The 56286-nt window shown below is 68.0% G+C and carries 56 protein-coding genes (1 of these 56 only partly in view); 29 read left to right on the top strand and 27 right to left on the bottom strand.

Annotation, left to right across the window (positions count from 1 at the left end; genetic code table 11):
- Both ACWGKS_RS26530 and ACWGKS_RS26525 read right to left on the bottom strand, forming a co-directional pair.
- Window positions 1–449: the start of an alpha/beta hydrolase family protein gene (locus ACWGKS_RS26530; protein ID WP_358514789.1), read on the bottom strand. It extends 454 nt beyond the left edge of the window; only the first 449 of its 903 coding nucleotides appear in the window; the start codon lies at window positions 447–449; the stop codon falls past the left edge of the window.
- Entirely contained in the window at window positions 443–1033 is a 591-nt protein-coding gene (locus ACWGKS_RS26525; protein WP_358514835.1) for a TetR/AcrR family transcriptional regulator, read from the bottom strand. Before ACWGKS_RS26525 ends, ACWGKS_RS26530 begins: the two co-directional genes overlap by 7 nt.
- A gap of 494 nt (window positions 1034–1527) precedes the next feature.
- Between ACWGKS_RS26525 and ACWGKS_RS26520 the strand changes: the two genes are divergently transcribed.
- The gene (locus ACWGKS_RS26520; protein WP_358514792.1) at window positions 1528–2988 is read left to right on the top strand and encodes an aldehyde dehydrogenase (NADP(+)); all 1461 of its coding nucleotides are present in this window, start codon (window positions 1528–1530) and stop codon (window positions 2986–2988) included.
- A gap of 42 nt (window positions 2989–3030) precedes the next feature.
- On the opposite strand, the gene ACWGKS_RS26515 is transcribed toward ACWGKS_RS26520, so the two are convergent.
- A complete protein-coding gene (locus tag ACWGKS_RS26515; protein ID WP_358514795.1) occupies window positions 3031–3675 on the bottom strand; it encodes a hypothetical protein in 645 nt (214 codons plus the stop codon).
- Window positions 3676–3847: 172 nt separating this feature from the next.
- Between ACWGKS_RS26515 and add the strand changes: the two genes are divergently transcribed.
- Window positions 3848–4864, top strand: coding sequence for an adenosine deaminase (add, locus tag ACWGKS_RS26510; protein WP_452524412.1), 1017 nt, complete (start codon window positions 3848–3850; stop codon window positions 4862–4864).
- Between the two features lie 47 nt (window positions 4865–4911).
- Here the strand turns inward: add and ACWGKS_RS26505 are convergent, their stop codons facing one another.
- On the bottom strand, window positions 4912–6084 hold the full coding sequence (locus tag ACWGKS_RS26505) for a DUF418 domain-containing protein (RefSeq protein WP_452524410.1): 1173 nt from the start codon (window positions 6082–6084) through the stop codon (window positions 4912–4914).
- 282 nt (window positions 6085–6366) lie between these two features.
- Here ACWGKS_RS26505 and ACWGKS_RS26500 point away from each other — a divergent pair, with 282 nt between their 5' ends.
- Window positions 6367–7341, top strand: coding sequence for a GntR family transcriptional regulator (locus ACWGKS_RS26500; RefSeq protein WP_452524408.1), 975 nt, complete (start codon window positions 6367–6369; stop codon window positions 7339–7341).
- Window positions 7342–7408: 67 nt separating this feature from the next.
- On the opposite strand, the gene ACWGKS_RS26495 is transcribed toward ACWGKS_RS26500, so the two are convergent.
- Window positions 7409–8530 (bottom strand): CapA family protein, encoded by a 1122-nt coding sequence (locus ACWGKS_RS26495; RefSeq protein WP_452457126.1) that lies wholly within the window; start codon window positions 8528–8530, stop codon window positions 7409–7411.
- Window positions 8531–9305: 775 nt separating this feature from the next.
- On the opposite strand from ACWGKS_RS26495, the gene ACWGKS_RS26490 reads away from it, so the two are divergent.
- The 5 genes from ACWGKS_RS26490 to ACWGKS_RS26470 all read left to right on the top strand — a co-directional run bounded on the left by ACWGKS_RS26490 (window position 9306) and on the right by ACWGKS_RS26470 (window position 13573).
- Window positions 9306–10349, top strand: a complete 1044-nt coding sequence (locus ACWGKS_RS26490; RefSeq protein ID WP_452524406.1) for a chaplin family protein — start codon at window positions 9306–9308, stop codon at window positions 10347–10349.
- Window positions 10350–10450: 101 nt separating this feature from the next.
- Complete coding sequence (locus ACWGKS_RS26485; RefSeq protein WP_452524404.1) at window positions 10451–11338, top strand: SURF1 family cytochrome oxidase biogenesis protein; 888 nt, start codon at window positions 10451–10453, stop codon at window positions 11336–11338.
- 55 nt (window positions 11339–11393) lie between these two features.
- Window positions 11394–12179: a class I SAM-dependent methyltransferase gene (locus ACWGKS_RS26480; protein WP_358515106.1), complete on the top strand. Its 786-nt coding sequence runs from the start codon at window positions 11394–11396 to the stop codon at window positions 12177–12179.
- 99 nt (window positions 12180–12278) lie between these two features.
- The gene (locus tag ACWGKS_RS26475; RefSeq protein WP_358515057.1) at window positions 12279–13091 is read left to right on the top strand and encodes a TIGR02452 family protein; all 813 of its coding nucleotides are present in this window, start codon (window positions 12279–12281) and stop codon (window positions 13089–13091) included.
- Window positions 13088–13573: a GNAT family N-acetyltransferase gene (locus tag ACWGKS_RS26470; protein WP_358515059.1), complete on the top strand. Its 486-nt coding sequence runs from the start codon at window positions 13088–13090 to the stop codon at window positions 13571–13573. Before ACWGKS_RS26475 ends, ACWGKS_RS26470 begins: the two co-directional genes overlap by 4 nt.
- Before the next feature lie 113 nt (window positions 13574–13686).
- On the opposite strand, the gene ACWGKS_RS26465 is transcribed toward ACWGKS_RS26470, so the two are convergent.
- The gene (locus ACWGKS_RS26465) at window positions 13687–13953 is read right to left on the bottom strand and encodes a GntR family transcriptional regulator (RefSeq protein WP_452524402.1); all 267 of its coding nucleotides are present in this window, start codon (window positions 13951–13953) and stop codon (window positions 13687–13689) included.
- 171 nt (window positions 13954–14124) lie between these two features.
- Here ACWGKS_RS26465 and ACWGKS_RS26460 point away from each other — a divergent pair, with 171 nt between their 5' ends.
- The 9 genes from ACWGKS_RS26460 (at window position 14125) to ACWGKS_RS26420 (ending at window position 22587) form a co-directional block, all read left to right on the top strand.
- On the top strand, window positions 14125–14466 hold the full coding sequence (locus tag ACWGKS_RS26460; protein WP_358515062.1) for a hypothetical protein: 342 nt from the start codon (window positions 14125–14127) through the stop codon (window positions 14464–14466).
- Complete coding sequence (locus ACWGKS_RS26455) at window positions 14463–14906, top strand: hypothetical protein (protein WP_452457132.1); 444 nt, start codon at window positions 14463–14465, stop codon at window positions 14904–14906. Before ACWGKS_RS26460 ends, ACWGKS_RS26455 begins: the two co-directional genes overlap by 4 nt.
- Window positions 14907–15011: 105 nt before the next feature.
- On the top strand, window positions 15012–15266 hold the full coding sequence (locus ACWGKS_RS26450) for a Smr/MutS family protein (protein WP_452524399.1): 255 nt from the start codon (window positions 15012–15014) through the stop codon (window positions 15264–15266).
- A gap of 12 nt (window positions 15267–15278) precedes the next feature.
- Window positions 15279–16763 (top strand): recombinase family protein, encoded by a 1485-nt coding sequence (locus tag ACWGKS_RS26445; RefSeq protein WP_452524397.1) that lies wholly within the window; start codon window positions 15279–15281, stop codon window positions 16761–16763.
- Between the two features lie 1844 nt (window positions 16764–18607).
- Entirely contained in the window at window positions 18608–19357 is a 750-nt protein-coding gene (locus ACWGKS_RS26440) for a hypothetical protein (RefSeq protein WP_452524395.1), read from the top strand.
- A 594-nt stretch (window positions 19358–19951) separates the two neighbouring features.
- Entirely contained in the window at window positions 19952–20491 is a 540-nt protein-coding gene (locus ACWGKS_RS26435; RefSeq protein ID WP_452524393.1) for a hypothetical protein, read from the top strand.
- Entirely contained in the window at window positions 20488–21438 is a 951-nt protein-coding gene (locus tag ACWGKS_RS26430) for a hypothetical protein (protein ID WP_452524391.1), read from the top strand. The genes ACWGKS_RS26435 and ACWGKS_RS26430 overlap by 4 nt, the downstream gene beginning before the upstream one ends.
- Window positions 21439–21931: 493 nt before the next feature.
- The gene (locus ACWGKS_RS26425) at window positions 21932–22297 is read left to right on the top strand and encodes a hypothetical protein (RefSeq protein ID WP_452524389.1); all 366 of its coding nucleotides are present in this window, start codon (window positions 21932–21934) and stop codon (window positions 22295–22297) included.
- A 53-nt stretch (window positions 22298–22350) separates the two neighbouring features.
- The gene (locus tag ACWGKS_RS26420) at window positions 22351–22587 is read left to right on the top strand and encodes a hypothetical protein (RefSeq protein ID WP_452524387.1); all 237 of its coding nucleotides are present in this window, start codon (window positions 22351–22353) and stop codon (window positions 22585–22587) included.
- 988 nt (window positions 22588–23575) lie between these two features.
- Here ACWGKS_RS26420 and ACWGKS_RS26415 read toward each other — a convergent pair.
- Window positions 23576–23818, bottom strand: coding sequence for a GntR family transcriptional regulator (locus tag ACWGKS_RS26415; RefSeq protein WP_452524385.1), 243 nt, complete (start codon window positions 23816–23818; stop codon window positions 23576–23578).
- A gap of 585 nt (window positions 23819–24403) precedes the next feature.
- Here ACWGKS_RS26415 and ACWGKS_RS26410 point away from each other — a divergent pair.
- The 4 genes from ACWGKS_RS26410 (at window position 24404) to ACWGKS_RS26395 (ending at window position 26507) form a co-directional block, all read left to right on the top strand.
- Complete coding sequence (locus ACWGKS_RS26410; RefSeq protein WP_452524383.1) at window positions 24404–25246, top strand: hypothetical protein; 843 nt, start codon at window positions 24404–24406, stop codon at window positions 25244–25246.
- Window positions 25243–25512 (top strand): hypothetical protein, encoded by a 270-nt coding sequence (locus tag ACWGKS_RS26405; RefSeq protein ID WP_452524381.1) that lies wholly within the window; start codon window positions 25243–25245, stop codon window positions 25510–25512. The genes ACWGKS_RS26410 and ACWGKS_RS26405 overlap by 4 nt, the downstream gene beginning before the upstream one ends.
- A 187-nt stretch (window positions 25513–25699) precedes the next feature.
- Window positions 25700–25927: a plasmid mobilization protein gene (locus ACWGKS_RS26400; protein ID WP_452457133.1), complete on the top strand. Its 228-nt coding sequence runs from the start codon at window positions 25700–25702 to the stop codon at window positions 25925–25927.
- A gap of 61 nt (window positions 25928–25988) precedes the next feature.
- Window positions 25989–26507 (top strand): GNAT family N-acetyltransferase, encoded by a 519-nt coding sequence (locus ACWGKS_RS26395; RefSeq protein WP_358515068.1) that lies wholly within the window; start codon window positions 25989–25991, stop codon window positions 26505–26507.
- Between the two features lie 76 nt (window positions 26508–26583).
- On the opposite strand, the gene ACWGKS_RS26390 is transcribed toward ACWGKS_RS26395, so the two are convergent.
- Window positions 26584–26811 (bottom strand): type II toxin-antitoxin system YoeB family toxin, encoded by a 228-nt coding sequence (locus tag ACWGKS_RS26390; RefSeq protein WP_358515071.1) that lies wholly within the window; start codon window positions 26809–26811, stop codon window positions 26584–26586.
- A 549-nt stretch (window positions 26812–27360) separates the two neighbouring features.
- On the opposite strand from ACWGKS_RS26390, the gene ACWGKS_RS26385 reads away from it, so the two are divergent.
- Both ACWGKS_RS26385 and ACWGKS_RS26380 read left to right on the top strand, forming a co-directional pair.
- Complete coding sequence (locus tag ACWGKS_RS26385) at window positions 27361–29082, top strand: M23 family metallopeptidase (RefSeq protein ID WP_358515074.1); 1722 nt, start codon at window positions 27361–27363, stop codon at window positions 29080–29082.
- Between the two features lie 48 nt (window positions 29083–29130).
- The gene (locus ACWGKS_RS26380) at window positions 29131–29388 is read left to right on the top strand and encodes a GNAT family N-acetyltransferase (protein WP_358515076.1); all 258 of its coding nucleotides are present in this window, start codon (window positions 29131–29133) and stop codon (window positions 29386–29388) included.
- A gap of 4 nt (window positions 29389–29392) precedes the next feature.
- Here the strand turns inward: ACWGKS_RS26380 and ACWGKS_RS26375 are convergent, their stop codons facing one another.
- The 3 genes from ACWGKS_RS26375 to ACWGKS_RS26365 form a co-directional block, all read right to left on the bottom strand.
- Window positions 29393–29653: a Txe/YoeB family addiction module toxin gene (locus tag ACWGKS_RS26375; protein WP_358515079.1), complete on the bottom strand. Its 261-nt coding sequence runs from the start codon at window positions 29651–29653 to the stop codon at window positions 29393–29395.
- Complete coding sequence (locus tag ACWGKS_RS26370; RefSeq protein WP_067607479.1) at window positions 29650–29901, bottom strand: type II toxin-antitoxin system Phd/YefM family antitoxin; 252 nt, start codon at window positions 29899–29901, stop codon at window positions 29650–29652. Before ACWGKS_RS26370 ends, ACWGKS_RS26375 begins: the two co-directional genes overlap by 4 nt.
- A gap of 175 nt (window positions 29902–30076) precedes the next feature.
- Window positions 30077–31000, bottom strand: coding sequence for a PfkB family carbohydrate kinase (locus tag ACWGKS_RS26365; protein WP_358515082.1), 924 nt, complete (start codon window positions 30998–31000; stop codon window positions 30077–30079).
- A gap of 132 nt (window positions 31001–31132) precedes the next feature.
- Between ACWGKS_RS26365 and ACWGKS_RS26360 the strand changes: the two genes are divergently transcribed.
- Window positions 31133–31930, top strand: coding sequence for a VOC family protein (locus tag ACWGKS_RS26360; RefSeq protein WP_358515085.1), 798 nt, complete (start codon window positions 31133–31135; stop codon window positions 31928–31930).
- 85 nt (window positions 31931–32015) lie between these two features.
- Window positions 32016–32804 carry a VOC family protein gene (locus ACWGKS_RS26355; RefSeq protein ID WP_452524377.1) on the top strand — a complete coding sequence of 263 codons (789 nt, stop codon included), beginning with the start codon at window positions 32016–32018 and terminating at the stop codon, window positions 32802–32804.
- A 73-nt stretch (window positions 32805–32877) separates the two neighbouring features.
- Here ACWGKS_RS26355 and ACWGKS_RS26350 read toward each other — a convergent pair whose 3' ends face one another.
- The 5 genes from ACWGKS_RS26350 to ACWGKS_RS26330 form a co-directional block, all read right to left on the bottom strand.
- Window positions 32878–34449: a long-chain-fatty-acid--CoA ligase gene (locus ACWGKS_RS26350; RefSeq protein ID WP_452524375.1), complete on the bottom strand. Its 1572-nt coding sequence runs from the start codon at window positions 34447–34449 to the stop codon at window positions 32878–32880.
- 78 nt (window positions 34450–34527) lie between these two features.
- Window positions 34528–35418, bottom strand: a complete 891-nt coding sequence (locus ACWGKS_RS26345) for an amidohydrolase family protein (RefSeq protein WP_452524374.1) — start codon at window positions 35416–35418, stop codon at window positions 34528–34530.
- A gap of 130 nt (window positions 35419–35548) precedes the next feature.
- Entirely contained in the window at window positions 35549–36616 is a 1068-nt protein-coding gene (locus ACWGKS_RS26340) for a DUF6924 domain-containing protein (RefSeq protein ID WP_452524372.1), read from the bottom strand.
- A 178-nt stretch (window positions 36617–36794) separates the two neighbouring features.
- Window positions 36795–37634 (bottom strand): EamA family transporter, encoded by an 840-nt coding sequence (locus tag ACWGKS_RS26335; RefSeq protein ID WP_452524370.1) that lies wholly within the window; start codon window positions 37632–37634, stop codon window positions 36795–36797.
- Between the two features lie 106 nt (window positions 37635–37740).
- On the bottom strand, window positions 37741–38217 hold the full coding sequence (locus ACWGKS_RS26330; protein ID WP_452457140.1) for an Lrp/AsnC family transcriptional regulator: 477 nt from the start codon (window positions 38215–38217) through the stop codon (window positions 37741–37743).
- A gap of 189 nt (window positions 38218–38406) precedes the next feature.
- Between ACWGKS_RS26330 and ACWGKS_RS26325 the strand changes: the two genes are divergently transcribed.
- Together ACWGKS_RS26325 and ACWGKS_RS26320 are read left to right on the top strand one after the other, a co-directional pair.
- Window positions 38407–39684 carry an MFS transporter gene (locus ACWGKS_RS26325; RefSeq protein WP_452524368.1) on the top strand — a complete coding sequence of 426 codons (1278 nt, stop codon included), beginning with the start codon at window positions 38407–38409 and terminating at the stop codon, window positions 39682–39684.
- Window positions 39685–40156: 472 nt separating this feature from the next.
- Window positions 40157–41443, top strand: a complete 1287-nt coding sequence (locus ACWGKS_RS26320; RefSeq protein WP_452524366.1) for an MFS transporter — start codon at window positions 40157–40159, stop codon at window positions 41441–41443.
- Window positions 41444–41535: 92 nt separating this feature from the next.
- Here ACWGKS_RS26320 and ACWGKS_RS26315 read toward each other — a convergent pair whose 3' ends face one another.
- From ACWGKS_RS26315 to ACWGKS_RS26295, 5 genes are all read right to left on the bottom strand, one after another.
- Window positions 41536–42276 (bottom strand): anti-sigma factor, encoded by a 741-nt coding sequence (locus tag ACWGKS_RS26315; RefSeq protein WP_358515453.1) that lies wholly within the window; start codon window positions 42274–42276, stop codon window positions 41536–41538.
- The gene (locus ACWGKS_RS26310; RefSeq protein ID WP_452457143.1) at window positions 42273–42863 is read right to left on the bottom strand and encodes a sigma-70 family RNA polymerase sigma factor; all 591 of its coding nucleotides are present in this window, start codon (window positions 42861–42863) and stop codon (window positions 42273–42275) included. Before ACWGKS_RS26310 ends, ACWGKS_RS26315 begins: the two co-directional genes overlap by 4 nt.
- Window positions 42864–42973: 110 nt before the next feature.
- The gene (locus tag ACWGKS_RS26305; protein ID WP_358515486.1) at window positions 42974–43630 is read right to left on the bottom strand and encodes a fasciclin domain-containing protein; all 657 of its coding nucleotides are present in this window, start codon (window positions 43628–43630) and stop codon (window positions 42974–42976) included.
- 100 nt (window positions 43631–43730) lie between these two features.
- Window positions 43731–45359: a molybdopterin-dependent oxidoreductase gene (locus ACWGKS_RS26300; RefSeq protein ID WP_358515489.1), complete on the bottom strand. Its 1629-nt coding sequence runs from the start codon at window positions 45357–45359 to the stop codon at window positions 43731–43733.
- 144 nt (window positions 45360–45503) lie between these two features.
- Complete coding sequence (locus ACWGKS_RS26295; RefSeq protein ID WP_358515459.1) at window positions 45504–46103, bottom strand: fasciclin domain-containing protein; 600 nt, start codon at window positions 46101–46103, stop codon at window positions 45504–45506.
- A 268-nt stretch (window positions 46104–46371) separates the two neighbouring features.
- On the opposite strand from ACWGKS_RS26295, the gene ACWGKS_RS26290 reads away from it, so the two are divergent.
- A complete protein-coding gene (locus tag ACWGKS_RS26290) occupies window positions 46372–47964 on the top strand; it encodes an OmpA family protein (protein ID WP_358515462.1) in 1593 nt (530 codons plus the stop codon).
- Window positions 47965–48035: 71 nt separating this feature from the next.
- Here the strand turns inward: ACWGKS_RS26290 and ACWGKS_RS26285 are convergent, their stop codons facing one another.
- From ACWGKS_RS26285 to ACWGKS_RS26260, 6 genes are all read right to left on the bottom strand, one after another.
- The gene (locus ACWGKS_RS26285; protein ID WP_452457145.1) at window positions 48036–48647 is read right to left on the bottom strand and encodes a mismatch-specific DNA-glycosylase; all 612 of its coding nucleotides are present in this window, start codon (window positions 48645–48647) and stop codon (window positions 48036–48038) included.
- 4 nt (window positions 48648–48651) lie between these two features.
- A complete protein-coding gene (locus tag ACWGKS_RS26280; RefSeq protein ID WP_358515469.1) occupies window positions 48652–49341 on the bottom strand; it encodes a hypothetical protein in 690 nt (229 codons plus the stop codon).
- Window positions 49342–49534: 193 nt separating this feature from the next.
- Complete coding sequence (gene lpdA / locus ACWGKS_RS26275; RefSeq protein ID WP_358515472.1) at window positions 49535–50941, bottom strand: dihydrolipoyl dehydrogenase; 1407 nt, start codon at window positions 50939–50941, stop codon at window positions 49535–49537.
- A 126-nt stretch (window positions 50942–51067) separates the two neighbouring features.
- Complete coding sequence (locus ACWGKS_RS26270) at window positions 51068–52045, bottom strand: DedA family protein (RefSeq protein WP_452524362.1); 978 nt, start codon at window positions 52043–52045, stop codon at window positions 51068–51070.
- Window positions 52046–52203: 158 nt separating this feature from the next.
- Window positions 52204–54018 (bottom strand): hypothetical protein, encoded by a 1815-nt coding sequence (locus ACWGKS_RS26265; protein ID WP_358515477.1) that lies wholly within the window; start codon window positions 54016–54018, stop codon window positions 52204–52206.
- A gap of 118 nt (window positions 54019–54136) precedes the next feature.
- Window positions 54137–55321 carry a winged helix DNA-binding domain-containing protein gene (locus ACWGKS_RS26260; protein ID WP_452524360.1) on the bottom strand — a complete coding sequence of 395 codons (1185 nt, stop codon included), beginning with the start codon at window positions 55319–55321 and terminating at the stop codon, window positions 54137–54139.
- A 139-nt stretch (window positions 55322–55460) separates the two neighbouring features.
- Here ACWGKS_RS26260 and ACWGKS_RS26255 point away from each other — a divergent pair, with 139 nt between their 5' ends.
- Window positions 55461–56069 (top strand): GNAT family N-acetyltransferase, encoded by a 609-nt coding sequence (locus ACWGKS_RS26255; RefSeq protein ID WP_358515483.1) that lies wholly within the window; start codon window positions 55461–55463, stop codon window positions 56067–56069.
- The last annotated feature ends 217 nt before the right edge of the window (window positions 56070–56286 follow it).

Genomic DNA, 56286 nt, shown 5'->3' with positions numbered 1-56286 from the left:
GTCGGGAGGCCGTTCTCGGCGAGGGTCAGGAGCACGGCGGTGGCTCCGGCCCCGACGCCGACCAGGCCGGTCGGGACGTCGGCGATGGGCAGGGACGACCGGAGTTCGGCGTCGACCTTGCGCAGTTCGGCGGCGGCCTCTTCCACCACGGGGCCGAAGAGTTCGACCAGGTAGTCGCGTTCACCGCGCCGGTTGATCTCGGGGACGCCGCCTTCGGGCAGCCGGGCGCCGAACAACGGCAGCCCGAGGTAGACCCGCCATGCCGGGAGCGCCGCCATGGGGATGGTCCCGGCGAGGGCGGATTCACTGCGGGGTGGTTCGAAGGCGTGCAGGCCGATGACGAGTGGGGCCGGTGCGGGGGCCGCCACCGCCGGGGGCAGGGCGAGGAAGGGCACGCCCGCGGCGGTCCCGGTTGTCGGTGCTTCGATGGCCGGCGCGTCGACTACCACGGATGGTCGCCTCCGTTGCGTTCGGAGAAGTGGGACAGGTAGCTGCTGACGAGGCGCTTGGCCTCGTACACCAGTGCGGCATCGCCTTCGGGGTTGTCACGGAAGGCGAGCTTGAGGACGGCGTCCGCCGCTTCCACGGATACGTGGACGGCTCTGTCGAGTTCATCGTTGTCGGGGAGGCCGGTGACCGAGACGATGATCTTGCGCAGGCGCACGGAGATCACCCGGTTGTTGTCGCTGCCACCGCTGAGGAGACGGGGGTCGACGATGTCACCGAAGTGGAGGCTGCGAAAGCCGGGCACGTTACGGTGCATGTCGATGTACTCGTCGATGATGGTATCGACGGCCCCGGTCCAATGGCTGAAGGACGCGTCGGCGAGTCGTTCGGTGACCCGGGTGCCGAACTGGTCGAGGAAGCGCAGTCCGAGCGCCTGGGTGATCGCCTTCTTGTCCGGAAAGAACTGGTAGACGGAGCCGATGGCCACGCCCGCCCGTTCGGCGATCCGTGTGGTGGACAGGTTGTCGTAGCCGACCTCGTCGAGGAGTTCGGCACAGCAGTCGAGCATGCGTTGGACCCGGACCATGCTGCGCTGCTGGGCGGGGAGCCGGCGTAGTGGTGCCTGCGCGAACGCGAGTTCGTCGTTGGCGACTCTGGCGGGTCCACGGCTCTCACGCTGGGAGACGGCCCCGTCGGTCGGCTCCGGGGAGCGTCGCGCGCGCGGGGGTGTTGAGCTTCGGGAATTGGTCGTCACGTCTCCTATGATGCCTTTTCGGATTCACCTGGTTCCGGGGAAATTCCAGTTTCGTTCCGAAGTTCCGTGTGGACACTTGTCCGATTCGGGTGATTCATTCGTTCTTCCTGGTGAGAGCGGGTCGAGAGAAGTGGTTGAAACTTGTCCTATTCGGCCGACTTATCGCTTGTTGTCGCTGTCGGTAGTCGGATTGTCGCTTCACGGGTTCAAGTGGGTGGATCGTCCTTCAGTGTGCGCCGGGACGCGACCCCGCTGCAACCGTTTGCAGTAGATGCATGGCATGGTGGGTCCGAGCCCGCACATCCACCCCTCCAGGAGGTCCAGGCATGACCACGGCCATCCCCGACACCACGGCGGAGGAACTCGACGCCGTCATGGAGCGCGCGTCCGCCGCCGCGCCCCTCTTCGCCGCACTCGCCCCCACCGACCGCGCCCGCGTACTGCGTGCGGTCGCCGACGCATTGGACGCCGCCGCCGAGGACCTGGTCCCGATCGCGATGGCCGAATCGCACTACCCGGAGGCGCGATGCCGCGGTGAACTGGGGCGCACCACGTTCCAGATCCGTCTGTTCGCCGACGTGCTGGAACAGGGCGAGTACCTGGAGGCCATGGTGGACTCCGCCGACCCGGAGTGGGGCACCCCCCGACCGGACCTGCGCCGTGTCCTCGTCCCCCTGGGTCCCGTGGTGGTGTTCGGGGCGAGCAACTTCCCCTTCGCTTTCTCCACCGCCGGCGGGGACACCGCCTCCGCGCTGGCCGCGGGTTGTCCCGTCGTGGTCAAGGCCCACCCGGGTCACCCGGAACTGGCCCGCCGCACCACCGAGGTGGTCGTCGCGGCCCTGGCCGACGCGGGCGCGCCCGAAGGGGTGTTCGCGCTGGTCTTCGGATTCGAGGCGGGTAAGGGCGCGGTGACCCACCCGCACACCCGCGCGGTCGGCTTCACCGGGTCCATCCCGGGCGGGCGTGCCCTGTACGACCTGGCGGTCTCCCGCCCCGACCCGATCCCCTTCTACGGGGAGCTGGGCAGCCTCAACCCGGTCTTCGTGACCCGTGCGGCCATGTCCGCTCGCGGCACCGAGGTACTGGAGGGCTACGCCGGCTCGGCCACGATGGGCTCGGGCCAGTTCTGCACCAAGCCCGGGGTCGTGTTCGTCCCCGAGGGAGCGAAGCTGGACGCCCTGGTCGGTGACCTGGAGGGTCGTGCGGCGGCCCCGTTGCTCAACGACCGGGTCGAGGAGGGCTACTCGCGCGGGCTGGACGACCTGTCCGGGCACCCGGCCACGGAGGTGCTGGTCCAGGGGCGGCGGACCGGTGAGGGGTGGACGCCGAGCCTGTTGCGCACCGACCTGGACTCCCTGCTGGAGCACTCCGAGGCCCTTCTGACCGAGTGCTTCGGTCCCGCCACACTCGTGGTCACCTATCCCGATGAGCGGCGGCTGCTGGAGGTTGGCGGCGCCCTGCAAGGGCAGCTGACCGTCACCGTCCACGGCGAGGAGGACGACCCCATCGCGCCCGCCCTGCTGGCCCTGGGCGCCTCGGTGGCGGGTCGGGTGATCTGGAACGGCTGGCCGACCGGGGTGGCGGTCTCACACGCCATGACCCATGGCGGTCCCTACCCGGCCACGACGGCGCCCGGGCACACCTCGGTGGGCACCACCGCGATTCGTCGGTTCCTGCGTCCGGTCACCTACCAGTCGGTGCCGGACGCCCTGCTGCCCGCCGCGCTGCGGGACGGCAACCCGCTCGGTGTGCCCAGGAAGGTCGACGGCGGATCACCGTCGGTCTGACGGCCTCGCACGGTGGTCCGGGTCGCGGCCCGGACCACCGACTCACTCCGAGTCGTACTGCTCGCGGAAGGAGAGGCAGGCCTCCCTCTCCCGGTCGGCCATGGGTTCGATGAAGACCATGCCCAAGATGATGAGCGCGGCCGGAGCGAACTCGAACAGCGTCCAGGTCTCGGCCCCGGAGCCGGCCATCTCGATCAGGGGGCGGACGGCGAAGGCGGCCGCGGCGACCAGCAGCGGCACGAACCGGTAGGTCGGGTTCGACACGTAGACGAGGTGGTCGATCATGTGTCGGGCGGTCCGGTTGACCTTCTCGTCCGGACCAGGAGCCCCGGAGACCGCCTGGCGTCGGGCGATGGCGTAGCGCACCGGATCGGTCTCGGGTGACGCGGGCATCACGCGAAGGATCGAGTACGCGGCCAGTCCGGACAACACGGTGACGGACAGGGCCATGATGGCGACGGCGCCCGGGACCCAGCCGGGGACGCCGGTCGGATCGGTCAGGTTCGGGGCGGTCAACATCGCGGCGAGGAGGAGGGCGATGACCCCGGCGCCGGCCCCCCAGAGCGCGGAGTGGGCCACCGGGTGGTGCTGGGCGTGCAGCCGGAGTCGGGCCTTGGCCACCTGCCCCGAGGTGGGATCCGAGGACGGAACGGAGGCGTACGAGTTGTTCCAGAGCGGGGAGGTCATGGCGCTCACACTACGAATCCCGGCACGGCGCGCACCATGCACGGAAGTCAGGAACCCGAACCGGAGTTCCCGAACTTTCGTCAGGTCCGCCCCGACGACCTGTCGTCGGAGGAGACCGTCCCCTAGGTTGCGAAGACCGACCGTATTCGCACCACGCCCCGAGGTTGTCTCCATGACCCAGGATCCCCACGCCCTCGTCGACGCCCTGCCCAAGGTGGAACTCCACGTCCACCTCGAAGGGTCGATGCCCGCCGAGACCCTTTTCGAACTGGCGAAACGGCACCGGGTCGATGGTCTCCCGGACACCCTCGAAGAGCTTCGGAATTGGTACGAGTTCACCGACTTCCCGCACTTCGTCGAGGTCTACCTGGCGTCGGTGCGCACCCTGCGGGAAGAGGCCGACTTCGCGCTGTTGACCTCGGTCGTCGCCGAGCGGCTGGCCGCGCAGAACGTCCGCTACGCGGAGGTCCACGTGAGCCTGTACACCCACCTGATGCGCGGGGTGCCGGCGAAGGTGGTCTTCGACGGCATCGAACAGGCCCGGATCGAGGCCGAACGGGACCACGGCGTCCAACTCAGGTGGATCCCCGACTTCCCCGCGGACTTCGGGCCGGAGTCCGCCGAACGAACGGTGGCGGCCGTGCTCCGGGACGGCCCGTCGAGCGTGATCGGTCTCGGGGTGGGCGGGGTGGAGTCCCCGCTGGAGCCCTACGCGGAGGTGTTCGGACGGGCCCGGGCCGCCGGTCTGGTGAGCCTGCCGCACGCGGGCGAGCACGGTGGACCGGTACGGGTCCGTGAGGCGTTGGACGTGCTGAAGGCGGAGCGGATCGGGCACGGCATCGACACCATGAAGGATCCGGAGTTGGTGGCCCGCCTGGTCGACGAACAACTGCCCATCGACGTCAGTCCCACCTCCAACCTGCGAACCCGCGCCGTGGAGCGGATCGAGGATCATCCCCTGCCCGCCATGCTCGACGCGGGGCTGTTGGTCACCCTCAACAGCGACGACCCCACGATGTTCGGCAGCGATCTGACCGGTGAGTACCGGATCGCCCATGACCTGCTGGGCGTGGCCGGGACGGTGCGCCTGGCCCGCAACGGGGTCGAGGCCTCCTACCTGGGTGCGGCACGCCGTCGTGCGCTGCTGGCGGAGATCGACGCGGTGGCCGCCCGGCACGGAGTGTCCTGAAGGAGGCGGACCCGGCACCCTCCCTTCAGGACATCGGGCCCGCGGGCTCAACGGGACGGCCCGTAGGTGAGCCGGCGCAGCGCCACCTCGGCCGGCCCACGCCTGTTCCGGCGGCGCATGAGGTCGGCCAGCAGCGCGGTGGTCGTCCAGACCGCGACGGCGATGCCCACCCCGACGACCGGCGACGTGTGCTGGACGTGGAGCGTGTAGGAGGAGAACAGCACCGCCCACGCCACGGACTGGGCGAGGTAGAAGGTCATGGAGCGTTGCCCGAGCGCGGCCAGGGCGTTGGTCGACGGCCCTCGTGGGCCGGTCGATCGGGCGGCGACCAGCGCGATGAGCGCCGCGTAGCCCAACCCGCCCGCGTACCCGGTCACCTGGTGCAGCGGGGTGATGACGAGTACGTCCAACGGGGTCGCGTCGGTCCACAGACCCGCTTTGGTCAGGGCCAGTGGCAGTCCGCCCAGGACGGCCATGGGGACACCGACGAACGCGGTCGCGCGCAGCAGCCGCAGGTGTTCGCCCGGCTGTTCCAGAACGCGGTGCCGGCCGGCCAGGACCCCGAGCAGGAACGGGACGATCGTGCCGAGGAACATCATCACGAAGAGGACCGCGAACAGCTCCAGACGGAAGAAGAGCTCGTTCACGAAGCCGTCGGGCATCGGTGGCGGGCCCGAGCCGGTCATGGCGTCGTAGGAGCCGACCAGCGTGTGGACGGTGGCGGCCACGGGCAGCCAGACCAGGGCGAGGATCACCAGGGTCCGGTCGCGGAGGCGGAGTACCCCGACCAAGAGCAGCGCCACCAGACCGTAGACGGCCAGGATGTCTCCGGGGAAGAGTAGGACGGCGTGCGCCAGGCCGAAGACGACCAGCCAGAGGGCGCGTCGACGCAAGAGGCCGCGGGTTCGGCGCGGTTCGTGCCCCTGTTCGCTTCGGCGACGGTGGATCCATGCGAGACCGTAGCCGAACAGCGCCGCGAACATGGGGTGGCCGCGCAGGTCCACGAACACGACCGTGCCGGCGGTGGTGATCCGGTCGGCGATGGTGAGCGGGTTCTCGGGGCCGCCGATGAGAACGGTGAACAGGTGCGCGTGGGCGAGCGCGATGACCAGGAGCATGACACCGCGGGCCAGGTCCGGGGCCAGGGAACGATGATCGGGGGATGGGGGGCGGTCCGTGGTGCCCGGGACCCGTGGTCCGGGCGTGGTCGTGTGGGACATGGTGGGCTCCGAAAGGGGCCGCGGTCTGTGCGGCTCGGTGGACGTTGTACGCGTCGAGGTCGGATTCTCGTGGGTGGTGCACCGTGTGCGTACAACATAAACAGGAGGAGCCGCCGCTGTGAACCCTATTTTTCCATGTGATTGCAGGTCAATGTACTAGTGCACTGGGTGTGAAAGGAGGTTTCCGGGCGAGGGCGAAGCGGTGCTCCGAGGTGGTTCGCGAATGCATGTGCACTAGTACACTTCGGAATTCGAACGGAGAATGGTCGAAAGGGGCCGGTGATGTCCACGAACTCGGGACGAGGAATCCCGCCCTACGCGCGGGTCTTCGTCGACATCCGGGCGCGTATCGACTCCGGAGAACTCCGGCCCGGTGACCGTGTGCCCTCCACCCGGGAGATCACCCGGGAGTGGGGGGTAGCCATGGCCACCGCCACCAAAGCGCTGACGGCGTTGCGCCGAGAGGGGTTGGTGGAGGCGGTGCGCGGGGTCGGGACCGTGGTGCGGGGCGAACCAGACTCGGACCCGACCCCGACATCCGCTTCCGCTCTGGAGGGGCACGAACCCGAACGGCGACGTGAACGCCGCTCCCGGACCGTACCCGCACTGACCCGTGAGGCCATCGTCGGGGCCGCCATCACCGTCGCCGACGCCGAGGGGATCGAGGGGCTGTCCATGCGCAGGGTCTCCTCGGAGCTGCGGGTGAGCACCATGGCCCTGTACCGCCACGTCGCCGACAAGGGCGAGCTGATGACGGCGATGATCGACCGTGTCTACACCGATGCCGCACTCCCCGAACCGCCGCCCGACCACTGGCGGGAGGCCCTCGAACTGGCCCTGGTCGCGGAGTGGGGGATCTACCGCGAACATCCCTGGGCCATGCGCTTGACGATGATGGCCGGCGCGGTCGTGTCACCGGGGCTGATGAGGAACGCCGAGTGGATGATGAGGGTGATCACCCACCAGGGGCGCTCCGCCGACGAAGCACAGGAGATCCTCGTCTTCGTGTCCGCCTACACCTCCGGTATGGCCCTTCAGGCCACGCGGGTGGTGTTGGAGGACCATGAGTTCGGGATGGACGCCGATCAGTGGTGGCGCTCCCGGGCCCCCGAGTTCCTGCGTCTGGCCGCCGGGGGCGGTTTCCCCGTCATGTTCAGCGTGTCCGGGCCGCTCGATGTCGACGGCGTCTTCGAGGCCGGTATGAAACACCTGCTGGACGGGCTCACACCGCGAATCGAGGGCACCGCGACCCCGTGAACCGGGCCGAGGCGCCGGTACCCGGCGACGGATGCCGGGTACCGGCGCCTCGGGTGGGAACCGGGGATCAAGCCGGGGAGTCGCTGAGCGGGAGTCCGCAGTCGGCGCGCATGTCCACCCACGTTCGGTGGGCCCGTTCGGCGTCCTGACCCTCGTAGGGAACGGGCACGCCGTCCTGGATCCGGGCGGGGGCCCAATCGGCCTCCAGGACACCGCCCTGGTCGAGGGTGAGGGTGAGCACCCCGGTCTCGGCGGTCGGGCCGTCGAAGTTGTAGAACACGAAGTTGCTCAGGCCGTAGTGCACGTAGGCGTCGCCCTGGAATCCGCCCGGGGACAACACGTGCGCGTGCCCGCCGACCACGGCGGTGGCGCCGGCGTCGATGAGCTCGTCGGCCAGTTCGGGGGCGTGTGGAAGTGGACAGTGCGCGCCCTCCAACCCCCAGTGCAGGAAGACCACGACGTTGTCGTGCTCGGCGGCGGCGCCGGTGACCGCTTCCACCAGCCGGTCCTTCATCTCGTACTTGGTGGTGGCCAGACCGGGCCCGTCCTCGTTCGCGGTCCAGGCGGGAATGAGCTCCTCGTCCAGCACGTCGGTGGCGCCGAACAGGGCGACGCTCTGGCCGTTGACCTCGGCGACGTGCGGGGCGTAGGCCTCGGCCGCGTCGTGGCCGGCGCCCACGAGGGCGACGGGGGAGTCGGCACCGTTGGCCAGGGTGTCGAGGAGTCCCTGCTCGCCGTAGTCCATGCCGTGGTTGTTGGCGATCGTGGCCACGTCCACACCCGCGGAGTCCAGGGCCTCCAACGCGGTGGCGGGGGCACGGAAGACGAAGTCCTTGTGGGGTACGGGTGTGCCGCCCTCGGTCACCGCGGTCTCCAGGTTGACCATGGCCAGGTCGGCGGCGGAAAGCCGTTCCGAGATCGGGTCGAGGGCGGTCGATGGGTCGTCGAGTCGGGGCAGGAGCAGGCCCTCGAACATCACGTCACCACCGAAGGCGATGGTGAAGGGATCGGGCGCCGCCTCGGTGGACGATGGGGGTGTGTCGGTGCCTTCCCCGGGAGGTACGGCACCCTCGTCGGGCGATGTGTTCGGGTCTGCCGAGGAACAGGCGGCGGAGAGGGCGAACGCCAGGGTCGCGGTGCCGGCCGCGAGAACCCGGAGCTTGCGTGGACGCGTGTGTTCGGGGTTCATTCCATGCTCCGTGAGGGGGACCGAGGGCATGTCCGATGGGATGAAGGACGCCTGCCCGCCGGATCCGGTTGGCCGATTCGACCGGTTGGTGCGCGGGTTTCCTGCTGTGGTGTTCGACTTCGGTGTTCGACGAGAATCGGGTCGAGAGTGGCCCGACATGGTCAGCGTAAGCGTCTTGAACAGCGATGACACGGATTTTCGGGCGAGGATTCCGGGGTTTTGAAGAATGGGAGGGTCGATATTCACTCTTCGGTCATAGTGCGCAATCCAGGCAATTTTCTATGTATGGGTTAAGGCGCGACCCGGAGGGGAGCGAAGGACGAATCCACTAAGTTCCTTAGTGTGCTTTCGGGCGTGTCGGGAAGTAAATTTTTCGGTCTTGATCGATGACATCAAGGCGTGGATCGTGCCGATGAATGGCTGAAGCATGCGCGCTGAGCAGTGGATATGCCAAGTAGTGATCATCCGTGCGTGCAGGGTGATCATGGGTTGTTCGGGAAGTTCTGGGAAAAGCACTGCACTTCCTCGCGCCCTGCTCTAACGTTTCGGTCCGTTGGCGGTTGTCCTTGGAGTGAACTCCGAAAGGACGTCACCGTCACCCCTGCACGAACAAGCGGGCCACCTCACCGTGCCACCGGTCTGTTGTGGCCGGGTCCGCTCACCGTGCGACCCTCCCGAGTGCCCACGACACGGGTATCGAAAGGTGTGGATCGCACGAAATCCGCGCTCCGCTCGGCGCATCCCCTGGCAGTCTTCTGAAAGGTCCAGCCGCACTATGCGCAACACACTCCGTTACTCCTTCGCCACCGCAATGACCGCCGGACTGGTGCTCGCGCCGATCGGTGCCGCGTTCGCCGACGCCCAGACCGACGGCTCGGGCGGCGTGGGCAGCGGAAACCAGGTGGTCGTCCCCGTCGACGTCGAGGCCGACCTGTGCGGCAACGCGCTCGCCATCCTGGGTATCTCCAAGGCCGACTGCACCAAGGTGTCCGAGGTCCTCTACGAGAGCAGCGGATACTCCGCGTCCACCGATGGTTCCGGTGGCGTGGCCAGTGGAAACCAGATCATCGTTCCGGTCGACGCGGCCCTGGACGTGTGCGGTAACTCCGTCGCCGTCGCCGGTGTCTCCGAGGCCGAGTGCACCTCCGTCGTGGAGGTCCTGGAAGAGGAGGGCGCCGCGAGCACCAAGGCCGCCACCGATGGTTCCGGTGGCGTGGCCAGCGGAAACCAGATCGTCCTGCCGGTCGACACCGCCATCGACATCTGCGGAAACTCCGTCGCGGTCCTGGGTGCCTCCAGCGCCAGTTGCACCACCGTCATCAACATCATCCACGCCTCCCCGGACAACGAGGGAGCGACCGAGGTCGCCACCGATGGTTCCGGTGGCGTGGCCAGTGGAAACCAGGTGGTCGTCCCCGTCGACGCCGCGGTCGAGATCTGCGGCAACGCCGTTTCCGTCCTGGGCATGGCCGAGGCCTCCTGCATCGAGACGATCTCCGAGGAGGAGCCGCCCGAGACCCCCGAGGAGCCGGAGGAGACTCCGGAGGAGCCGGAGGAAGAGCCCGAGACTCCCGAGGAGACCCCCGAGAAGCCCGAGGAGGACCCGCAGACGCCGGAGAAGGAGCAGGAGCGCGAGGAGGAGCCCTCCGACGACAAGCCCGCCCCCTCCGACCAGGCGGACGGCCCCGCGCTGGCCGTCACCGGTAGCACCCTGAGCGGTCTGGTGGCCGCGGCCCTGGCCGCCGTCGGCGCCGGTGGCGCGGGTCTGTACTTCGCCCGCAAGCGCAAGGCCGCCGCCGGTACCGCCGACGAGGAGTAGGACACACTCCGGGCACGGACCCACGCTCAACGGCCGCGCCGCACCGCTCCCGACACGGGGGCGGTGCGGCGCGGCCGCCGTCGTCTCATAACCTCGAAGACGTGCTCAAAGTCCTGTTCTCCAGACGCATGCTGGCCTTCCACGCGCTGGTCCTGCTGATCGTCCCGTCCTTCATCTGGCTGGGGTTCTGGCAGCTCGACCGCGCCGAACAGCGTGCCGCCTCGGTCGATCTCCAGCGGGACAACGTGGCCGCCGAGCCCGTCCCGGTGGAGGAACTCGCCACTGTGGGCGGTGACGTCGATCCCGACGACCGGTGGCGCACCGTCGAGGCGGAGGGGGAGTGGGACACCGATCACCAGTTGCTGCTGCGCAACCGGGACGGCTCCCAGGGGGTGGGATTCCACGTCCTCACCCCGCTGGTCACCGAGGACGGGACCGCCCTACTGGTCAACCGAGGGTGGATCGAACGCGGTGAGACCGCCCAGGACACCCCGGAGGTCCCCCCGGTGCCGGAGGGCACCATCGAGGTGGCCGGGCGTCTGCAGTTCGGCGAGACCGAGGAGAACACCGGTCTGCGCGAACACGGGGGGCTGCCCGAGGGCCAGATCATGTTCGTCGACGTCGATCGACTCTCCGCCGAGCTGCCCTATCCGATCTACGGCGGATACGTGGAACTCATCGCGCAGGACCCCGCGCCCGACCCGGCGCCCGAACGCCTCGCCCTGCGCGAGGAGGACCAGGGCATGAGCGCCTCCTACGCCTTCCAGTGGTGGGTGTTCACCATCGTCGTGGTGGTCGGGTGGATCATCCTCATCCGGCGTGAGCTGCGCGATCCGCCCCGGGACGGGTCGGGGCACGAGGCCGCCGACGGGTCCGAGGGCGAACCCGGAGACGGCGCCGAGGGCGAGAGGGAAGCCGAATCCGGGACCGAGGAGAAGGCCGAGCCCGAGGAGGCCTCCGCCGACCGGATCCAACAGACACAGAACTAGGAGCGGCGTGGACGACGACCTGATCGGGGGCCCGGAGTACCCGGTGCCCGGCGGTATGGACCGACGCGCGGTGGGCGCGAAGGAGAGCGCCCGGGCGGGGCGGTACTGGTGGGACGGGGCCGCCGACGCCTACCAGGCCGACCACGGGGACTTCCTGCGCGACGCCGGGTTCGTCTGGTCCCCGGAGGGGCTCGACGAGGCCGAGGCGCGACTGCTCGGTGACGTGACCGACGCCCGCGTCCTGGAGATCGGATGTGGGGCCGGCCAGTGCTCCCGGTGGCTGCGTTCCCAAGGGGTGGCGGAGGTGGTCGCCTTCGACCTTTCGTGGCGCCAGCTCCAGCACTCGCGGCGGATCGACGAGCAGACCGACCTGCGGGTGCCCACCGTGCAGGCGGACGCCCAGCGTCTGCCGTTCGCCACCGACTCCTTCGACGTGGTCTTCTCCGCCTTCGGGGCGTTCCCCTTCGTGCCCGCCGCCGAGAGCGCGCTGGCCGAGGCGGCCCGGACGTTGCGCCCCGGGGGACGGTTCGTGTTCTCGGTGACCCACCCGATCCGGTGGTGCTTTCCCGACGACCCCACCGAACACGGGCTCACCGTTGGGCAGTCCTACTTCGACCGGCGGGCCTACGTGGAGGAGGACGAGGACGGTCGCGCCATCTACGCCGAACACCACCACACGATCGGTGACTGGGTACGGGGCATCACGTCGGCCGGCCTGGTCCTGCGCGACCTGGTCGAACCCGAGTGGCCCGAGGACAACGACCAGGTGTGGGGAGGGTGGGGGCCGGTGCGCGGTCGCCTCATCCCCGGCACCGCGGTGTTCAGCGCGGTCAAGCCGTAGCCGGAGCGTCTCCCCGGTTCGGTGGTCTCGGACGGACGTAAAACCCCTTGGGTTCGGATGGGGCGCGCTGTAGCTTCGGTCCGGACGAGGGGAGAAACGGTGTCCGTACGCATGCGCGAGGTGTGGCGACAGACCCGGGAGGCCTACGAGGCCGGCCACTACACCGTGGAAGGGCGGATGGTGGACCTGGAGGGGGCGCTCGCCGTGATGCGGGAGGGCACGCGGCTGCACCTGCCGGAGGAGATCGCCGCGCTGTCGGTGCCCGAGCCGCGGTTCGACACCCGTTACGAGGTGACCGGCGAGGACACCTTGGCCGCCGCGCGGCGGGTGGTCGGCGAGAGCGGTGGCAGGGTCGCGGCGCTCAACTTCGCGTCCGCCCGCAACCCCGGTGGTGGGGTGGTCAACGGGGCGCGCGCCCAGGAGGAGAGTCTGGCCCGTTCCAGTGCGCTGTACGACTCGCTGACCCGTTGCCCCGAGTACTACGAGCACCATCGGGCCGAGCGGAGCCTGCTGTACTCCGACCGGGTGATCTGGTCGCCGAGCGTGCCGGTCTACCGGGACGCCAAGGGCGGGTGGTTGTCCGACGCGGTTCCGGTCGACTTCCTCACCTCGCCCGCGCCCAACCGGCGGATGGTGGACCGCAACCAGCCCGAACACGCCGACCAGGTGACGGAGGCGCTGGAGACGCGGGCCCGTGCGGTCCTGGCCGTGGCGGCACATCATGGCTCTACGCGGCTCGTTCTGGGCGCCTGGGGTTGCGGTGTGTTCGGCAACGACCCGGCCACCGTGGCCCGTGCCTTCGAACTCCACTTGAAGAGGGAGTTCACCGGGGTCTTCGACCAGGTGGTGTTCGCCGTGTTGGACCGTGAACCGGCCGTGCGGGCACCCTTCGAGGAGGTCTTCGGCGGATGAACGCCTGGAGTGGATCGTGGGAGAGTCGTGGGCCGTCCGGAACGCTGATCCGCAACGCTCGGCCGGATGATCACGGGCGGATTCTTCGGGTGTGCGACGCCTGGTGGGGCAAGCCGGTCACGCACATCCTGCCCCGGCTGTTCCTGGACCACTTCCACACCACCAGCCTCGTCGAGGAGGACGAGGGGGATTTGGTCGGGTTCTTGGTGGGCTTCCCCTCGCAGGCGCGGTCGGAGGAGGCCTACGTGCACTTCGCGGCGGTGGCTCCGGAACACCGTCGGGGCGGGTCGGCTCGGGAGCTGTACCGGCTGTTCACCAACGCGGCCCTCGCCGAGGGGAGGGGGATGGTGCGCGCGGTGACCTCTCCGTCCAACCAGCGGTCGATCGCCTTCCACCGGTCGATCGGCTTCACCGTGACCGGCCCGCACGAGGACTACGACGGTCCCGACACGGATCGGATGTGCTTCGAGCTGCGCCTGTGAGCCGGCAGGAAACGCGGAATCCTCGCGAAGGTGCGCGGGTCGGTGGCGTTCAGGCCTGGCCCAGGTCGGCGGCGTAGGTTTCCGGGGCTTCGACTATCGCCTTTTCGTGGGCGTCATTCGTAGGGCAGCACGAATACGCCGCGACCATGGACGGATTGTGCCCTTCCGTTGTCGGTGAGGTACTTCGTTGCCTTGGCCACGGTCCCTCGTGAGACGCCGAATTCTTGGGTGAGCTGTGTGAGCGAGGGGATCGCGCGTCCGACCTGGTACCGCCCCGCCTCGATTCGGGCGACCAGGATGGCCGCGAGCTGTAGCCACACAGGCGGCATGGCCAACGCGTCGATTTCCGAATCGGGTCCGATCCCTGCTGGCAAGTCCATGCGTCAATCATGGTAGGGCGAGGGCAACGAGGCCTTCCCGGGGGAGTGTGCGGGTACCCATGTACTGGTCGTGAACAGTCGTGTACAGTGAAAGCCCGTCAACGACGAAACCCCGGCGACGTGCTGGAACACGCCCCGGGGCCATGGCCACCGCTTAAAAGGAGCGGCAACATGCCTTACCTTATCGCTCTGTTCGCCTGCCTGATGAGGCTGATCAGGCCCTCGCAGGCCGTCCACGCCGACCCCTACGGGCGCTGTGCGGGTGTCCTCGCGGAGCTGCGCCGCAACCGTGCTCGCCGAGTCCGCCGGTACGTTGCCTCACCTCCGTCGACGCTCTCTCCCCCGGTCGTCCCGGCTCCGCGCCGGCCCATCGACTCGCTTCCCCGCCCCGTGTCACCGGACGCGCCCTTGAAGGTCGACCCGCGCTACCCGCTCCCGCCCGTGCGGCTGGTTCGCGGGTACTACGTCCACCACACGGGATCGCGTGCGTTCGCCGCGGGGGTGGCGGCATGACGAACATCGAACCTCTGAACTGCGCGTCGCCTCGCTGTGTCCTGGGCCAGAACCACGGGGGTGCGCACACCGAGCACACGGAACCGTTCGTGGTGAACGCCTGCGCCGCACAACTCCACCGACTGCTGACCTCGCCGGGGCCGCCGTGCGGCGCGGTGGCCACCCTGAACAGCGCCGACAACGTGTTCACGACGTTGGACTCGCTGCTTCGTGCGGGTGCTCCACTGCCGTCCCGTTGGGTCCTGAGCGGGCACGATGGCGACATGGAGCCCATCACGCGGGTGTACGACGCTCTGTCCGAAGCCCTCCGTGAGACCGGGGAGAGCGGGGAGACCGGCCCGGTGTTCACCGCGCTCCGTGAAGCCTGCCGGCATTGGAGGACGCTGGAGGGCCTGCTTCGCGCGGGATCTCCGCTGCCCGAACCGTGGCGGCGTGCCTGACCTCGCCGCCCGCCCCCGCTCTTCGGAGCGGGGGCGTCGGTTCGGGGCGGAGCGTACGGGGAGCGTGCGCGTATCATCCGTGCCAACCGACCGGGAGGAAGAAGCGTGCGGCTCAAGCTCGATCTCCACAACATCTTCAACAAGGGGCGCAGCATCGACCAGGCCCTGAACGACATCATGGACGAGGCCGAGAGCAAGAAGGCCAAGACCGTGGAGATCATCCCGGGCAAGGGTTCGGGCCAGTTGAAGAAGCGCGTGCTGCGCTTCCTGGACCGCAAGGACGTCAAGGCCCGCTACCACCGGGTGGAGAAGGACTCGAAGAACTTCGGGAGGATCTTCGTACGATTCACTTGGAAGTAAGCGAGGTTCCCCATGGCGGGACGTGCCCTGATCTACGCCCGGTTGTCGAGTAGCAACGACAACAGCACTTCGATCGAACGACAGTTGAAAGCGTGCCGCGACCTCGCGGAGTCGCGCGGCTGGACAGTCGTCGGCGAGCACATCGACGACGGAGTGTCCGGAGTGGTCGCCCCTGCGGAGCGACCCGCCATGGCGGAACTGTTGGCGGAGATGCCCTACGTCGACGCGGTCATCGCGTGGAAGGTCGACCGAATCAGCCGGTCGCTACTCGACTTCGCGCAGCTACTCAAGCAAGGTGACCAGGCAGGAACGGCGATTGTCTCGTGTACGGAGACCATCGACACGTCAACCGCCATGGGAACCGCCTTTGCGCAACTCATCGCCATGTTCGCGGAGCTAGAGCGCGGGATGATGACGGAACGACTCGCCAACGCACGCCGACACCTGCGCAGCACCACACGCCACGTGTCCGGCCGTCCTCCGTACGGGCTCAAGATCGTTCCCGCCCCGGACGGTAAGGGCAAAGTCCTTATCCGCGACCTTGAAGCCGTCGCCGTGATCCGCGAGATCGTGCGCCGTCTCCGCGCGGGCGAACTCCGATCAGTCATCGCTGAAGACCTCGCAGCGCGCGGCGTGCGTTCCCCCCGCGAACAGACGGCCATTAAGGCCAACCCCAAGCCTGCCCGGTGGTCTGGCGAGGGAATCGCCGGCATCGTCCGGCACCCTTCCATGCTGGGACACCGTGTCGACGAACACGGGCACGTGCGCCGCGACGCGGAAGGCCAGGAAATCGAGTTTTGGGAACCCGCAGACGACCCGCAGCACATTGCGGAAGCGCGCGCGGCGCTGGACTCGCGTTCGTACACCTCCGCGCCGAATACCACGCATTGGCTTTCAGCCGCTGCAATCTGCGGAACGTGCGGTCGCGGGTTGACCTACGCCAATAACAAGCCCTATCCGACCTCGCCTAACGCGGAACCCATCATGAGGTGCTACGGACGCGCAGGCGACCGCTGCAAGGGAACACGGATCACGGTCACGAAGCTAGAAGAGTTCGTCACCAACGAATTCCTATCCGTGGCCGGACACCTGGAAGCGGTCGAATCGGTGTTCGTGCCCGGTACAGACAACGCCGCTGAACTGGAATCCACAACGCGCGCTATCGCCAACCTCCGCGACGACCGCGACCTAGGGCTGTTCGACGATGACGAAGACGACTACCGGGCGCGCATGAAGGCGCTAGTGGCGCGTCGCGCACGTCTGCAAGCGGAACCGTCCCGCCCCGCGTCGTGGACGACACGCGGGACAGGGTCCACCGTCGCGGAGGTCTGGGAGCGCTCCGGAACAGACGGACGCGCAGCGTTGATCCGAAGCATGGGGCAAGTGTGCGTGGTGTACTCCGCGCAGCGTCGACGCAACGTCGCTACCGAGGATCGTGCGGAGTTCATGCCCACGGAGGTTGCGGAACGCATCTACCCGGACCACTTCGCCGCGTAGACCCCCCGCGCAGCGCCCCGGTGCCGTCCCTCGCGGGATAGTGCCGGGGCGCTTTGTTGTTCGCGGAGTCGCGGGGAAGCGAGGGGCTCAACCCACTTCGTCACTTCGCCACCGGGGATTGCCGTCCGTCACATGCTCTGACCTGCGAAAGTGGTGAAGTGGTGGTTTGTCACCCAAATCCCAAACCCTACACAGCAGAGCCCCGCCCCCTCGTGTACGCCCAACGCCGGCCGTTCCGTCAATCGTCACTCTTGACCGTGTTCCGGTCTCCGCGATGTGTGACCTCGCAGGTCACCACGGGTGAGCCGTCCGAAAGTGGCGTTTCGCTAATCGTCACTCCGGTGGCGGAACCGTCACTGCGTCGCGGGAGCGAGGCCGCCGCACGGCGAGTGTAGGGAATCTGCATCGGGATGCAGATTTAAAACAGTCTTACACACCATCTGACCTGCGATTAGTGTAGAAGTGTAGATATTTGCTTAAAATCAAGCATCACCTATTAGCAGTCAGCCCCTAGCCCTACAGGGACTGCCCCCTAAAATGCTTGCATCGCTGCACAACAGCACTAATTGCAGGTCAGACACGGTGCGGCCTCGCACCATACGTGCATTGGGCTGCATTCCGCGAACCCGCTTCCCGCTTCCTCCGCGTACCGGCCTCGCTTCCGCGTCCCGCTTCCTGCGCACGGCGCGCACGCGTAGGGGCCCCCATGGGGCACGATGCCGTCTGCACGTCTCTGAGATGCCCGTAGGCGGCTTTGCATGGCGCTTCCTACTCCCAGTTCGCCCGTGGCGTTTCTAAGCGCTCTACGTGCGCCCTGGAGCCTCGCAAGATTCTTGGAATTCGGCCGAGCACTTCGCCGCCCCGCCCGGATAACCAGAGAGACAGAGACGTACGCGGCGAGGGAGAGCGCCATGAACCCAGACGGGCAGTGCCAGAACCCCGGATGCGGTCACAAGGCCACATGGGCTTACCAGTGTCAGCCCCGCGTACCGGTCTACTGCGGTCGCGAGTGCCGACGCACGGCGTACCGCTCGCGTCAGCGCGCAGAAACGCGCGTCGCGGCGTAGCACTCATATTTGCCGCCTGATCTCCCGTTATTCGCGGGGAAGATCAGGCGGCTTTCCTTTGGTTACGCTTTAAAGTGTGTAGGTACCTATATTCCTAGAACACACAACGACATACATACCTATAGCCCTGTGCGCTTACCCGGGTGTATAGGTCCGCCATCATCCCAAAGCGTAACCGCCCATCTTTAGGAGACTACCTATGCCCTATTACGACTACGTCGACCACCGCGAGACCTGCGCACGTTGCGGAACGAGGCTCACTGCCAGACAAGAAATGTGGTGCGGGGAACGCTGCCGTTCCGCCGCGAGGTCCGCAGCGCGGCGACCCTTCCGCCGTGTCGCCTGCGAACTGTGCGGCGAAGTGTTCGTTACGCAGAACAGCCGAAAGAAACGATGCGCCCTCGCGTCCGGGGTCGACCCCGAATCGCCCAGGTACGCCGAACGGCACGCGGAAGCGGACCGTGTCGCGGACGCCGGTCCAGATGATCCGTGTTGGGAGTTGCAGGAAGCGGAAATCCTTGCGAAGCGCGAAGCGGAGAACGCGCGCGACTTTCCCGAGTGTGCGCACTGTGGCGAGGAGACAGAGTATTGGGGCACGGGGCGTCATCGTAAGTACTGTTCTGACAAGTGCCGGGTATACGCGTACCGGGCGAGGAAGGGGCGGAAGGACGCCTAGAAAGCCACAGAATGCACACGCAGGTCCGTTTGCGGGTGTCCACCCGGACAATCCCCGGTCGGGCACCCAAAGGCTAGGAAATTGATTCTAGGGAGTTTGAAGTGAGCGAAGGACAGGACGTGCTTCCCTTCCCGGATGAAAAGGAAGGGAAGCAGTGCTCGAAATGCGGGGAACGGAAGACGCTAGGGGAGTACGGGCGGGATAAGCGCAGGAAAGACGGGCGACGCTCCCACTGCATGGCGTGCGACGCCGCGTCGTGCCGCGAGCGCAGGTGGGCGAAACGCGGCATCCCGGAAACGGACTTTCCTCGTCTTCACGCGGAGGCCATCGCCGCGACGTTGCACTCCGAAGGAATGCGCGCGAGAGCGAAAGCGGTAGGTGGGAAATGGTGCCCTAACTGCGATGACATTCTCCCGCGAAGGGCTTTCTACGTCGACGCGCGGAAAGCGGACGGGCTCAACGGCTGGTGCGGGGAATGCAACGGGGAAGCCGTGGCCGCGTACCGCCAAACCCCCGAAGGGCGTGCCGCGAGCATCGCAAAGGACGCGCGTCGCGAAGCGCGTAAACGCGGCCAACCCGTCGACGGTTCCGGAATCCCCGACTGGCTCAACCACCACGAAGAAACCGACACCTGGAACTGTCACCTGTGCGGGGGCGGATTCCTTCCCGGCGACGTGATCGAGTGGGATCACCGCGACCCGCTATCCGACCGGTTCACCGGCGACGAACCAAAAGCGGGGCATGTGGTCGCGAACCTCGCCGCCGCTCATAAGGCGTGTAACAACTCGCGGAGTGACACGCCGTTGGACGTGTGGCATGAGCGGATCGGTGTCCCAGACGGGGTTGTTTGATACGTGTAACGCGCTGACCTGCGGTGAGCGCCGACCCGCATAACCTTATAGAGAGCCGGAATACCGCCCGGGTAGCTGCGAAAGCGACTGCTTGTCTCTCACTCTGTGGGGTTGCGCCGCGAGGGCCGGCCGGTTTCATTACTGGCCGGTTCCCGCGCCCCTCACATTCGCGAACTCCCGCAGGTTCGCTCTCAAACTTTTTACGCCGCGCGAGCCTTCGTATCTCCTTAGGGAAGCGCGCGGTTTCCCTTAGCCCCATGGGGCGTTATCGGATGCGGGTCCGATAACGTTCCGTGGGGCTTTTCTTGTTTCTAGCGCCGATTTCCACGGAGTAATTATGGACCACGATGCCCCTAGCTGGCTTACCGTAAAGGTCGGCGGCATGTCACGCGATGAGCTTAAGCGCGCTATTGCGTACATGTCGCGACACGAGAAGTCTAAGGCTGCCCTTGAGGGCGACACGGGCGACACCGCGAAGGGCGCATCTGCGGACCCTGCGGGTCTTGCTGCGAAGATCCGCGCCGGAATGGGAGCTTTCCAGTGAATGACCTTATTCCCGCCCCTGTTGGGGCTTTCCGCGCCGTGTGGCGTGACTTGGACGCGGTCGACGGCCTTATGGTGCTGCCCATTATCGGTTTTACCCCGGTTGAGGAACCGACTAGCGCGGTCATGTTCGGTGGTCCGGAAGCACCGCAGGTGTTCACCCCGGAGCGTGCTGCGAACCCGAACACGCAGGCCGTTCCGGTGGTGCTCACTCGCCGGGGCGAGGTGCGGGCGATCCCGACCGTCCTGCCGGAGGACGTTGACGACGTGTTTTTTACCGCGCAGGCAGGCACGGGGCTTATGCCCGGGGAAATCCCGGCTCTCGCCTATTTGGGCGTTGTGAACGTCCACGAAGACCCCTGCGAGGTGTTCGCCGATCACGTGGCCGCCGCCCGTGAGCACCGCGACCAGGTGGTCGCCGCGCGGGAGCGCGCAGCCCTGCCAGAGCCCGAACCGGTTCACACGGTGGCCGCGCAGGTGACCGCGCCCGAACCGGTCGACGTTGACGATGTGTTCGCCCGCGCGCAGGCGACGACCACTGTGACCAGCATGGAAGAGCTTTACGCCCTGTACGCGGAGGAAAACCAGTGAACGACATTGACGACCGGGGCATGCCCGCACGCCACGAACCGGCCGAAGACGGGGGGTACGGTTCCGACGATTGGCGTAAGGGCCCTGCCCTCGCCCGGCATGAGAACATCCTGTACGCGGATTTCCCCTCGCCACCTGCGGATGTTTCGGCCGCGCGGGACGCGATGGACTCCGCCGCTGCGCTGATTGGCGACCTTGACCGTGCTGCCCGACAGACTCTCGCCGAGTACAAGGGTGTTGGCGGTCGTGCCCGCGTGGCCGCGAGGGACGCTGTGGCGCGTGGCGAGTCCCCTCCGTCGACGGAGGAAGCCGACGCGGAACGGGATCGGCTGGCGCGCCGCTATAAGGACGCGGTCGCGCATCGTAAGGCGGTTGAGGATCATCTCGCGGGGTTGGTTGCCCGTTATCACCAGGTGGCCGAGGCTGCGCTTCCCGCGTGGCGTGACCTCCTTGCCGCGAACCTTGACGACCAGGCGGACGCGGCGCGTACGGCCCTGTCTAAGGCGCTTGTCCAGGCGCGCGAGGCTGTTGCCCTCGCCGTGGCGGTCGAGACGATGGACCGTCCGATGTGGAACCCTCAGCATGACGCGCCGCGAAAGTCCGCTCTTGCTGGTCGGGAGTTGCCCGCGAACCTGGAACCGGACGCCACGCGCGGAACGGGCGGGACGAACTACGCGGCGGGAACGACTGAGATCGACGCGGACCTTGACGCGGTCGCGCGACTCGCGACCCGCTGGTTGCGCGTGGAAGGGAACCACCAGCTAGGCCAGGGTCCTATCCCGGAAGCGTTGACGATGCAGACCACGGACATGCCGGAGCGAACCACCCCGGTTGAGCGGTTCGACCCTGACGCGGCCTCGCGGAGACGGGAATGGGACATGTTCCTCGGTCAGCAGGCTATGGCGCATGGGTTGCCTGTTGAGGAGCAGCCCCCCGTCGAGGGCTAGGGGCTAGGTCGATCAGGTGGGGGTGGTCGCTGATTGGGTGCCCCCCCGTCTGGCCGACCCCCCCTGCCCTGTGCCCCGCCCCGCCGTGCCCCTGTGGGTGTGTGCCGTGCTGTGAGCACATGCTGTGTGGCTCTGTGAGCGACGCTGTGAGGCGTGCGAGGGCGCGCGAGTCTTTGGCTGTTAGTGGTTCGTGGTCGCGCGGGAGCGTGCGACACACAGCCATTCACAATGGCTGCGTCAAGGATGGCTTGACGCGCGTCGCCGTTGTCCTTCCGCGAGGTTCGTGGCGTCGCGGCGAGAAGCGAATCGGTCGATGGTGCGAACTGTCGACAACGTCACCACGGACTGTTATCTGTGCAGGTCACAGCCTTAAGGCCCTGGGGGTACCCCCGAAACCCAAAAGGACAGGGACCGGGGGTTCTTAGCAGTTAGGTCGCGCTGCACGCATTTTCTGGTTTCCCTTTTTCTGGGTTGGTGTGTTTGAAAGGACACAATGAGTTACGAAGACATTCGCGCCCGCCTGGTCGGGGCGCTGGAAACGGTTGCGGAGACCGACGAGACGATTTCGGAGCGGGTCGCGACCGTCGCCGCGATGCTTGCGCGTGCCGACCAGTTGGCCGCGCAGGTGGCTAGCGATGGTCTTATGATTCCCGGCTCTGCCGGACAGATGGTTGCCCACCCGCTGCTGAGCGAGGAACGCGCTTTGCGGACGCATGCCGATCGTGTGTGGGCGGAGTGCCTGCCTCTTGACGCCCCGGACGCCCCGGACGTCGCGACGGACGACGTCGTCTCCGCGAAGGCACGGCGCGCAGCGGAGGCCCGTTGGGGTCGCCACCGTGCAGCGGGCGAGATCGCCTGATGGTGCGTCGTCGCCGCGCGCAGGCTAAACGCGCTCCCGTACAGACTCGCCGTGTGCGCCCGGAGTCGATCGCTGATCGACGCCGCGATATGCGCGCGTGGATGCTTGACCGCGCCACGCAGGCGACTACCCGCGAGGAATGGCAGCACTTCACGGAGGACGACACGACGCACGTCGCCAATGTGATGGGGGATCACGCGGCGGAGGTATGGCCGGATGACCCCGTGTGCGCGGCAGAGCATGCGGAGGACGTTGCGACGCTTGCCGCGTACCGGGCGATGTTCGATTGAGGCGTGCCGGTGGTCGTGCCGGAGCGTGCCGCTGTGTGCCGGAGCGCGGCAAGAGCCTTGCCGGAGCGTCCGCCCGTGCGCCGTTCACCGGCACGTCTTCGTTGTCCAGGCGGAGACCGTGCCGGTAGCGGCAAGCCGTTGACCAGGGGTTTGCCGCCTTTGCCGGCAAGTTCTTTGTGGTTTGCCGGTCGTATTTGCCGCTTTGCCGGAGCGTGTGCCGCAAGCGTGCCGCCGTCCGTGCCGCTAACGGCAAGCGTGCCGGAGTGTGTGCCGGTCGTGCCGGAGCTTGCCGCTCAACGGCAAGCCCCTTGCCGCCGTGCCGTTCTTAGGAGAGAACCGTGTCTGAAGAAACCAAGCAATGTGACCGTTGCCGCGAGGACAAGCCCCTCACATCCTTTGCGCCACACGCGAGGGCAAAGGATGGACACCGTCGTTCGTGTCGGTCGTGTGTCCTCTCCGCTGCGAGCCAGAAGAACACCGTCCGCACCCGCACGGCAAAAGCCTATGACGCCGCGAGGGAACGTTACGATGACCGCGTCATTGACCCTATTCTGTTCCCCGGTGGCGTAGTCGAGTTCGTTCCGTGGCGAGGTGCACCGAAGGATGCGCCATTCCAGGTGAACCTTCGTCGACACGGTCCGATACCTACCGCAGCGAGGATTCCGGCTTGTAGCCGCGAGTGCGCGGAGGTCGTTCTCCGCGAGTGGGAACCCCACGTGCACACGGAACTTCATGGTACGCATCTCTCGCATTACGGGCACCGCGCAGCACTGCGTCCGCTGCGTGTGCACGTGTCTGGGCTTGACCGCGAGGCGACTTGTCACGTCTGCGCTACCCCTGTGGAGCCGCGTCGTGCTTTCAGCGTCTAGAATCACCCAAAATCACCCCTAGGTGACGGATCGGACATGATCCGTTACCTAGGGGCTTTTTTCATGCCCGAAAGTTGTGTGTGCGCGATTCTGCGGGACGTCCGCCGCGACGCGCACGGTCATACGTCCGGGTTGGCGGTAACGAACGTGCCTTTTCCCTTGCTTGCCGCCACAAGCCCCTTGCCCGCGAGCAACGCGATGGCAGCGCGCACGGTAGGGCGCGATACCCCGAACTCTTCGCATAGCGCGTGTTCAGACGGAATGCGCCTACGCGGCGGATAGGTCCCGTCTGCGATACGACGAGTCAGGACGTCCGCTATCTGCTCAAAGAACGGTTCCGGCCCGTCAAGGTCGATGGTCATAAAGCGACACTACGAGTCAGAGGGTGTGATATGGCGCTAGCACGCGCCGCTTGACGTCACCTATCGTCGCTTAGCAACGCTTGACAAGTTGGGATACAGTGAAGACTCCGTCAACGACGGAACCCCGCGACGGCGGTAACCGTCCGGGGTCGTGACCAACCTGATTGCGCAGGCTGATATGTCCACCATACTTGCTTTCCTGGCGTGCCTTGCACGCCTCTTTCGGCCGTCCCAAGCCGTCCACGCCTCGCCGTATGGCCGCGTCTCTGGCGTCATATTCGAGCTTCGCCGCGCACGGTCCCGCCGCGTCCGGCCGTTCGTCGCCGAGCCCCTCGCCCTCGCTCCCGCGCCGGTGGTTCCCGCGCCAAGGAAGCCGGTTGACGCGCTTCCCGCGTTTCCCCGTACGGCGTTGTCTGCGGTCGCTCCGATCGCAGGTGACCGGCACCCGCTCCCGCCCGCGAACCTTGTGCGCGGCTACTACAGGGCGTATGAACGCGCGCAGGAACGCGCCTACGCGGACCGGCAACGGTTGGGCGTCGCCGTCGCTATGGACGTCGCTACCGCGACCCGCACGGCGGTGATCGCATGAACCGCTGCGAACTCACCAGGTGGCACCCGTTCAAGGCCGGGGCAGACATGCCGAAAAACTGTGTGAAGCCCGCTGGACATGACGGTATGTGCCGCGATTACAGGGGCGACTACGAAGGTTCGCCGGGGCGCGCTCGCGAGATGACGCCGGAGGAAGTGAACGCGCACAACCTTTCGGATGACGCGGAGGAAGGCACGAAGGACGTGTGCAGCACGCGGCGACCCGGTTACCAGGAGGGTCCCGCGTGGGGACGCCGTCGCCTTCCCTGCGTCCGCGAGGTCGACCACGAAGGCGTGCACGCCAACGCGTTCGGCGACACATGGACGGATACCGACGTCGTCGACCACCCCATGAACGATTCCGCGCGGGAAGCTGGCCGTATCCGCGAGGTGACGCCGGAGGAATGCGCGTCGCCGCGTTGCATCCTTCCGTCCGGCCACACGGGCGCGCACGCGGAGCACCCGGAACCGTTCGTGGTGAACGCGTGTGCCGCGCAGCTAGCCAGCCTTTTGACCGCCCCGGGGTTGCTGCGTGACGCGGCGGAGACGCTGCATAAGGCCGCGACCGTTTGGGAAACCCTGGACACCCTGATTCGCACGGGCGGACCGTTGCCGTCCCGTTGGGCTACGCCGCGAGTCGATTCCTTCCTCGCCGGGATCGACGCAACGCCGCTGCACTCCACGCTCACAGAATCGCTTGACACGTCGCCGCCTGGTGGCGGGTACCGCGTCATGCCGTTTACGACTCTCCGCGCCGCTGTGCACACCTGGGACGCGCTGGACACCGTCCTCTGTGGTGGCGGGGCGTTGCCCGAACCGTGGGCGGAGGTGGCGCGGTGAACGCTGATGACATGCCCGACTTTGTCGACGACGTTGTTGATCCCGCAATCCTGCCCGACGACCCCGAGTACGTGGCCGATTATGTGTTCTGGAGGGCGCGTATCGAACAGCACCACGCGGACCCCATGGCAGAAATGCTTGACCTACATGAGTCGCTGATTTGGGATATGCACTTCGCAGGGGCGTTGTCCCTGGAAGCCGCCCAAGACAAGATCGCGGACGCGAGGGCGCTTGCCCTAGCGGCGGAGGATCTCGCCCGCGAGTAGCCTCGCCCCCTAGCCCCGTTTCGGAACCTCCGGAGCGGGGCTTTTTCGTGTCTGACCTGCGGTTTTGCTTAAAGTAATCGTCCCAAGTATCTTGGTCGTCTGTTCATCCACTTCAAGCACTGAGCGGATGAGGCCTGTGGACCGGTTACGTCGAGACATGGAGTGACGCGAGTCCTACGATCGTGCCATGGCAAAGGTCAGAATCCGCGTCAGCCTCGATCCGGATGAGGCGGAGCGTGTCAGATCCCATGCGGAGCGCGCGGGGATGGATTTGTCTTCCTACCTGCTCAACGCCGCGATCTGTCAGATGGCCGATGCCGAAGGACGAGTCGCGCAGCAGAGACTGGAGGAGATCCGGTCCGGAGATGCCCAGGTCGTTTCCGCCGAGGATGTTGCCAAGGAGCTCGGCCTGTGACCGGCCGGTAGGCGTGCTCGGAGCGATGGCGCAGGCACCGTGGACGTGCGAGGTGGGACGTATGGGCGTGAAACAGGAGGCCGTCGAGGCGGAACGACTGAAGTTGGTTCCGCTATTGCCTCGGCACGCCGATGACGTGGTGGCGCTGTTCGCAGACCCGGCGATGAGCACGCACCTGGGCGCCGACCTTTCCGAACCGGACGTGGCCCGGGCGATGGTGGACAACCGGCTCGCCTATGAGGGCCCGCCGGAACTCGGGCATTGGGTCATCATGCTCGACGGCGACCTCATCGGTCTGGCCCACCTACGCCCCTCGAAGGAACTGCCCGGCGACCTTCCGGAGATCGGATGGTACCTGTCCGCGCGTCATGGCGGCCGTGGTCTGGCGACCGAGGCCGCCTTGGCGCTGCTTCGGCACGGGCTCGACGAACTGGGACTGAACTCGGTCTGGGCGCTGGTGCACGTGGACAACACCCCGAGCCTGCGGTTGGCCGAACGCCTGGGGTTCCTCGTGGTGGGCCTGGGCTTGCACTACAACGGCCCCCACCACGTCCACGTCGCCCTGCCTGGTCAGGCCTGAGCATTTCCTGAGACGAGGCCCGATTCCGTGAGTAGCCTGGCTGCCTTTCGTCCACTTCGAATGCCGAGGTATGGCGTCACTTTCCGTAGCGGTGCCTACAGGTGGCGATCCTGATCTCTTCTTCGACCAGCTTGTGCACGAGTCGGTGTTCATCGGTGATGCGACGTGACCAGTAGCTTTGGAAACCGTGTCGCAGCGGCCCCGGACGGCCCGCTGGACGCTGCGTTCCGGTCCGTACCTCTCCGCCGCCAGGGCCACTGGAATTTTCGTTACCCCGGTTCAGTGTGGATTCATGTGCGTGCACCGGGGTGCTGGGTGGCGGTCGATTGACACGGTGGGTCGATTTTCAATCAGGTCTCGTTGGATATTCATTTCTATGTGTTTATGAGGCCGGGGTGTTTGTTCCAATTGGAACCCGGATCCCATTTGTTCTTGTGTAGATTTCCGTGCGGATTATGTGTGTGACTCCAGGGGCTGGATTGCTTGCAGGGGCCTTGGTTTCTGATGAGGTGGGGTTATTTATCATGCCTGAATGAAAAGTCAATCGCATGGCCGGCCGGGAGCGGTCAATGGTGGCGCTTGAGTCGTGCAATCTTCTGTTGCAAACTGTCCGAGCATTGCCTAGGTGATGCGGGGAGTTCTGTTGATGGGTTCACGTGTTCGTGTCAGATGCGGTGTCGTTCTTATGAACTGGCCGCTGCATTCGACTTGGGTATCGACCGCGTGGATCGCGCGAATATGTCATCGCCCATAGTTCGCCCACGGCCCTGTTCGGTCGTGGGTGCCTGATCGAGGAGAAAGAGCCATTTCTGCGTTACCAGATTATTTGAAACGGCCCGCCAAGCACACGGGTGTGCGCCCTGTGATCGCCGTACTGGCGGCGGCGGTGCTCACCATCGGTTCGATGGGTGCCGCTCACGCGGCCCCGGCCTCTGACGAGACCCGGGATCTGCCGACCGATTTCAAAGCACCGTTCGAATGCGGGCTGGAGACGACGTACGCGACATACTCCGGACACGACCAGAACGCCCTCGACTTCATCCGTGCCGACGGAGGACAGGACACCGGTACGCCGATTCTCGCCTCGGCCCCCGGGACCGCGCAGGTTCTGGAGCAGGACGGAGCCGGGCTGGTAGTGAATATCCACCACGCGGGTGGCTGGGAGACCAAGCACTACCACCTGGACTCGCAGACCGTCACGGAAGGTGAGGAGGTCGAACAGGGCCAACAGATCGGCACACTGGGGAACACCGGCGACAACACCACCGGAGCACACCTGCACTACGAACAGCGCCTGAACGAGGTCGCCCAAGAGATCGAGTTCGAGGGCGAGTCGTTGGGCTACCCGCTGGGCTATCACGAGGAGTTCGTGACCAGCACCAACGGTTGCGATGGCGAGGAGCCGCCGCCGGAGGCGGAACCCACCGAACTGGCCTACACCGGCCCTGAGACGGCCACCAACGGGGAACCGCTGGAGCTGTCGGGCACGCTGACCGACGAGGGCGGAGACACGGTCGCTGAGAAGGCCATCGAATTCGTGTTGGGTGCGGGGGACGGTGAGCAGGTCTGCGAGGGGACGACCGATGGTGACGGTAACGCCTCTTGCACGATCGACGAGGTCGATCAGCCCCTCAACGACGACGGCACGGTTACCGTGACACTGACCTTCGCGGGTGACGACGAGTACGAGGCCTCGGAGGCCTCCGCGGAACTGCGGATCACGTTGGAGACGGAACTGGAGTTCACCGGCCCCGAGACGGTGGCCAATGACGAGCCCGCCGAGCTGTCGGGGACGCTGATCGACGAGACCGGTGCGGCGGTCGCCGACAAGGACGTGGAGTTCGTGTTGGGCGCCGGGGAGGCTGAGCAGGCCTGTGAGGGGACGACCGATGGTGACGGTAACGCCTCTTGCACGATCGACGAGGTCGATCAGCCCCTCAACGACGACGCCACCGTTCCCGTGGCGCTGACCTTCGCCGGCAGCGACTTCTACCTGCCCTCGGAGGCGTCCTCGGACGTGGCCCTGGGGTACGTGACCGGTAGTGCCTTCGGTTTGTCCGCCGAGGTCCCCGTCCTTGGTCTGCCGATCTCCTTGGGACCGGAGCCCGAGACCGGTGAGGTGCGCACGGCGGACGCCGAGACGATGGAACCCGTGTGTTCCGAGCGGATCGGTTCGACTCTGATCACCGCGGACGTTCTGTGCGCCGAGGTGGAGACCGGTACCGCGCCGGCGAGCTCCACCGCGAGCAGTAACGTCGCGGACGCCTCTATCGGGCTCGTGGGCCTGCCGGTCATCGGTGTGTCCGGTCTGGAGGTCAGCTCCACCAGTACCTGTGAGGAGCAGACCGGCAGCGTCGACATGACCCTGACGGTGGCAGGCGTGCCGGTGGAGGTCGGCGACACCCCTGACCTCGAAGTGGACCTGGGCGGCATCCTGGGGACGAAACTCGTGGTCAACGAGCAGATCGAGGAGGAGGACGGCGGCTTCACCGTGAACGGCGTCCATCTGACCGGTCCGGGTGGCATCGACGTCGTCGTCGGTTCGGCGACCTCTGCGGCCCACAACTGCCCCTGACCCGGGTCTGAGGGCAACACCCCCTGGGGCGCGGGAGCTCGAAGCCGCGTGACCAGGGGGTCTCGTCGGCACGGGCTCGACGGAATGGGGCTGAATTCGGTCTGGGCGCTGGTGCACGTGGATGACACCCCGAGCCTGCGGTTGGCCGAACGCCTGGGATTCCTCGTGGTGGGCCGGGGCTTGCACTACAACGGGGCCCACCGGGTCCACTTCGCCCTGCCCGGACAGGCCTGGGTGTTCCCTGAGGCGAGGCCCGATTTCGTGAGTGGCCTGGCCGCCTTTCGTCCACTTCAAATACGGGAGTAAGGCGTCACTTGCCGTAGTGGTACCTACAGGCGGCGATCCTGATCTCTTCTTCGACCAGCTTGTACACCAGTCGGTGTTCATCGGTGATGCGACGTGACCAGTAGCTTTGGAAACCGTGTCGCAGCGGCTCCGGCTTACCGATTCCTTCGTTGCCGTTGCGGGCGATGTCCTTGATCAAGATGTTGATGCGTTTGAGGATCTTCCGGTCCTGGCCCTGCCACCAGACGTAGTCTTCCCAGGCGCTCTCAGCCCAGACCAACTTCACTCGCCGAGCTCCCGTTCGATCCCCTGGTCGGCTTCGAGCTCCTCGATCGCGGTCACCAGACGTCGGGCGTTTTCAGGGCTGCGGAGCAGGTAGGCGGTCTCCTTCAGAGTCTCGTACTCGGACAAAGCCATCATCACCACCGGCTCGCGCCCGGCTCTCGTGATGACGACCTCTTCCCGGTCATCGACCACGGAGTCGAGTGTCGCGGCGTAGTTGGCTCGGGACTCCGAGTAGGTCAAGGTCTTCATTCCTGGCCCCTTCGTAGTACAACCGGACATGCCATCATTGTACAATAAGTTGTACGTATGGGTGAGAATTCTGTGTCACTGGATGGGTGAAGGGGTTTCCTCGTGGTCAGCCGGGGCCTGCACTACAACGGCCCCCACCGGGTCCACGTCGCCCTGCCCGGACAGGCCTGAGGGGTCATCGACCTCGGCCTTGGAGGAACGCCTCCACTTCCTCGGCGGTGGGGGCGGTGGCGGGGCCCTTGCGGGTCACCGCCAGCGCCGCCGCGGCGTTGGCCCGGCGGGCGGCCGACACCGGGTCCTCTCCCGCCGCCAGGGCGGCCACGAACACCCCCACGTGCGCGTCGCCCGCGCCGTTGGTGTCCACGGCCTCGACCTCGAACCCGGGTACCGGCACGGGGGCGGTGTGGGGTTCTGCGACCAGGCAACCCTCTGCGCCGGCGCGCAGTACCACCACGCCGTCGACGCGTCGGGACAGGGCCGAGGCCGCCTCCATCCCATCGGAGGTGCCGGTGAGTGTGGTCGCCTCGGCGGCGCTGAGGCTGAGCACGTCGACCCGGGGCAGCACCCGTTCCAGGGTCGCCTCGGAAATCATTCCCACCACCGGCGCCGGGTCCAGGACGAGGCGCACACCGGGGGCGAGCCCACCGATCCAGGTCACCAGGTCGTCGGCACGCCCACCCGGCAACAGCGAGTAGCCCACCACGTAGACGAAGTCGCCCGGCCTCGGCCGCAGGTCGTTCAGGTCGCACAGTGGCAGGTCCATCTCGGCGCCCAAGTGGGTGACGAAGGTGCGTTCGGCGCTCGGGTCCACCATGACCACGCAGAATCCCGTGTCGGCCGGGCGAGGCGGATGCGCGACCTTCACGCCCTCGGCGCGCAGGGCCGCCCGCACCAGGTCACCATTGGGTCCGGTTCCGTGCGCCCCCGCGTACTCCACCTCCAACCCGGCGCGCGCGGCGGCGGAGACCACGTTGAACCCGCCCCCGGGCAGGGTCCGCGCGGAGCTCGCGAAGGAACCACCGCCGGGCTCGGGCACACCGTCGACCTCCATCACGACGTCGATGATCACCGGTCCCACGTGGTGGAGTCGCAGGGGCACTGCCGGGTCCTCTCGTCGGCTCGTCCCCGGATCATCCCGTAGTCGGTTGTCGAGTTTTTGCCGGGGCGGTCCCGCTCAGGTGCGCTCCTGCGTCCCAGACTCGATAGGGAAGGCGCGACAGGAGGAGAACCCATGCTGACCACCGACTTCGTCAACGGCTCGCCCCGATGGGTCGAACTGGGATCCGATTCCCCCGAGGCCTCGGCGGACTTCTACAAGCGGGTGTTCCGCTGGGAGGCCGAGAGCGGGGGAGCGCGAGTCGGCGACTACCCGATCATGAGGTCGGATGGTGGAAACGTGGCCGGGATCGGTGCGCGCATCGTCGACGAGGAAGCGCTGTCCTGGACGGTCTACTTTCAAGTCGACGACATCGAGGCGACCGCCCGGCGTGTGCGGGAGTTGGGAGGCACCCTCCAGGTGGAGCCCACCGAGGTGTTCGAGCTGGGCACGGTGGCGCACGCCACCGACTCGCAAGGCGGCTGGTTCGCCCTCTGGCAGCCCGGCACCTTCGTCGGTATGGAGGTGACCGACCGCCCGGGAGCACTGTGCTGGGTGCAACTGTGGACCACCTCGGTGCAGAGTGCCGAGGACTTCTACCGTGATCTGTTCGGCTGGCGGTGCGTCGACATCCCCCTCGCCGACGAGGAGACCTATACGATGGCGCGTCCGTCCGGGGCGGGCGAGGACCGTTACTTCGGCGGGATGATGGAGATGCCTCCCGTGCAACTGCCCCAGATCGAGGGCTTCGCCGACTGGCACCCGGTGTTCCAGGCGGCGGACTGTGACGCGGTGGCGGCGTCGGTACGGGATTCGGGCGGTCGGGTGCACGTGGGGCCGCACGACGTACCCGGGGTGGGGCGGCTGGCGGTCTGTTCGGACCCGCTCTCCGCCGGGTTCGTGATCCTGGAGCCGCTGAACGGACATCTCTGATCCCGGCCCCGAACCCGCACCGCGGCGAGCCGCGAAACGTCGGTATCCGACAGCACACTGGGAAGTCGACACAGGAGGCGATCTGATGCTCACCACTGACTACGTACCCGGTTCACCCTGCTGGGCCGAGGTGACCAGCCCGGACGTCGAGGCCTCGGCCGCGTTCTACGGCGCGTTGTTCGGCTGGGAGGCCGAGTCGGCCGGACCGGAGGCCGGCGGCTACGTGAACTTCCGGCTGGACGGTGCGCTCGTGGGCGCGCTCAGCCCGCGGATGTCGGAGGAACAGCCGATCTCCTGGACCGTCTACCTGACCACCTCGGATCTGGACGGGACGGTGAACGCCGCCAAGGCCCTGGGCGCCACGGTCCACATCGACCCCATGGACGTGATGGATCTGGGGCGGATGGCCTTCCTGAGCGACCCGCAGGGCGGCGCGGTTCCGCTCTGGCAGCCGCGGGGCTTCGCCGGCGCGGAAGCGATCGACGTTCCGGGATCGCTCATGTGGACCGAGCTGTGGACGCCCTCGGCGGTGGGGGCCAAGGACTTCTACGGAGCGCTGCTCGGCTGGGAGTTCAACGACGTTCCGATGGGTGATCAGGTGTACGCGACCATCCGTCCGGCCGAACAGGGCGAGGACCGCTACTTCGGCGGGATCATGGAGGTGCGGGCCGAGGACCTGCCACAGACGCGGGGCGCCGCCGACTGGCATCCCGTCTTTCACGTCACCGACTGCGACGCCGCCGTCGCCCGGGTACGTGAGGCCGGCGGCCAGGTCCACATGGGTCCGGAGAACGCGCCCGGTGTGGGGCGGCTCGCGGTCTGCGCCGACCCCTTCTCCGCGGGGTTCGTCCTGCTCACCCCATCACCGGAGTGATCCCGCCCGTATGAGCCGAGGGCGGGGCGGCGGGTCGGCCCGTGAGCCGCCTCGCGGCCCCGCCCCATGGTCGCTACTGGCGGGAGACGGCGGAGGAACCGCCGCGCAGCACGAACTTCTGGATCTTGCCGGTGGCGGTCTTGGGCAACTGGTCCACGAACTCCACCTGGGTGGGCGCCTTGAAGTGGGCGAGGTGCTCACGGGTGAACGCGATCATCTCCTCCTCCGTGGTCGTGGCCCCCTCTTGAAGCACCACGAAGGCGCGCGGGGTCTCACCCCAGCGCTCGTGCGGCACACCCACGATCGCGGCCTCCAGGACGGCCGGGTGGCGCAGCAGCACACCCTCCACCTCCACCGAGGAGATGTTCTCCCCACCGGAGATGATCACGTCCTTGATCCGGTCCTGGATCTCCGCGTAGCCGTCGGGGTGGATGACGGCGGCGTCGCCGCTGCGGAACCAGCCGTCGCCCATGGCCTTCTCGGTGGCCTCGGGGTCGTTGTAGTACCCCTTCATGACGACGTTGCCGCGCACGGTGATCTGGCCGACGGTCTTGCCGTCCCAGGGCACCTCGGTGCCTTCGTCGTCCGTCACGCGCAGTTCGCCGGAGGTGATGAGTTCGACGCCCTGACGGGCCTTGAGCGTGCCGCGGTCGCGCACCGACAGTTCCCGGTGTTCGGGGCGCGGCTCGCAGACGGTGATGAACGGGGCGGTCTCGGTCAGTCCGTACACGTGGGTGATGGTCCAGCCCAAGTCCTCCTCCAGCCGTTCGATGGTCTCCGAGGCGGGGGAGGCCCCGGCGGTGACCACGTGCACACCGGGCGGGACGCCGCCACGGACCTCCTCCGGGGTGTTGGCGAGCATGATGAGCACGGTCGGGGCCGCGCACAACCAGCTCACCTCCTCGGTCCGGATCAGTTCGAACACCCGCGCCGGGTCCATCACCGGAAGGCACACGTGCGTGCCGCCCGCGGCGGTCACCGTCCAGGTGTAGGTCCACCCGTTGGCGTGGAACATCGGGAGGGTCCACAGGTACTTCTGCCCCAGCTCGACGCGCAGGTGCAGCAGGGTGCCCACCGAGTTCATGTACGCGTTGCGGTGGGTGATCATCACCCCCTTGGGGCGGGCGGTGGTCCCCGACGTGTAGTTGATGGTGAGCAGGTCGGTCTCGGTGATCTCCGGGTGCCGGAAGTCCGGGGAGGTGGCCGCGATGAGCGCCTCGTAGTCCTCCCATCCCTCGCGCGAGCCTTCGAGGGCCACGAAGCGTTCCACCCCGGGCATCCGGTCGCGCACCGAGTCCACGGCGCCGAGTTGGTCGGCGTGCACGCACAGCACCTTGGCGCCGGAGTGGTTGACGATGTAGACGAAGTCCTCGGCGGTCAGCCGGAAGTTGACCGGGACGAGCACCGCGCCCAGCTGCGGGACGGCGTAGAACGATTCGAGCTGGGCGTGGGTGTTGGGCGCGATGTAGGCGACGCGGTCGCCTTGGGCCACCCCCATGGTCTGGAGGGCCGAGGACCAGCGGTCGCAGCGATCGAAGAACTGTTCGTAGGTCAGGCGCAGGTCCCGGTCGACCACCGCCTCGCGCTGTGGGTACAGCCTGCGAGTGCGGCGGGCGAACTCCAGCGGCGTCAGTGTGAGTTCCAAGGTGCCCTCTCCTTCGACTTCTACAAGTGCCCGTGCGGCTTGTGGTGCTATCAGGGCAGATGGTGCGTGTGGTGGCGGTCAGAGCCCGAACAGCCCGGACGCGTTGTCGTGCAGGACCCCGCGCAGCCAGTCGGATCCCAGGTCGAGGTCGACCAGGGCCCGGATCTGCTCGCGGTAGGCGTAGGGGATGTTCGGGAAGTCCGTACCCAACAGGACGCGGTGCCCGAGGTCGCGCAGCCGTGGGAGTTCCGCGCGTGGGAAGGGCGACATCCGCTCTATGTAGGGCGTGAACGCCATGGTGGTGTCCAGGTGCACGCGCTCGTACCGTTCGACCAGGTCGAGGAAGGCCGTGTACTCGGGTGCGCCGGCGTGGGCGACCACCGCGGTGAGCCCGGGGTGGGCGCGCAGCACCTCGGAAAAGGGGCCGGGCCCGGTGAACTCACCCGGCATCGGGCCGGAACCGCAGTGCACGACCACCGGGGTCCCGGCGTCGGCGAGCGTCCCCCACACGTCGGTGAGCAGCGGGTCGCGCGGGTCGTAGGCGCCCACCTGTAAGTGGGCCTTGAAGACCCGGGCCCCGGAGTCGATCGCCTCGGCCACGTAGTCCTTGGCGTCGGGTTCGGGGTAGAAGGTGGCGCTGCGCAGACAGTCGGGGTTGCCCTCGGCGAAGGAGGCGGCCCAGGAGTTGAGCCAACGGGCCATGTCCGGGCGGTGCGGGTAGGACAGCGCGGTGAAGTGCCGGACCCCGAATCCGCGCAGGATGTCCAGGCGCTGATCCTGGTCGAAGCGGTAGGTGATGGGCCAGACGCCGTCACCGAGGGCGTCGAAGTAGGCCCACACCTTGCTCAGAACGTTGTCGGGCATGAAGTGGGTGTGCACGTCCACGAGGCCGGGGAGTCCGAGGTCCCGCCAGACCCGGCGGACCTCGGCGCTCTCGTCGGCCCCGACCAATGATGAGACTCCAGTCACATCATCCAGCTTATGGCCCGTCCGAACCGCGCTCGGAGCCGGGGCGGCGACCGGCCACCCGGAGGGCTCGGGGCGGACCGACCCCGGGGAGCCGGTCCGCTCGTTCCTCAGCCCAGTGGGCCCCGTGTCCTTACAGGACCTCGGCACCGTCCTCGTGCTCCGTCTCCCAGAACTGGATGAACCCCTCACCACAGTCGAAGTCGTCGAAGTCCATGTTGGAGATGGACAGGTTGTTCTGGATCGCCTGGATCGCCCCCGGTACGGCTCGGAAGGATCTGCCGGGCTGGTCCCACAGGTCCACCACCAACAGCGGATGCCGGGGGTCGAGCATGGTCAGCTCGTCCGCGACGATCAGGAAGGTGTGCTCGTCGTGCGGTGACAGGCACATGAGCTGCTCGAAGGACAGCCCGGTGTAGCCGCTGTCGTCCACCACGTGGACATAGGCGTAGAAGGTGTCGGGGTCCTCCTCGGGCAGCTCGAATTCCTCGTCGTCGAAGACGGGAGCGCGTACGGCTTTCAGGACCGCCTTCCATGCCCCGTCGTCACCGTGATGGGTGCGTACGAGCAGTGGGTCCTCGCTGACGGGGAGGCGTGGTGGACGCCCCGTGAGGGGGCGGTAGCGAGGAGGAGAGGCCAGTAGGTCCAGGTCGGCGCCGAACACCTCGTCGGGTTCCTCGGGCAGGGTGGACTTCCAATCGTCCAGGTAATGGCCTTCGGGATCGAACACCAGGTAGAGCATGGACGCCTGGCGGGCTCCGATCCGCAGCACGTGCTCGTGGGGGACGAAAGGGGGCTCCTGAGGTGTGTCCTCGTCCTCGGGAGAGGTGGTGAAGGCCAGGAGGGGGCGGTGCACGGGGTCGGCCATGGTGCGCTCGTCCGCCAGCAGCACCATGTGCGGGAGCCAGGATCCGGCCTGCTCCAGGGCCGAGTGGACATCGGCGGTGGTGGCGTTCCGCCAGACGGGGTCGTCCACCAGAAGCAGGTGCTTGTCGTTTCGAGGGAGAACGGACCCTTGGTCACCGTGTTCCGACCGGGGGAGCGGCGGGTGCGGAAGCACACCGGGCAGGTCGGACAGGTACGAGAGCGTGTCCTGCCACGCGTCCTGGTCGTCGTAGGCGGTACGAACCACGAGGAAGACCGTGATCTCCTCCTCCCCCGTGGGGAAGGACGGAAGCAAGAGCTGGGAAGGGGGTCGCACTGGAGGCACCTTGCACGTAGTAAAGGGGTGGAAAGGCCTGGATAGCACGCTGCGGTGACAAAGCGCGCCACGTGCGTTCGGTAGAACACCGTGAACCTGGCCCGGCCTCCTGAAAACCACGTATCAGGGACATGCGATTCGAGAGCGGTACGTGGTGGGACCGCGTCGCGGAGCGGGTTCACAGGGCCAGGAGGAGGACCCCGGCGACCACCACCACCGAAGCGACGACGCGCACCGTCCCGAACCGTTCGTGGAAGAAGATCAGGCCGATGACGGCCGCGAAGACGATGCTGGTCTCACGCAGTGCCGCGATGCCGGCGACCGCCCCCGACAGTTGGGCCCACAGCACCAGCCCGTACGCGCCCGCGCTCACCGCCCCGCCCAGCAGGCCGACCTTCCACATGGGGCGCAGCTGCTCCACCAGCCTTCCCCGCCGGGTGACCAGGGCGACCAAGAGGAACACCGGTCCTTGAAGACACATGACCCAGGCGATGTATCCGGTCGGGTTCTCCGTGAGGCGCACACCGTAGGCGTCCACCACGGTGTAGGTGGCGATGGCGAGCCCCGTGGCGAAGGCCGCCAGGAGTGCCGGGGCGTGCTCTCTACGGGGCATGCCGTTCGCGAACACCAGCACCATCAGCCCCGCGGACACCGTCAGCACCCCGGCGAACTCGTTCGGCGGCAGGGCGTCACCGAACACCACCACGCCGATGAGTGCCACAACCCACGGGGCGGTGCCACGCGCCAACGGGTACACCTGCCCGAAGTCACCGGTCCGGTAGGACAGCATCAGCAGACTCAGATAGAGCACGTGCGCGACGAGTGACCCGAGCAGAACCGGCCAGGCCTCGAGCGGCGGGAGCCCGGCCACGAACAGCAGGGGCAGGGTGGCGAGCATCCCGCCGAGCCCGATGAGGGCGAACCCGAGCAGCCGGTCGGTGATGGCGTGCGCGATCGCGTTCCACGTGGCGTGCAGGAGCGCGGCCACCAGGACCGCGGCGAGGACGGGTGTGGTCATTGGACCTCTCGGGCAGGGTTCAGAGGACCCCGCAAGAGTAGGCCCCGGCCCTCGTCCTCGACCTGATCGGGTTCGCCCACAGGGTGTGGGCGGTCGATGTTCCGACTCAGGTACGGGTGCGCGTGGCGGGGGTGACGGCGTGGTTGCGCAGGTGCTCGTAGACGATCGACGCGCGCACGTCGGCGACCTCGGGTCGTTCGGTGAGCTTGTCCACCACGAACGCGTACAGGCTGTTGTTGTCCGGCAGGGCGACGTGCACCAGGAAGTCCTCCTCGCCCGACGTCACGAAGACCGACAGCGTTTCCGGCAGGGAGCGGACCCAGTCGCGGAACGCCTCGATGTTGTGCCGCGAGGGTTTCACGACGCTCACGGTGATGAGCGCCTGGACCGGGCGACCGATCAGTTCCAGGTCCACGTCCAGCAGTGAGCCGCGAATCACACCCCTTTCCCGCAGTGCGCGGGTGCGATCGAGCGTCGTGGTGGGCGAGGCGCCCACCGCCGCGGCCACGTCGCGGTTGGTCTTCCGTGCGTCCGACTGGAGTTCGGCCAGAATCGCCGTATCTAGTTCGTCAATATCAGCCATACGCGGAGTCTATCCGTACTTAATCCGGAATGTTGAGTTCAACTCCGGAGTATGCGTAACATCTGAGAGAAAAGGTCGTATTTGGCTCGCCGGGGAGTGATCCTCTCCTGGCCGGCAGCGTCGCCCGCCGATCGACCACGCTCCGGTGCGACGCCGCACCACCGCACAACAAAGGGACGTCCCGTCACCATGAGACCTTCCTCTGCCGCGGCCGGCACCGACCGATCGTCGGTGGGCCCTGTGACGAGGGGCCGCGTCCTGGCCCTGGTCGCGATCGTCTGCGCGGCGCTCAACCTGCGCCTCGTCGTCACCTCACTGTCCCCACTGCTGACCACCGTGGGCGGAGAACTCGGGTTCACCGCCACCGTCGTCGGTGTCTTCGGCACCCTTCCGCTGGTCGCCTTCGCGATCTTCGGCCTGGTCACCCCCGCGATCATGCGTCGTCTGGGCGCCGAGGCCACGGCGACCCTGAGCATGCTGCTCACCGGGATCGGACAGGTCCTGCGGGCCTTCGCCCCCGACACCGGGGCGTTGCTCGCGCTCACCGGTATCGCCCTCACCGGAGCGGCCCTGGGCAACGTCGTGCTGCCGCCGCTGATCAAGCAGTACTTCCCCGACCGAATCGCCGCGCTGAGCACCGTCCAGATGGTCGCGATCCACCTTGGCGCGCTCTTCCCACCGCTGGTGGCCGTGCCCCTGGCCGAGGTCGCCGGGTGGCGGGTCGCCCTGGGCGCCTGGTCGGGCATCGCCCTCGTCGCCGCCCTCCTGTGGGCCGTGCAGTGGCGCAGGGGCGGCCCCGTGGCCTCCCCGACCACGACGATGGGCGATGATCGGCCCCTGGCCCGCCCCATCCCGCGGGTCGGCATGGCCTGGCGGATGGCCCTGCTCTTCGGCATGGTCACCTGGAACGTCTTCACGCTCTTCACCTGGCTGCCCGCCCTGTTGAGCGACGCCGGGCACGGCCCCGCCGCCGCGGGGAGCATGGTCTCGCTGATGGTCGGCACCAGCCTGCTGTTCGGCCTGGTCGCGCCCGCGGCCACCCTGCGCACCGCCGATACCTTCCCGATCGTCGCCCTGGGACTGTCCGGTTACGGGATCGGTTACCTGGGTGTGGCGCTGGCACCGGGGCTCGCCGTCGTGTGGGTTCTCTTCCTTGGACTGGGCACCAGCCTGTTCGTGGTCACCATGACCATGATCAACGCTCGAAGTTCCACCGCCCGGGGCGCCGCCGCCCTGTCCGGGTTCGTGCAGGGCGCCGGTAGCGGGATCGCCCTGGGCGGGCCGCTGCTGTTCGGACTGTTGAGCGAGCTCACCGGCGGTTGGACCGCCTCCTACGTCCTCGTCGCCGGAGGTTCGCTCGTGGTGGCGGCGGTCGTCGCCTATGTCGAACGCACCCCGTGGACCATCGAGGCGGCGGCGCGGGGACGGCGTCCCCGTCGAGACGGGGCGGGGCTCCTCCACGCCTGATCGGATGGCGCCCGGGAGAGAGACGTGAGCGTTTCGGGTCGGCCCCTTCCCAACCCCGGGAGGGAGGGGCCGTCCCACCGATTCCGTTTCCGTCCGGCCCACCGATGTCCCGAAAGGGAAAATCGGTGACGGACGGTCACTGGAAAACGTCACACCCGCCCCTGTGAGTGCCCTGAGTCCCATTTCTGTGGGACGAAAGGCACAGGGAGAACAGGCGCATGCATGTGCACAAACGGCCAATAGTGGCCACTTTCATGGATATGCATCACATGCGGTCTCAGAAGCTCGTCAATGCCTACAACAGGCGCATAATGGCCACATGAGCATCCAACCCCCCGCATGCCCTTATTTCGCGTATCCCGAATTCCCTCCCTGATCGCCTCGACCCCGAGGGGAACAACGGTTCAGCACGTCGGAGGTGGGGTCGGGGAACCCCGGCTCTCCGCGGGCACACCACGGGAAGTCGCACACAATGACCATGGAACGGCCACAGCCGTACCGCCACCCGGAACGACCGGGGAACGGGGCCGAGGGACCCGCTCCGCTCATCCGCAACCAGGACTTCCAGGCCCTGTGGGCCGGCCGCTTCTTCGCGGGATTGGGCAAGGAGAGCGGCGAGGTCGCCTACCCCCTGCTGATCCTCCTCCTGGCCGGGTCCGCGTCCCAGGCGGGCATCATCGGCGCCGCGCAGGTCGCCACCACCATGATCACGGCCGTGGTCGGAGGTGCCCTCGCCGACCGCGTCAACCGGCGCGCCATCCTGCTCGTCTGCGACATCGGACGGCTCCTGCTCCTCGTCGCCTTCGCCTCGCTACTGCTCAACGGTGAGGCCGACGTGCCGCTCGTCATCGGGGTGGCGGTCACCTCCTCGGCCCTCACGGGTGTCTCCAACCCGGTGGCCATGGCGGCGATCAAACAGCTCGTCCCGTCCTCGCAGATCGCGAGCGCGTCGGCGCAGAACCAGATCCGTTTCTTCAGCACCACCGCGCTGGGCGCGCCGCTCGCCGGTTCGCTGTTCGGCCTGGGTCGCGCCTTCCCGTTCCTCGCCGAGGCGGTCTGCTACCTGTTGTCCACGGCGCTGCTCCTGCGCATCCGCCGACCCATGCAGGCCCCTAGGCGCGCCGAAGGGGAACCGTGGACCCTGCGCGGCACCGTCACCGGGTTCGTGCTCCTGGCCCGGCACCCGATCCTGCGGCCGATGATGTGCTGGATCATCGGGTTCAACCTCGCCTTCACCCAGACGGGTGTGTTCCTCGCGATCATCGCCACCGCGAACGAACGAGGTGCCTCCAACCTGCTGGTCGGAGTGACCGTGTCACTGGCCGGGATGGGCGGGCTGGCCGGAGCGTTGGCGGCCGGTCCGGTGTTGCGGGCGGTGAGCCCCTCCCGGATCCTCCTCTTCACCGCGTGGTCGGCTCCGGTCTGCGCGCTCGTCCTGGTGGTCACGCCCGGAGTGCTTCCGCTGGGGATGATCGTGGCGTTCGTCTTCGCCGCGGTCCCCTGCGTCAACGCGGTCTTCTTCGGTTACGTGGCCGCCACGGTGCCCGACCACTACCAGGGGCGGGCCCTGGGCGCGGTGACCTTCATGGCGCTGCTGTCCCAACCGATCGGCATCGTCGGGGTGGGGGTGGTCTTCGACCTGGCCGGCCCGATCGCGGTGTTCGTGACGATGGCGGTGGTGTCCGCGCCGGCCGCGCTGTTCACCCTCGGACCCACCATGCGCGCCCTGCCTCGCCCGGATGAGGTCGCCGTCCTCTGAGGAGCCGTTCCCCGCCGTTCCGGCCGCCCGTCGAGCGCGCCGTGACCCCTTGGTCCCGCGGGGTCACGGCGCGCTCGGGCCATCGGTACCGGTCAGCCGGTGACCGGCATGGCCATCACCGGATCGGAGGTGGGTTGCTCGGACCCGCCCTCGGGCTCGATGGTGACGGCGACGCCGTCGGTCTCCTCGTCCTGCGGGGTGGCCAGAACCGGGAGTACGAAACCCTCCTGGTCGACCGAGAGCGTCCCGGCCGAGTAGACCGACCCGTCCGGCCGGCTCAGCCACAGCTGGTAGTCCTCGTCGTGCAGGTCCTCCAGACCGTGCGCGCTGAACACCAGGTCGCCCAGGGACTCGGAGCGCACCACCGTGACGCTCACACCCTCCATGGGCTCGGCGCTGGTGGTGACGGCGTCCGGCGCGGCCAGCACCGCGGCGATCTGCCGCTCGTTGCCGCGCAGCTCGTTCACCTGTTCACGCTGGTCGAGCACCACCGCGCCCAGGGCGATGACCGCGGCCAGGCAGGCGGCCAACACCAGACCCAGCGTCCATGGAAGTCCGCGGCGGCGGGGCTCGGGCAGGCGCTCGGGGGCGGGGGCGAGCTGACGGGTCCGGGAGACCTCCTCCAGCACCTTCGCCCGAAGCTCCGCGGGCGGTGTCTCGGCGGCCGTGGCGGCCAACCGCGCGGAGGTCTCGGTGAAACCCCGCACCTCCTGTACACAGGAGTCGCAGTCGGCCAAGTGGTCCTCGAAGCGCACGCTCTCGCTCGGAGTGAGGGCGTTCAACGCGTAGGCGCCGGTCAGCGTGTGCAGGTCCGGGCTGAGCGACCTTCTCACCACTCCACCCCCAAACAGTCCCTGAGTCGAATGAGTCCGTCGCGCATCCTGGTCTTGATGGTGCCCAGGGGCGTCGACAACAGGCGTGCCACATCACGGTAGGTGTAGCCGCCGTAGAAGGCCAGGCGCACCGACTGCTCCTGGAGTTCCGTGAGGTTCTCCAGACATCGTCGGACACGATCGCGTTCGAGCCGGTTCGTGGCCTCCTCGGCCACCTGGTCATAGGGGCGTTCGGTGTCGCCCGCCGCAGCTCGGGACTCCCGGTCGGTGGCCGCCTGCTCCGAACGCACCCGGTCCACCGCCCTGCGGTGGGCCAACGTCATCACCCACGCCTGGGGGCTCCCCCGGCGCGGGTCGTAACGACAGGCACTGCGCCACACCTCCACCAGCACCTCCTGGGAGACCTCCTCCGACTGGGCGGGGTCCCGTAGAACACGCTTGACCAGCCCGTACACGGTCGGGCTGATCAGGTCGTACACCCTGTCGAACGCCTGCTCCTCGCCGCGCGCCACGCGGCTCAGAAGATCCTCCAACCCGAGAGGGCCCTCCGGGGAGGACCCCTGCGGTGCCGCCGTTGCCCTGTCCATCTACGGCCTTCCGGTGGGGAGTCGTGGTCTGGTGGTTACGGTGCGATGGGTGGTCCCGGGCGGCCCGTCCTCGAAGTTCGAGCCGCCCGGGTGCTCGGTTCAGCCTCCCATCAGGAAGGCATCAGCACGGTGTCGACGATGTAGACGGTGGCGTTCGCGGTCTGCACGTTGCCGCACACCACCTGGGACTCGTCGTTCACGGTGAACTCCTCGCCGGAGCCGCTGGTGGTGACGTCCTCGCCCTGCAGGGAGGTGAACGTGCCGTCCGCCAGGTCCTCGGGAGCGTGGGTGCCCTCGACGACGTGGTAGGTCAGCACCTCGGTGAGCTGCTCCTGGTCGGCCAACAGCGCGTCCAGGTCCTCCTGCGGGATCGCCTCGAAGGCGTCGTTGGCGGGAGCGAAGACGGTGATGTCCTCGGCGGAGTTCAGCGTGTCGACCAGGTCGGCCTCCTCCACGGCGCTGACCAGGGTGGACAGGAGCGGGTTGTTGGAGGCCGCGGTGGCGACCGGGTCCTGGGCCATGCCCTCGAAGCTGCCGTCACCGTCTTCGGGCACGTCGGCGCAGCCCGGGCCGAAGTTCTCGCCCGCGGTCTCCGCGCCCTCGTCGGTGCTCTCCTCCTCCATGCCATCGGTGTTCTCGGTGGTCTCCTCGGCGCCACCCATCTCCGGGGACTCCTCGGCCGCGCCGTCCATGTCGCCACAGGCCGAGAGACCGAAGGCGAGCACGGCGGCGGCAGCGGTGGCGGTGAGCGTGTTCTTGCGGAGCATGGTGTTCATCTCTTCTCCCGTTGTTCCCTCTGGTCACATCTGTGGGTGTTGACGATCTGCGGTTGTGTCGAGCCGTTGTCGCGGATGAGGTCTGTGGTGTTCAGTCGGCGGTGAAGCGGATCCGATGCCACCCGGTGGCCCCGTCCGGGATCGGGTCGACCCGTTCGGCCGGCTGGGTGAAGCCGGTGGAGTCGGTGGCCCGTACCTCCACCGAGTGCATGCCGGGGTCGACGTCGACCTCGGCCACCCACTGCACCCAGGTGTCGATGCCGGGGACGGCGGCCAGGTCCGCCTCCCACCAGTCGCCGTCGTCGACACGCACCTCCACGGCGTCGATCCCGCGGTGTTGGGCCCAGGCGACCCCGGCCAGGACGACCTCGCCGGCGTCCACACGACCCAGCGGGGAAGGCACGTCGATCCGGGACATGGTCTTGATCGGAGCGCGCACGCCCCACCCGCGCCGGGCCCAGTACGCCTGGTCGTCCGCGAAACGGGTGAGCCTGATCTCGGTGACCCACTTGGTGGCGCTGACGAACCCGTACAGGCCGGGCACCACCATGCGAGCGGGGTAGCCGTTGACGTGGGGGAGCGGTTCGCCGCCCATCCCCACGGCGAGGAGGGCGTCGCGCCCGTCCATGACTACCTCGGTGGGGGTGCCGCAGGTCCAGCCGTCGTGCGAGGTGCTGAGGATCTGGTCGGCGTCGGCGTGGACCCCCGCTTCGCGCAGCAGGTCGGCGAGGGGGAACCCGAGCCAGCGGGTGTTGCCGACCAGGTCCCCGCCGACCTGGTTGGACACACAGGTCAGGGTGGTGTCGGTCTCGACGAGTTCGCGGGACAGCAGTTCGTCCATGTCGATCTCGAAGGGCCGGTCCACGAGTCCGTGCACACGCAGGGTCCAACGATCGGAGTCCAGGCGCGGGATGGTGAGGGCGGTGTCGATCCGGTAGAAGTCCCGGTTCGGGGTCGTGAAGGGCGCCAGTCCCGGAACGCCGAGGTCGACCCCGGAGGGCGGCGCCGGCAGGGGCTCGGCGGGTGCGGGCAGCGCCAGTGCGCTTCGCGATCCGGTACCGCCGGTCATGGAGGGAAGGAACCGCCCCAGGGCACCGGCGGAACCGGTGGCGGCGAGGACCCCGGCCGCGGTGAGTACGAAACCGCGCCTCCCAGGTCCTCGGTCCGGCCCCGGCGCGGGGGGTGTTCCACCCTCCGCCTCCGCCGGTGCCCGAGGCTCCCCCTTCTCTCCCCCGGTTTCGAGGGCCGGGCGAGCGCTCCTGAGAAGGAGCCACAGCGCCACGGCGCCCGCCGCCCCGCCGACGACCACGGCCGAGGCCGCTCCCAGGTCATCGGCGCGGCGGAGGAACACGGCGGCGAGCCCCACCACCGTGAACAGGAGCAGCCCCGCGTATCCGACGGCCGGGCGGCGCGGTGACACGACACCGAGCAGTGCGCCGGCCAGGACGAGGACGACCACGACCCCGGTGATCAGTACGGCCTTGTCGGCCGTGCCGAAGAGCGAGATCGCCCACTCCATGAGGAACGGGGGACTGTTGTCGACGAGCGCGTCGCCGACCGTGACCACCGGCGAGGTCGCACGCGTCAGTCCGGCGGTGAGTTCGCCGAATCCGAGGGCCGCCCCGACGACGAGCAGGCCGAGGCCCACCCCGACCATGAGGTGCCGGGTGTCGCGTTGCGGGCGTCGTGTCCCGCGTTCCTTGGTGGTCACGTCGGGTATTCGGCGCCGACGCGGGGGCGGATGGGTCGGTCGACGACTTTTCTCGGGATTCTTTTTCCAAGCGCCCGGAGCCATCGTGCGCCCACCGTCGACGTGGGTTTCGCGGCCCACGTCGAGTGGTGTGCCGGAACGCGAGGCGGTGTGTCAGGACGGGATGAGGAGCATGCCCACCACATGGACGGTGGCGTTGGTGGTTCGTACGTCGGCACAGACCACCGGGGCGTAGCCGTCGACCGTGTACTCGCCCTCGTCCGCGGTGGCGCGGATCCGGTCGCCGTTGAGGGTGTCGAAGGAGCCGCCGTCCAGATCGGCGCTGCCGAACTCGCCTAGGACGACGTGGTGGCCCAGAAGGTGCGCCGGCCCGTCGGGGGAGTCCAGCAGGCCCTGGATCGCCGGGGTGGGATACATGTCGAAGGCGTCGTCGGTGGGGGCGAACAGGGTCATGTCGTCGGCCGTGTCCAGGTCCGATGCCAGACCGGATCGCTCCACCACCTCGGCCAGGCGGCCCAGAAAGGGGTTGTCGGCGATGGCGGTGGAGAGGGGGCGGTCGGCCATCGCGGAGAGGCTTCCGGGTCCCGTGTCGGGGAAGTCCGCGCAGCCGGGGCCGAAGGCTCCGACCGGTTCGACGTCGGCCTCGGCGCTGTGGCCGTGTTCTTCGCCTTCGCCCTCGCCGTTGCCACCGGAACAGGCGGCGAGGGAGAGGAGGAGTACGGCACACCCGGCCGTGAGGGTGGTTCGGTGCATCTTCCGCCCCGATGGATGACTCGACGTTACGAGTTCATCACGTTACGTGTGAATCGCTTGCATCGAGAGCCGCGACGCGCATATGCGCGAACGCGAAACGGGGCACCGGCCAACGCTCCGGAACGCCCCGCCATGGAATCCGCCTATACGGGTCATGGCTGGCCAGGGCGGGTGCCGTGACTCTTCTTGGGGCACTGTGGTCGGTTCGACCCCGTGAGTGCAGGAAGATGTTGCCGGTACGTCCTCTCAACGATCGGAGTTCCCCCACATGGCGCGGAAGAAGCACCTAACCGTGGTCGCGCTCATGGTCTCGGGCAGCCTCCTCCTCAGTGGCTGCGCCCCCGTGTCCGACTGGTGGTCCGAAACCTTCGGAGACGCGTCCGGACCGCCCGAGGTCAGGGAGGAGTTCCCCTACGTACGCGAGGGACGCATCTTCCAGGACACCGGACAGGACGCCGAGATGCGCTTCGCCGTCACCGGACTGGAGCGCACCGACGACTACACGGTCATGCACTACGAGGTCACCTACCTGGACGATTTCGCCGGGCCCAACCGGAACCTGAGCATGGCCCACACCCTGGTCGACCCCCTCACCGGACGCGTCTACCGACAGTTCCTCGACGGCGAGGGCCTCAAGTACGGATCGGAGAGCCCCAACGAGGACGGGCTCTACCCGGTGCACGACGGGGTCACCAACGAGTACACCCGCTACTTCCCCCGCATTCCCGACGAGGTGTCCCAGGTGACGTTCGTCGGCAGCGGGCTGGGCGCCATGACCGGCATCCCCGTCCAGGACGTGGAGACCGAGCGGGAGGACCCGGAGAACCCCAACGGGCCCGACCACCTGACCTTGGACGACCCGCCCGCACGGGGTGAGAACCTCGTCTTCGCCAACCGTCGCCCCGACGAGGACGCCCTCGCCGACGAGGGTTGGGTACAGAGCTTCGTCGACTCCGAGATCGCCTCCACCACCCGGGACGGCGACCGCGAGATCATCTCGCTGCACTCGGACGTGATGTTCGAGTTCGACCGCTCGGACCTGACCGACGACGCCGAGGACGTGGTCCGCCGCGCCGCCACCACCCTGGCCCAGAACGTCGACCCCGACGAGCCCAGCATCACCGTGGTCGGCCACACCGACGGCATCGGTGACGACGCCTACAACGACAACCTGTCGGTGGAACGCGCCGAGAGCGTGCGGGACCTGCTCGCCGAGGAACTCGGGACCGACTACCAGCTGGAGGTCGAGGGTCGCGGCAAGCGCGAGCCCATCGCCCGCGAGGGCGGTTCCGACGACGAGGAGGCGCGGGCCCGCAACCGGCGCGTGGAGTTCTCCTACGTCTTCAACCCGACGGTGGAGGCCACCGAGGACGAGGAGTACGACGACGACGGCCTCGGCGTGGCCCAGCGCAACGTGACCTGGCCCGCCCCCTACAGCGACGACCCGGGTTCCGTGGTCGCCGAGGGGGAGGAGAACGGGATCCGGCTGGAGATCTACCCGTTGCGCCGTGACGGCGCCTACGTCATCGGCACCGTGGCGATGACCAACACCACCGACGAACCGCTCGCCCCCGAGCTGGGCGGCAGTGAGACGGTGGCCGGTGGCCCCGAGCAGTTCAACAAGGGCACCCTGGGCGGGTTCCAGTTGTACGAGCCGGAGGGCGGACTGGTCCGCTACGTGGCGCAGATGGACTTCGGAGAGAACCGCTACAGCAGCTTCGCCGAGGAGGTGCACACCATCCAGCCCGGCAACACGCACGAGCTGGTCGCGGTGTTCCCCGCCCCGCCGGTGGACATCGAGGAGCTCACGATGCGCGCCGGCCCCTTCGGTGAGTTCGAGGAGATCCCGGTGGAGTACTAGGGGTACGTGAACAGGGAGGGGCCCGACACGATGTCGGGCCCCCCTCCCTTGTCGTTTCCCGGGGCCGGCTCTCAGGGGGAGTCGGTGTCCGCCGAACGGTCGGGCAGGCCCGCGGCGAGCCGGAGCCGGACGAACTCCTCGGTCAACATCGCGGGCGTGTAGTGGGCGTTGCGTCCGCTCGGATTGGGCAGCAACCACAGCCGGGTTCGACCGATGGTCTCCTCCTGAGGGCCGACCTTCGGTCGCCTGACCCCGAAGGCCGCCCGGTAACCGGTGATGCCCAGGAACGTCAACCACGCGGGGGCCAGGTCGAGGATCTTGCCGCGCAGCTCTTCGGAGCCTTGGACGAACTCCTCGGGTGCGAGTTCGTCCGAACCGCGGGTGGTGCGCGCGACGAGGTTGGTGATCCCCAACCCCAGTCGGGGCAGCTCCCACTCCCGGTCGGGGGTGTAGCGGCCCGGGGTGAACCCGGACCGGCCCAGCGAGGGCCAGAAGCGGTTGCCGGGGGTGGCGAAGTGGTGTCCGCGCACCGCGCTGGTCAGCCCGGGATTGAGCCCGCAGAACACCACCGACAACCCTTCGACGAGTACGTCGGGCACCAGGAGGTCGCGGCCGGCGTCGAGCTCCTCTCGGCTCAGTCCCCCGACCCCTCGTGTGGGTCCGCTCCCTGCCTCACCGGCCATGACACTAGTTTCGGATCTGACCGGCGGCCTGCAACACGACACGCTCCAGGTCGCCCCGCTCGACGTCTTCGTTGAAGACGATGGCGGTGACGTGGAAGTCGCCGGGCAGTTGCAGGTACAGGTGGCGGCTGGAGCCGTCCACGGTGCCCACGTACTCCAGGTCGCCGTCGAGGTCGTCGGACTCCTCCGTGTGGTAGGTGTCCACGTCCACGTCGACGTCCACCTCCCAGTTCATCTCGGCCTCCGAACCGGGAACCTCGATGACGTCCGGGTTGGCGCTCGGGTCGGCGCCGGAGGTGAACAGGAGGGTGAAGGAGGGGGTGCCCGGTGCGGCGTTCCCGTCGCTGTAGGTGCAGGAGAGCTGTTCGGCGTCGTCGACCCCGTCGATCGCTCCGCTCTCCTCGGTGAGGACGGTGCCGGGGGCGAGGTCGCCGACGATCTGCGCGGCGCCCGCCGCCTCGCACGACTCGGGGAGTCCGTAGGAGGAGTCCTCCTGTTCCTCGGCCTCCTCCTCGCCGGGGCTGGGACTCGCGCTCGCCTCCTCGTCCGGTGACTCCGAGCCGTCGCCGCTGGACAGGTTCATATCCAGGTCGAGGTCGACCACGTCACAGCCGACGAGGACGAAACCGCCGATGACGACCGCGGCGACGGCCGTGCCCAGGCATGACAGGGGAGTGGACGGAATCAGGCGCATGGGTGGCTTTCGGTTCGGGGTGCGCCGGGCACGTGGGAGGGGCGCCGGCGGGGGACACACAGGGAAACTTAGCAACTCCGGGAAGCACGGGGGCACAGACGGCGGGGCCGGGCCGAGGACATCCCCTCGGCCCGGCCCCGTTTCCGGGTCACCTCGTGGCCGAACCCGACGTGGTCGGCCGTGACGCGGTGGGTCAGAGGTTGATCATGTGCCCGGCCAGGCCGTGCACGGCCTCCTTGACCGCTTCGCTCAGGGTCGGGTGGGCGTGGATGTTGCGAGCCACCTCGTGCACCGTCAGGTCCCACTGCTGGGCCAGGGTCAGCTCCGGCAGCAGTTCGGTGACGTCCGGCCCCACCATGTGGGCGCCCAGGAACTCGCCGTACTTCCCGTCCGAGACGATCTTGACGAAGCCGCGGACGTCGCCGAGCCCGTGGGCCTTGCCGTTGGCCATGAACGGGAACTTGGCGACCTGGACGTCGTAGCCCGCCTCCCTCGCCTGGGTCTCGCTGTAGCCGAAGCTGGCGATCTGGGGCTGGCAGTAGGTGGCGCGCGGGATGAACCGGTAGTCGATCTCCTGCGTCTCGGCGCCCGCGATGGTCTCCGAGGCGACGATGCCCATGGCCTCGGCGGTGTGCGCCAGCATCAGCTTGGCGGTGACGTCGCCGATCGCGTAGATGTGCGGCACGTTGGTGCGGCCTCGGGAGTCGATGCCGATCGCGCCCCGGTCGGTGAGCTCCACCCCGGCCTTGTCCAGGCCGTAGCCCTCGACGTTGGGGGAGAAACCGATCGCCTGGAGCAGTTTGTCGGCCTCCAGGGTCTGTTGCCCTCCGTCCTTGCCGGTGACCGTGACCCGCACACCCGAACCGGAGTCCTCGACGTTCTCCACCTTGGTGGAGGTCAGGACCTTCACGCCGAGCTTCTTGTAGGCGCGGGAGATCTCCTTGGAGACCTCCTCGTCCTCCGCCGGCACCATGCGGTCGAGGAACTCCACGATGGTGACGTCGACCCCGTAGTTGGCCATCACGAAGGCGAACTCGACGCCGATGGCGCCGGCACCCGCGATGATGATGCTTTCGGGTAGTTCCTCGGTGAGGATCTGCTCCTCATAGGTCACGACGCGCTCGGAGAGCGAAGTGCCCGGGATGAGCTTGGTGGAGGAGCCCGCGGCGATGATCGAGTTGTCGAAGGTGATCGACTCGGTCTCCCCGTCCGCGTTCCGCACCTCGATGGTGTGGTCGTCCACGAAGGTGCCGCGCCCGTTGAACTCGGTGATCTTGTTCTTCTTCATGAGGAAGTGGACACCCTTGACCCGGCCGTCCGCGACCTCACGGCTTCGGCTGAACGCCTTGCCGTAGTCGAACTCGACCTTGCCCTCCACCTTGATGCCGAAGGTGTCGGCGTCGTTGTGGAACAGGTGCGCGAGCTCCGCGTTGCGAAGGAGTGCCTTGGAAGGGATGCAGCCCACGTTGAGGCAGACCCCGCCCCAGTACTTCTCCTCGACGATCGCGGTCGTGAGGCCCAGTTGGGCGGCGCGGATCGCCGCGACGTAACCGCCGGGCCCGGCGCCGAGGACCACCAGATCGAAGTGTCGCTGTCCCATGACGGGATCTCCTTGAGTGTGTTTGTGACGCACCCAGCGCAGCCGGCTTGCCCGGGGTGTCGGATTGCCGGACGCCAGCCTAGTCGCGCACAGGCCACCTGTGTGCGACCGGTTGTCACGCAAGCGTCACTTAACGCTGTCTTCGCTGGTGGCGGTGGGTTCGGTGGGGGTGGAGTCTCCCGGTCCGGGGGCGCCTCCGGAGCCGGTGGAGGTGCTTGCGGAGCCTTCGGACTCGATCCGGTCGGTCTCGGCGTCGTATTCGGCGGCGGCCAGGTCCAACGCCTCCTTCTTGCGCGCCTTCTGGTCGCGGCCGGCGGTGAGGGTCGGGTACAACGCCATGCCGAAGATGAGCGCGAGCATGATCCACAGGGCGTACTTGTCGACCATCAGGACGAGGTCCACCCCGGACTGCCCGGAGACGTATCCGACGTAGGCGACGAACGTGGTGATCATGAGGGCGCCCAGGGCGTCCAGGAGGAGGTAGGTGCGCAGCCGCATCCCGTTGGCGCCGGCCATCACGTGGGGGATGCCCGCGGGGACGCCCGGCAGGTAGCTCAGCGGGATGAGGACGCGCATCACCCACGGATTCATCGTCTCCAGGCGGTCGGCGAGGCGGCGCCCGCGCTCACCCTGGATGAGGAAGTTGACGATGCCTCGGCCCCAGCGGTGACCCAACCACCAGAACACCCAGTCGATCTTGATCTTGCCGATCACACCGGCCAGGACGATCAGCCACAGGGAACCCTCGCCGATGCTCGCGAAGGCGGAGGCGGCACCGACCGCGGCATGACTTCCGGTGACCAGGGCCAGGGGCAGAGGGTGGTCGGCGATGAACAGCGGACGCAGCGGGAGGGTGAGCAGCATCAGCGCCGGAAGGATGATGGCGACGGCGAGCAGCACCTTGTCCTGGCGCTGCATCTCGCCCTTCCACGGCTTCATGGAGCGGAGGATCTCCTTGCCGAGCTCCGCCTCCTGTACGCCCCAGGCCTCCTCCGCGGCCTTCAGGGCCTCCTCACGGGTGGGGCGGCGGGCGCTGTTCGGACCGTCGTCGGAACCAGGGTTCGAGTCGGCGTCGTGCCGGGGAACGGGCGTCGTCGTCATCATGTCCCCAGGTTCTCGCGAGGTCCCACTCGCGCAGTAGTCGTAGGAGTCACCGGAGCGGTGTGAGCCGTGCGTGGACGCGAGATGACATGTGTCATGCGTCCCGCGCCCCCACGCACGTCACAGGGTAGGGCGTCGCGAGCCGTGCGGCCCCGGTGCCGTCAGCGACGGGGTGGGTCCAGCGGCCACTTCCAGTGCGGCGCCCAGGTGGAGGCGTCCGATACGCCGGGCGGCATCGGCGGCAGCAGTCGGCGACCGGGTGGGAGGTCCTCCTCTTCCGTCTCCTCGGAGGCGTCCTTCGAGGAGGGCGGGTCGAGGGGGTCGTCCCAACGAGGTGCGGCCGGGGTGTCCGTCCAAGCAGGCGAGTCGGGGGAGTCGAACGAGGAGGGGGAATCGGAGGAGGGTTCCGAGCGGGTGTTCCAGGACGGTGAGTCGAGGGCATCACCCCAGGTGGGCGAGTCGAGGGCGTCGGTCCAGGAAGGCGAATCCGCGCCGCCGCGCGCGCTGCCGAACGGGTCGGGGTCGCGGAAGGGGCCCGGGTCCGGGATCGCCTGCGGTTCGTCGTCGACCCGTGGCGGGGCGGCGGCCCAGGGGGCCGGCACCACGAAGTCGTCGGGTTCGTCCTCCTCGACGTGGGTCGATGGGATCGGTGCGTCGGAGGGCGTGAACGAAGCGGGGGACGACGAGGGGCCGAGGGGATCGTCGTCGAACGGAGACCCGCCACCGAAGAGGGAGTCGAAGTCCGGTTCGGGGGCGTCGGAGCGCATTCGGGGGTCGGGCGCGTCGAGATCGGGGTCCAGGGCGGAGAACGGGGCGGACAACGGACCCGAGTCCACCTCGGCGAAGTGCGCGGCCACACCGAAATGCCGCGGGGGTCGTCGGTACGTGCCCGTGTCCTCGTTCTCGATCGCCGGGGCCATGGGGTGACGGACGCTTCCCGCCGGATGGAGTCGCGACCACCAGGCGGCCGTCTCCTCCCCGTGCAGTTCGGACAGGACGGTGAGCGCGCCGACGATGTGCGGGTGGCGACGCCCGGCCCGCCAGGAGTGCGACAGTGACTGGGGCTCCAGGACGAGGACGCGTTCACCGTCCACCTCGGGGATGTCCCCGGGGCAGGCCTCGTTTCCCACCCAGGTACCGTCGCCGCCGACCAGGTCCCACTCGCCGCGCACCACGTCGGCCAGCGGATCCACCTGACCGTCCTGGGAGGCGACCACCCAACGGGGGTCCGGGCGGGTACCGGACAGCCGCAGCCCCTCCTTGCCGATCAGGGCGTCGGCGAGCAGCGTGTGCAGCTGGAAGTTGTCGCTCACGCCGTCGAACCGGACGCGGAAGCCTCGCCACGAAGCGCGGTCCAGGACGAGCACACGGCTCACCTCGGCCATGCGCAGCAGTTCGGCGACCTCACCGAACTCGCTCAACCGGGTGGACAGGGCCTCGACGATCTGGCCCAGTCCGTCCAGGGCGCTGGGGTCCGCGCGCACGGCCGAACGCACGCCGGAGTCGCTCAGCATCGCCTTGGCGGCGAGCCCGTAGCGCTGGGCGGTCCACCAACCCGTGGTGGCCAGGGGAGCGTTGTCACCGAGGACCTCCTCGACTCGGCTCTCCTCCTCGTCGCCCACCTGGGAGGGCGCGGGCAGCGTACCGCCGCCGGTCTTGTCCCAGGCGTGCATGAACGCCACGGCGGCCTGTCCGTAGCCGCCGACCTGTCGCAGCACCTCCAGACCGGCCTGCCCGGCGGGTGTGCCGGACTCGGCCAGGGCGCCGGCCAGGACGGAGAGATCGGCCGCGACACCCGCGTAGGGTTCGCAGTCGCCCAGTACCGGAGCCAGGGCTTCGAGGGCGATTTCGAGTTCCTCTTTGGGCACGCTGGAGGACAGCCGGAAGGCTTCCTTCACGGCCTCAGGGAAGTCGTGGGCCTGGCCGGCGGCGGTGTCGAGCACCCGTTGGAACGCGGCGCGGAACTCTTCAATCACCCCAGAATCCTGTCATACCCGCACTGTCTTGTTGTGATCCGGATGCATGTGCACGAAACGGGCGAGTGGTGGGAGCGGTGCAGGTGAGGGGGCCTGACCGGGCAGGAAGGCCGAAAGATCAAGCGGGGTCGTGGATCCGGACCTCTCGCCCGCCCTGACCTGGGGAGAGGAAGTCGAGCAGCCGGCGGCCCTCTTCGACGATCTCCTCGGTCTCGGAGCCGGTGAGAGTGCGGAAGGGGGCCACCTCCAGGGACGGGGTGTGAGTGGAGGAACGGGTGGGGCGGATGTGGTTCACCTTCCACGTGGCCGCCACCGAACCGTCCAGGAGGACCGTCGACGGCGGCATCCCGTTGCGGACGGCGATACGGCGCCGGGCCTCGTCGGAGATCACACGAGTGCGGTCGGCGTGGGCGCGGAGGATGTTGTCGAAGTCGTAGAGGAAGCGGACGGGCGCGGGGGTGTCGGCGTGCAGGTCCGGGTAGAGGTCGGAGCCGGGGCGAGGGGCGTGGGGCAGATCGAACAGCTCGACGGGCCTGGCGGGTCTACGACCTCCCTCGGGCCTCTCGTCCTGTTCGGCGTGGAAGGACACCAGCCGGTCGCGCAGGCCCTCCACCACCGGTTTGAGACGGGTCGACCCGGACCAGGCCTGGATGTCCTGGACGCTCGCCGGTCCGTATGCGGCCAGGTGGCGCAGGACCAGGCGCTCCCGGTCGGGTTCGGCGTCCATGGGCAGCCCGGTCCAGGTGTCCGCGGGGGCCAGCGCCGGGGGCCCCGAGGCGCCCCACACACCGCGTGGCGGGACCTGGACGACCGGTAGGAGACAGCGCACCACGTAGGAGAGGTGTGGTCCGGGAACACCCGGCCAATGCTCCGCCAGACGCTCTCCCAACAGTTTGGGGGTGAGCGGCTCCTCCTCCAGGAGCTTGCGCGCCATGTCGAGAACGGCGGAGCGGTCCAAGCCGGCGGTCGCCTTGCCATGGGAACTGTTCTCCAGGTCCCTGGCCATGACCTCACCGGTGGTGCCACGCAGCCACCGGGCCTCCTGCGGGCTCACCAGGTGCAGGGTGGAGCGCATCAGCGACATGCGGACCAGCGCGCCCTCGGTGAGCAGACGGCCCATCTCGTGCGGATCGGGGGATCGCAGCCGGTTCTGCAGGGCGACGTACCAGGTGTGCGTGGTCTGCGCCTGGAGCCCGCCCAGGCGGGTGACCAACTCGACGATCGGCAGGTCCACACGTTCGAGGAGGAACTGGCGGGCCAGGGTCGCGCGGTTGAGCGCGCGGCGGCTGAGGACGGTGGCCATCGGGTGCACTCCGGGTTCCGTTGCGTGTCGGAACCCTACCCACCGACACCGACGATCCGAGGCCGATCCCGTCGAAACGGAGAAAAAGGGCGGCCCTAAGCTGCGACACGAAGGTGACGACGAGCCGTCTGGGGACGAAATGGTGGAGAACCACGTGTGGGCGGAGCGGGCGCGGGTCCGATTGGAGAACGCGTACGTACGACTCACCCCGCTCCAGGAAGGCGATCGAGACGGTTGGCGGGAGCAGGCGCTCGACCCCGACATTTGGACGCACTTCACCACCAGGGTGGATGACGCCGCGGGCTTCGAGCGCTTCTTCGACTCCTACCTGGAGGCGAGCGAGAAGGGGAAACGGACCACGTTCACCATCACCGACCTGGTCGACGGACGGGTCGCGGGCAGCATGAGTTACGGCAACCTCTCGGAGCCGGACCTGCGCCTGGAGATCGGTAGCTCCTGGCTGGGGCGCGACTTCCGCGGTCGGGGAGTCAACCACTGGGCGAAGTACCTGCTGCTGCGGCACGCCTTCGAGGCCATGGACGCCGAACGGGTGGAGTTCAAGACGGACGTGTTGAACGAGCGGGCCCGTCGGGGGCTGAGCGGGATCGGCGCCACGGAGGAGGGCGTTCTGCGCAGCTACAACGTGATGCCGGGAGGCCGGCGCCGGGACGCGGTGTACTACTCGGTGCTGCGCGCCGAGTGGCCACTCGTGCGTAGCCGTCTGGAGGAAGGGCCCCGCCGACGTTGAAAGCGGCACGCCGGCCGCCGTGGCCGACGCACGACCCCCGGGGCGGCTCACTTCCGTGAGCTCGGATCCCCGGGGGCGCCGGTGCGTGTTCGGGTGCCGGCGACGAGAAGCCGCCCCTGGTCACCGGTCCAGGAGTTGGGCGCAGCGGATCAGGCCCAGATGCGAGTAGGCCTGCGGGTGGTTGCCCAACGCGCGTTCGGTGACCGGGTCGAACTCC

This window comes from Nocardiopsis sp. NPDC055879, from assembly GCF_053615935.1.
This window is presented reverse-complemented; position numbering and strand designations above follow the sequence as displayed.

Coding starts and splice junctions, on each gene's coding strand:
- ACWGKS_RS26525 (WP_358514835.1), bottom strand. CDS start 1,033: ATGGTCCGGGTCCAACGCATGCTCGACTGCTGTGCCGAACTCCTCGAC.
- ACWGKS_RS26370 (WP_067607479.1), bottom strand. CDS start 29,901: ATGAAGACCTTGACCTACTCGGAGTCCCGAGCCAACTACGCCGCGACA.
- ACWGKS_RS26415 (WP_452524385.1), bottom strand. CDS start 23,818: ATGACCATCGACCTTGACGGGCCGGAACCGTTCTTTGAGCAGATAGCG.
- ACWGKS_RS26285 (WP_452457145.1), bottom strand. CDS start 48,647: ATGGCCGGTGAGGCAGGGAGCGGACCCACACGAGGGGTCGGGGGACTG.
- ACWGKS_RS26335 (WP_452524370.1), bottom strand. CDS start 37,634: ATGACCACACCCGTCCTCGCCGCGGTCCTGGTGGCCGCGCTCCTGCAC.
- ACWGKS_RS26410 (WP_452524383.1), top strand. CDS start 24,404: ATGAACCGCTGCGAACTCACCAGGTGGCACCCGTTCAAGGCCGGGGCA.
- ACWGKS_RS26500 (WP_452524408.1), top strand. CDS start 6,367: ATGTCCACGAACTCGGGACGAGGAATCCCGCCCTACGCGCGGGTCTTC.
- ACWGKS_RS26445 (WP_452524397.1), top strand. CDS start 15,279: ATGGCGGGACGTGCCCTGATCTACGCCCGGTTGTCGAGTAGCAACGAC.
- ACWGKS_RS26395 (WP_358515068.1), top strand. CDS start 25,989: ATGGGCGTGAAACAGGAGGCCGTCGAGGCGGAACGACTGAAGTTGGTT.
- ACWGKS_RS26255 (WP_358515483.1), top strand. CDS start 55,461: ATGGTGGAGAACCACGTGTGGGCGGAGCGGGCGCGGGTCCGATTGGAG.
- ACWGKS_RS26400 (WP_452457133.1), top strand. CDS start 25,700: ATGGCAAAGGTCAGAATCCGCGTCAGCCTCGATCCGGATGAGGCGGAG.
- ACWGKS_RS26465 (WP_452524402.1), bottom strand. CDS start 13,953: ATGGACTTGCCAGCAGGGATCGGACCCGATTCGGAAATCGACGCGTTG.
- ACWGKS_RS26515 (WP_358514795.1), bottom strand. CDS start 3,675: ATGACCTCCCCGCTCTGGAACAACTCGTACGCCTCCGTTCCGTCCTCG.
- ACWGKS_RS26330 (WP_452457140.1), bottom strand. CDS start 38,217: ATGGCTGATATTGACGAACTAGATACGGCGATTCTGGCCGAACTCCAG.
- ACWGKS_RS26325 (WP_452524368.1), top strand. CDS start 38,407: ATGAGACCTTCCTCTGCCGCGGCCGGCACCGACCGATCGTCGGTGGGC.
- ACWGKS_RS26480 (WP_358515106.1), top strand. CDS start 11,394: ATGGACCGACGCGCGGTGGGCGCGAAGGAGAGCGCCCGGGCGGGGCGG.
- ACWGKS_RS26295 (WP_358515459.1), bottom strand. CDS start 46,103: ATGCACCGAACCACCCTCACGGCCGGGTGTGCCGTACTCCTCCTCTCC.
- ACWGKS_RS26470 (WP_358515059.1), top strand. CDS start 13,088: ATGAACGCCTGGAGTGGATCGTGGGAGAGTCGTGGGCCGTCCGGAACG.
- ACWGKS_RS26305 (WP_358515486.1), bottom strand. CDS start 43,630: ATGCTCCGCAAGAACACGCTCACCGCCACCGCTGCCGCCGCCGTGCTC.
- ACWGKS_RS26455 (WP_452457132.1), top strand. CDS start 14,463: ATGACGAACATCGAACCTCTGAACTGCGCGTCGCCTCGCTGTGTCCTG.
- ACWGKS_RS26320 (WP_452524366.1), top strand. CDS start 40,157: ATGACCATGGAACGGCCACAGCCGTACCGCCACCCGGAACGACCGGGG.
- ACWGKS_RS26495 (WP_452457126.1), bottom strand. CDS start 8,530: ATGAACCCCGAACACACGCGTCCACGCAAGCTCCGGGTTCTCGCGGCC.
- ACWGKS_RS26505 (WP_452524410.1), bottom strand. CDS start 6,084: ATGTCCCACACGACCACGCCCGGACCACGGGTCCCGGGCACCACGGAC.
- add (WP_452524412.1), top strand. CDS start 3,848: ATGACCCAGGATCCCCACGCCCTCGTCGACGCCCTGCCCAAGGTGGAA.
- ACWGKS_RS26280 (WP_358515469.1), bottom strand. CDS start 49,341: ATGCGCCTGATTCCGTCCACTCCCCTGTCATGCCTGGGCACGGCCGTC.
- ACWGKS_RS26310 (WP_452457143.1), bottom strand. CDS start 42,863: ATGGACAGGGCAACGGCGGCACCGCAGGGGTCCTCCCCGGAGGGCCCT.
- ACWGKS_RS26355 (WP_452524377.1), top strand. CDS start 32,016: ATGCTCACCACTGACTACGTACCCGGTTCACCCTGCTGGGCCGAGGTG.
- ACWGKS_RS26360 (WP_358515085.1), top strand. CDS start 31,133: ATGCTGACCACCGACTTCGTCAACGGCTCGCCCCGATGGGTCGAACTG.
- ACWGKS_RS26490 (WP_452524406.1), top strand. CDS start 9,306: ATGCGCAACACACTCCGTTACTCCTTCGCCACCGCAATGACCGCCGGA.
- ACWGKS_RS26290 (WP_358515462.1), top strand. CDS start 46,372: ATGGCGCGGAAGAAGCACCTAACCGTGGTCGCGCTCATGGTCTCGGGC.
- ACWGKS_RS26520 (WP_358514792.1), top strand. CDS start 1,528: ATGACCACGGCCATCCCCGACACCACGGCGGAGGAACTCGACGCCGTC.
- lpdA (WP_358515472.1), bottom strand. CDS start 50,941: ATGGGACAGCGACACTTCGATCTGGTGGTCCTCGGCGCCGGGCCCGGC.
- ACWGKS_RS26270 (WP_452524362.1), bottom strand. CDS start 52,045: ATGATGACGACGACGCCCGTTCCCCGGCACGACGCCGACTCGAACCCT.
- ACWGKS_RS26460 (WP_358515062.1), top strand. CDS start 14,125: ATGCCTTACCTTATCGCTCTGTTCGCCTGCCTGATGAGGCTGATCAGG.
- ACWGKS_RS26425 (WP_452524389.1), top strand. CDS start 21,932: ATGAGTTACGAAGACATTCGCGCCCGCCTGGTCGGGGCGCTGGAAACG.
- ACWGKS_RS26260 (WP_452524360.1), bottom strand. CDS start 55,321: ATGGCCACCGTCCTCAGCCGCCGCGCGCTCAACCGCGCGACCCTGGCC.